This window comes from Methanomicrobium sp., from assembly GCF_055145805.1.
This window is the reverse complement of sequence record NZ_JBSREC010000050.1, coordinates 1-48,144: the sequence shown is the minus strand read 5'-3', so window position 1 is coordinate 48,144 and position 48,144 is coordinate 1. Positions and strand designations below refer to the sequence as shown.

At 41.8% G+C, this 48,144-nt stretch carries 45 protein-coding genes; 21 read left to right on the top strand and 24 right to left on the bottom strand.

What is annotated here, in order from left to right:
- From ACTB1O_RS04000 to ACTB1O_RS03980, 5 genes are all read right to left on the bottom strand, one after another.
- Positions 1–2,103 (bottom strand): PD-(D/E)XK nuclease family protein (locus tag ACTB1O_RS04000; protein ID WP_462993847.1); only part of this gene is annotated, 2,103 nt, incomplete at its 3' end.
- Between the two features lie 221 nt (positions 2,104–2,324).
- Complete coding sequence (locus ACTB1O_RS03995) at positions 2,325–3,410, bottom strand: hypothetical protein (protein WP_462993846.1); 1,086 nt, start codon at positions 3,408–3,410, stop codon at positions 2,325–2,327.
- Between the two features lie 205 nt (positions 3,411–3,615).
- Positions 3,616–4,518, bottom strand: coding sequence for a thiamine-phosphate kinase (thiL, locus tag ACTB1O_RS03990; protein ID WP_462993845.1), 903 nt, complete (start codon positions 4,516–4,518; stop codon positions 3,616–3,618).
- The gene (locus tag ACTB1O_RS03985; RefSeq protein WP_462993844.1) at positions 4,472–6,424 is read right to left on the bottom strand and encodes a DUF460 domain-containing protein; all 1,953 of its coding nucleotides are present in this window, start codon (positions 6,422–6,424) and stop codon (positions 4,472–4,474) included. Before ACTB1O_RS03985 ends, thiL begins: the two co-directional genes overlap by 47 nt.
- Positions 6,421–7,281, bottom strand: a complete 861-nt coding sequence (locus tag ACTB1O_RS03980) for an RIO1 family regulatory kinase/ATPase domain-containing protein (RefSeq protein ID WP_462993843.1) — start codon at positions 7,279–7,281, stop codon at positions 6,421–6,423. The genes ACTB1O_RS03985 and ACTB1O_RS03980 overlap by 4 nt, the downstream gene beginning before the upstream one ends.
- Before the next feature lie 109 nt (positions 7,282–7,390).
- On the opposite strand from ACTB1O_RS03980, the gene ACTB1O_RS03975 reads away from it, so the two are divergent.
- The 3 genes from ACTB1O_RS03975 to ACTB1O_RS03965 are packed head-to-tail and all read left to right on the top strand — an operon-like array spanning position 7,391 to position 10,758.
- Entirely contained in the window at positions 7,391–8,278 is an 888-nt protein-coding gene (locus ACTB1O_RS03975) for a TIGR00269 family protein (protein ID WP_462993842.1), read from the top strand.
- Positions 8,275–10,002, top strand: a complete 1,728-nt coding sequence (locus ACTB1O_RS03970) for a potassium channel family protein (protein WP_462993841.1) — start codon at positions 8,275–8,277, stop codon at positions 10,000–10,002. Before ACTB1O_RS03975 ends, ACTB1O_RS03970 begins: the two co-directional genes overlap by 4 nt.
- Positions 10,003–10,758, top strand: a complete 756-nt coding sequence (locus ACTB1O_RS03965; RefSeq protein ID WP_462993840.1) for an NAD+ synthase — start codon at positions 10,003–10,005, stop codon at positions 10,756–10,758.
- A gap of 50 nt (positions 10,759–10,808) precedes the next feature.
- Here the strand turns inward: ACTB1O_RS03965 and ACTB1O_RS03960 are convergent, their stop codons facing one another.
- Positions 10,809–11,513, bottom strand: a complete 705-nt coding sequence (locus ACTB1O_RS03960) for a glucose-6-phosphate isomerase family protein (protein ID WP_462993839.1) — start codon at positions 11,511–11,513, stop codon at positions 10,809–10,811.
- Positions 11,513–12,775, bottom strand: a complete 1,263-nt coding sequence (locus ACTB1O_RS03955) for a COG1361 S-layer family protein (protein ID WP_462993838.1) — start codon at positions 12,773–12,775, stop codon at positions 11,513–11,515. Before ACTB1O_RS03955 ends, ACTB1O_RS03960 begins: the two co-directional genes overlap by 1 nt.
- 111 nt (positions 12,776–12,886) lie before the next feature.
- Between ACTB1O_RS03955 and ACTB1O_RS03950 the strand changes: the two genes are divergently transcribed.
- The 4 genes from ACTB1O_RS03950 (at position 12,887) to ACTB1O_RS03935 (ending at position 17,567) form a co-directional block, all read left to right on the top strand.
- Positions 12,887–13,687 (top strand): TrmB family transcriptional regulator, encoded by an 801-nt coding sequence (locus tag ACTB1O_RS03950; RefSeq protein ID WP_462993837.1) that lies wholly within the window; start codon positions 12,887–12,889, stop codon positions 13,685–13,687.
- 66 nt (positions 13,688–13,753) lie between these two features.
- Positions 13,754–14,713: a hypothetical protein gene (locus tag ACTB1O_RS03945; RefSeq protein WP_462993836.1), complete on the top strand. Its 960-nt coding sequence runs from the start codon at positions 13,754–13,756 to the stop codon at positions 14,711–14,713.
- Between the two features lie 21 nt (positions 14,714–14,734).
- Positions 14,735–16,057: an FAD-dependent oxidoreductase gene (locus ACTB1O_RS03940; protein ID WP_462993835.1), complete on the top strand. Its 1,323-nt coding sequence runs from the start codon at positions 14,735–14,737 to the stop codon at positions 16,055–16,057.
- A gap of 163 nt (positions 16,058–16,220) precedes the next feature.
- Positions 16,221–17,567, top strand: coding sequence for a PAS domain-containing sensor histidine kinase (locus ACTB1O_RS03935; RefSeq protein ID WP_462993834.1), 1,347 nt, complete (start codon positions 16,221–16,223; stop codon positions 17,565–17,567).
- A 3-nt stretch (positions 17,568–17,570) separates the two neighbouring features.
- Here ACTB1O_RS03935 and ACTB1O_RS03930 read toward each other — a convergent pair whose 3' ends face one another.
- Together ACTB1O_RS03930 and ACTB1O_RS03925 are read right to left on the bottom strand one after the other, a co-directional pair.
- The gene (locus ACTB1O_RS03930; protein ID WP_462993833.1) at positions 17,571–17,825 is read right to left on the bottom strand and encodes a hypothetical protein; all 255 of its coding nucleotides are present in this window, start codon (positions 17,823–17,825) and stop codon (positions 17,571–17,573) included.
- A 5-nt stretch (positions 17,826–17,830) separates the two neighbouring features.
- Positions 17,831–19,255, bottom strand: coding sequence for a PAS domain S-box protein (locus ACTB1O_RS03925; protein WP_462993832.1), 1,425 nt, complete (start codon positions 19,253–19,255; stop codon positions 17,831–17,833).
- A 733-nt stretch (positions 19,256–19,988) separates the two neighbouring features.
- Here ACTB1O_RS03925 and ACTB1O_RS03920 point away from each other — a divergent pair.
- On the top strand, positions 19,989–23,216 hold the full coding sequence (locus tag ACTB1O_RS03920; RefSeq protein ID WP_462993831.1) for a tetratricopeptide repeat protein: 3,228 nt from the start codon (positions 19,989–19,991) through the stop codon (positions 23,214–23,216).
- A gap of 65 nt (positions 23,217–23,281) precedes the next feature.
- Here the strand turns inward: ACTB1O_RS03920 and ACTB1O_RS03915 are convergent, their stop codons facing one another.
- A complete protein-coding gene (locus ACTB1O_RS03915; protein WP_462993830.1) occupies positions 23,282–23,830 on the bottom strand; it encodes a DUF7504 family protein in 549 nt (182 codons plus the stop codon).
- Positions 23,831–23,843: 13 nt separating this feature from the next.
- The gene (locus tag ACTB1O_RS03910; RefSeq protein WP_462993829.1) at positions 23,844–24,848 is read right to left on the bottom strand and encodes a PAS domain-containing protein; all 1,005 of its coding nucleotides are present in this window, start codon (positions 24,846–24,848) and stop codon (positions 23,844–23,846) included.
- A 188-nt stretch (positions 24,849–25,036) separates the two neighbouring features.
- Here ACTB1O_RS03910 and ACTB1O_RS03905 point away from each other — a divergent pair, with 188 nt between their 5' ends.
- From ACTB1O_RS03905 to ACTB1O_RS03880, 6 genes are read left to right on the top strand one after another with little or no spacing between them, the layout of a single operon-like run.
- On the top strand, positions 25,037–25,942 hold the full coding sequence (locus ACTB1O_RS03905) for an ADP-ribosylglycohydrolase family protein (RefSeq protein ID WP_462993828.1): 906 nt from the start codon (positions 25,037–25,039) through the stop codon (positions 25,940–25,942).
- Positions 25,943–25,969: 27 nt separating this feature from the next.
- Positions 25,970–26,956 (top strand): N-acetyl-gamma-glutamyl-phosphate reductase, encoded by a 987-nt coding sequence (argC, locus tag ACTB1O_RS03900; RefSeq protein WP_462993827.1) that lies wholly within the window; start codon positions 25,970–25,972, stop codon positions 26,954–26,956.
- Between the two features lie 22 nt (positions 26,957–26,978).
- Positions 26,979–27,473 carry a CBS domain-containing protein gene (locus ACTB1O_RS03895; RefSeq protein WP_462993826.1) on the top strand — a complete coding sequence of 165 codons (495 nt, stop codon included), beginning with the start codon at positions 26,979–26,981 and terminating at the stop codon, positions 27,471–27,473.
- A 4-nt stretch (positions 27,474–27,477) separates the two neighbouring features.
- Positions 27,478–28,650 (top strand): bifunctional ornithine acetyltransferase/N-acetylglutamate synthase, encoded by a 1,173-nt coding sequence (gene argJ / locus ACTB1O_RS03890; protein WP_462993849.1) that lies wholly within the window; start codon positions 27,478–27,480, stop codon positions 28,648–28,650.
- Positions 28,647–29,531: an acetylglutamate kinase gene (gene argB, locus ACTB1O_RS03885; protein ID WP_462993825.1), complete on the top strand. Its 885-nt coding sequence runs from the start codon at positions 28,647–28,649 to the stop codon at positions 29,529–29,531. The genes argJ and argB overlap by 4 nt, the downstream gene beginning before the upstream one ends.
- Positions 29,532–29,575: 44 nt before the next feature.
- Positions 29,576–29,953, top strand: a complete 378-nt coding sequence (locus ACTB1O_RS03880; protein ID WP_462993824.1) for a PAS domain-containing protein — start codon at positions 29,576–29,578, stop codon at positions 29,951–29,953.
- Here the strand turns inward: ACTB1O_RS03880 and ACTB1O_RS03875 are convergent.
- Positions 29,950–30,219 carry a chorismate mutase gene (locus ACTB1O_RS03875; protein ID WP_462993823.1) on the bottom strand — a complete coding sequence of 90 codons (270 nt, stop codon included), beginning with the start codon at positions 30,217–30,219 and terminating at the stop codon, positions 29,950–29,952. The genes ACTB1O_RS03880 and ACTB1O_RS03875 overlap by 4 nt on opposite strands.
- Before the next feature lie 121 nt (positions 30,220–30,340).
- On the opposite strand from ACTB1O_RS03875, the gene ACTB1O_RS03870 reads away from it, so the two are divergent.
- On the top strand, positions 30,341–31,027 hold the full coding sequence (locus ACTB1O_RS03870; RefSeq protein ID WP_462993822.1) for a zinc metalloprotease: 687 nt from the start codon (positions 30,341–30,343) through the stop codon (positions 31,025–31,027).
- Positions 31,028–31,127: 100 nt separating this feature from the next.
- On the opposite strand, the gene ACTB1O_RS03865 is transcribed toward ACTB1O_RS03870, so the two are convergent.
- From ACTB1O_RS03865 to ACTB1O_RS03850, 4 genes are all read right to left on the bottom strand, one after another.
- A complete protein-coding gene (locus tag ACTB1O_RS03865; RefSeq protein WP_462993821.1) occupies positions 31,128–32,003 on the bottom strand; it encodes a hypothetical protein in 876 nt (291 codons plus the stop codon).
- 107 nt (positions 32,004–32,110) lie between these two features.
- The gene (locus tag ACTB1O_RS03860) at positions 32,111–33,001 is read right to left on the bottom strand and encodes a hypothetical protein (RefSeq protein ID WP_462993820.1); all 891 of its coding nucleotides are present in this window, start codon (positions 32,999–33,001) and stop codon (positions 32,111–32,113) included.
- Positions 33,002–33,339: 338 nt separating this feature from the next.
- On the bottom strand, positions 33,340–33,951 hold the full coding sequence (locus tag ACTB1O_RS03855; RefSeq protein ID WP_462993819.1) for a flavodoxin family protein: 612 nt from the start codon (positions 33,949–33,951) through the stop codon (positions 33,340–33,342).
- A 1-nt stretch (position 33,952) separates the two neighbouring features.
- A complete protein-coding gene (locus ACTB1O_RS03850) occupies positions 33,953–34,567 on the bottom strand; it encodes a flavodoxin family protein (protein ID WP_462993818.1) in 615 nt (204 codons plus the stop codon).
- Positions 34,568–34,683: 116 nt separating this feature from the next.
- On the opposite strand from ACTB1O_RS03850, the gene ACTB1O_RS03845 reads away from it, so the two are divergent.
- Positions 34,684–35,049: an HIT family protein gene (locus tag ACTB1O_RS03845; protein WP_462993817.1), complete on the top strand. Its 366-nt coding sequence runs from the start codon at positions 34,684–34,686 to the stop codon at positions 35,047–35,049.
- An 18-nt stretch (positions 35,050–35,067) separates the two neighbouring features.
- Here the strand turns inward: ACTB1O_RS03845 and ACTB1O_RS03840 are convergent, their stop codons facing one another.
- From ACTB1O_RS03840 to ACTB1O_RS03820, 5 genes are all read right to left on the bottom strand, one after another.
- On the bottom strand, positions 35,068–35,727 hold the full coding sequence (locus ACTB1O_RS03840; RefSeq protein ID WP_462993848.1) for a peroxiredoxin: 660 nt from the start codon (positions 35,725–35,727) through the stop codon (positions 35,068–35,070).
- Positions 35,728–35,758: 31 nt separating this feature from the next.
- Positions 35,759–36,100 carry a carboxymuconolactone decarboxylase family protein gene (locus ACTB1O_RS03835; protein WP_462993816.1) on the bottom strand — a complete coding sequence of 114 codons (342 nt, stop codon included), beginning with the start codon at positions 36,098–36,100 and terminating at the stop codon, positions 35,759–35,761.
- Positions 36,101–36,105: 5 nt separating this feature from the next.
- Positions 36,106–36,234: a desulfoferrodoxin FeS4 iron-binding domain-containing protein gene (locus ACTB1O_RS03830; protein WP_462993815.1), complete on the bottom strand. Its 129-nt coding sequence runs from the start codon at positions 36,232–36,234 to the stop codon at positions 36,106–36,108.
- Positions 36,235–36,266: 32 nt separating this feature from the next.
- A complete protein-coding gene (locus ACTB1O_RS03825) occupies positions 36,267–36,485 on the bottom strand; it encodes a zinc ribbon-containing protein (RefSeq protein WP_462993814.1) in 219 nt (72 codons plus the stop codon).
- Positions 36,486–36,621: 136 nt separating this feature from the next.
- Positions 36,622–37,206: a flavodoxin family protein gene (locus ACTB1O_RS03820; protein ID WP_462993813.1), complete on the bottom strand. Its 585-nt coding sequence runs from the start codon at positions 37,204–37,206 to the stop codon at positions 36,622–36,624.
- A 124-nt stretch (positions 37,207–37,330) separates the two neighbouring features.
- On the opposite strand from ACTB1O_RS03820, the gene ACTB1O_RS03815 reads away from it, so the two are divergent.
- On the top strand, positions 37,331–37,954 hold the full coding sequence (locus tag ACTB1O_RS03815) for a flavodoxin family protein (protein WP_462993812.1): 624 nt from the start codon (positions 37,331–37,333) through the stop codon (positions 37,952–37,954).
- Between the two features lie 24 nt (positions 37,955–37,978).
- Here ACTB1O_RS03815 and radC read toward each other — a convergent pair whose 3' ends face one another.
- Entirely contained in the window at positions 37,979–38,638 is a 660-nt protein-coding gene (gene radC, locus ACTB1O_RS03810; protein ID WP_462993811.1) for a RadC family protein, read from the bottom strand.
- Between the two features lie 213 nt (positions 38,639–38,851).
- On the opposite strand from radC, the gene acs reads away from it, so the two are divergent.
- From acs to ACTB1O_RS03790, 4 genes are all read left to right on the top strand, one after another.
- Positions 38,852–40,744, top strand: coding sequence for an acetate--CoA ligase (acs, locus tag ACTB1O_RS03805; protein WP_462993810.1), 1,893 nt, complete (start codon positions 38,852–38,854; stop codon positions 40,742–40,744).
- 176 nt (positions 40,745–40,920) lie between these two features.
- Positions 40,921–42,141 (top strand): MFS transporter, encoded by a 1,221-nt coding sequence (locus tag ACTB1O_RS03800; protein ID WP_462993809.1) that lies wholly within the window; start codon positions 40,921–40,923, stop codon positions 42,139–42,141.
- Between the two features lie 106 nt (positions 42,142–42,247).
- Positions 42,248–42,748 (top strand): rubrerythrin family protein, encoded by a 501-nt coding sequence (locus ACTB1O_RS03795; RefSeq protein ID WP_462993808.1) that lies wholly within the window; start codon positions 42,248–42,250, stop codon positions 42,746–42,748.
- A 70-nt stretch (positions 42,749–42,818) separates the two neighbouring features.
- Positions 42,819–43,970, top strand: coding sequence for an FAD-dependent oxidoreductase (locus ACTB1O_RS03790; protein ID WP_462993807.1), 1,152 nt, complete (start codon positions 42,819–42,821; stop codon positions 43,968–43,970).
- Positions 43,971–43,986: 16 nt separating this feature from the next.
- On the opposite strand, the gene ACTB1O_RS03785 is transcribed toward ACTB1O_RS03790, so the two are convergent.
- Together ACTB1O_RS03785 and ACTB1O_RS03780 are read right to left on the bottom strand one after the other, a co-directional pair.
- Positions 43,987–44,361 carry a hypothetical protein gene (locus ACTB1O_RS03785; protein WP_462993806.1) on the bottom strand — a complete coding sequence of 125 codons (375 nt, stop codon included), beginning with the start codon at positions 44,359–44,361 and terminating at the stop codon, positions 43,987–43,989.
- A gap of 1,206 nt (positions 44,362–45,567) precedes the next feature.
- Positions 45,568–47,988 carry a protein kinase domain-containing protein gene (locus tag ACTB1O_RS03780; RefSeq protein ID WP_462993805.1) on the bottom strand — a complete coding sequence of 807 codons (2,421 nt, stop codon included), beginning with the start codon at positions 47,986–47,988 and terminating at the stop codon, positions 45,568–45,570.
- Positions 47,989–48,144: the final 156 nt, after the last annotated feature.

Below are 48,144 nucleotides of genomic sequence, written 5' to 3'. Positions count from 1 at the left end.
TAGGAGAAGACCGTCATAGGAGGAGTCGTAAAGGCCTCTTCTGTGATAGCCCTCGATATTGATCCTGTCGGCAGCCGCCTGTGCAGAAACTCCCTTTGGCAGGCAGAATTTTTCATAAATTTCCCCGTTTGAAAGGCTGCGTCCTGTCTGTGAAACCGAGTAGGAAAAAGAGCCGCAGGGTTCTGTGTCTGCGGGTGTTTTTGGTGACAGAACTTTTACGGCAGTCTCATAGAACTGGGAGGGAATCTCCTGTCTGCCGTCCGCCTCATTATGGCAGCTCAGATATACCGAGCGTTTTGCAGCACAGAGGGCTGATACAAAGTAAAACCTCTCCCATCTGATCTTCTCACGCCTCTTTTTCGGCCATATAGCCTGATCTTCAGACTCGTTTGTATAGGGCAGAAGGGAAGGGATATCAGGAATTTTTCCGTCTGTTAAACCCCCCATGAACACATAATCAAATTCCGCGTCCTGAAGTCCCCCGATTCCCATAATCTGAACAACGGAATCGTCTCTTTTCTGTGAAACACGAAGGTTTCCGACTGCGGATGAGAAAAACCTTGAAAATTCGTAGAAGGAGACCGGCTCTTCGCCTGAGATTTTTGATGTGTGGGATAGTCCTCCAAGAAGCGATAAAAGTCTTTTAAGATCAGTGTTGTCTCTGCTTTGTATCTCATCCCCGCAGTCTGAATCAATTATGGGCACATTCCATTTTTTTAAGAGGGTTAGAAGATTTGCAATATGGCCCTTGTATGTATCGTCTTTTTTAAGACTGTTAAGTTCGGATAATACCGGTGAGAGCGATTTTAGAACGGATTCGGCAGCATTTATCTCTTTTTTTATTGCTTTTCTTCTGTAATCGGGAGTGTCTGGAGATTCAAGGTGTCCTTTTTGCCTTTTGATATATTTTGCAATGTTTTTATTCCACGACAAAAAGCCGTCTTCAATCATTGCTTTTCCTGCAACCGAATCTGTTTGGGATGCACTGATTTTGGAATTAATGTATGGCGAGGATAAGAGTTCTGATACACTCTCTCTTGAGAAATTTTTGGATATTACTTCTGTAATCAGGATTACTGACATAACAACAGGGGAGCGTGAGAAGGGCAGTGTTGCAGATGAGGAGTACGGGATGTAAAAATCAGAAAAGATCTCATCAATTATCAGAGTGGCACCGGCAGGATCAGGGAATGCAACCGCAATCTTTGAAGGATGTGTCCCGTCCTTTAGAAGTGAAAGAATCTCCGTTGCAATTGCGGAAATTTCCGCCTTTATGCTCTTATAGCGTTTTGCATAAACCTGTGCCGGCAGATTTTCAGGCTCTTCTCCCGCGAATATGCCTGTATATGCAGATGAATATGCAGAATTCTCTATTGTCTCAGAACAGTCTTTTGAGAACCATTTTCCGTCATCTGAACAGATTCTCCTGTCACTGCAGTGAGGCTTGAAATATACAGCAGATTTTGCCCGGTCACCTGCGGACGTGATGAAATTTTTAAGAGATTGCGGGGGTTCATATATGCCTGAAAATATGAGGGATGAATCCGTGCAGAAATATTTTTCATCTTTTAAAAATTCTGCCGCAGCACTGTAGACTGCGCCGGGCACAACCAGTTTTTTAGATTCCAGAAGTATCCTGTAATCCTTTATAATCGCAAGAAGTGCCCTGTTTTTTTTGGAGTCATATTCTGAAAAGACCTTTTCATAGTCTGTTTCGCGTTCCATAAGGACTGAAATTAAGGTATAAATATCATTTATGAGACGTGAAGAGAACTCTTTTGAAGGTGAGATGTTCTCAATGTGTTTCATGTTGCTTTTAATTACAGTTATGAGGAGCATCTTTGCCTCCTCATCTGTTATAAGCCTGAAATTTTTGTTTCTGCCTGCAATACTTAATGCAAATTCTTTTGGGGTGGTAACAGCTTTTTTTACAACAGAAAGGCCGTCTTCTAAGAGCAGCTCCCTGACTGTATTTGCCAGTCTTTCTGTCGGCAGAAGAAGGTATGTACTGAGTGGTGCGACTTTGTATTCTGTTTTGAAAAGCTCAATGCTTCTTTTAAGGCCGCAGCCGGGCGGGGTGAGAATAAGTTTTTTTTCAGGCATGCTCACATGTAATTTTAGTGCAGGGATACTTATAAAACCGTACTTTGATTTTTCCTGCAGGTGTTAAATAAGCAGGATGTGGATTTTTTTAATAAAATAGGTTTTCTCTGGTTTTTTTCTAAAACCTTCAAAAGAGAATCTGGTATAAAAATGGTATAAAAAAAATCAGGATTATTTCCTGTCTTCATGCCACCAGTCAGGTAATTTATCCTGGATCAGATTTATCCCAGTATGCCTGCTAAAAAATTCATAAATGCTTCAAAAGGTCCTGGTGCAGGGGTTTCAGGGTTCTTTTCTGATTGTTCTGCTTCAGTTTTTGGCTGCTCTATTTCAGACTGTTTTACTTCATTCTCTGACTGTTCTATTTCAGGCTGAATATTTTCAGACTGGCCTTTTATCTGGAAGGTGCACCTATCAGAATAGTCGTCAATATCAGGCAGATTTAGAGCATTAATAAGCGCTTCTGCAGCATCAGCACCTCTTAGTGCGGAACTGCCCCGGATGATAAATAACGGATTAGAACTCCCGTCGGCAGACTGTACATAGACTGTATCTTTGTCAGAGCCCTGTTTTGTAATGATGTCGAGTTTGTCATTATACATTGGGTGCTGAACAACAACAAAATATTCTCCTTCATCCATATTTGCGGTTTCTTTTCCTTCGATTACATACTCAAACGAGGCGTCATCTTCAGGAGCAACTGTCACCATTGAAGCTGTTTTGGCACCGTTCCAGTAATCAAAACCAAGTACCCATATGCCGACTGAAGTCGGACTTCCTTCGGCAATCCCGGTAATTACCACATCTTCGCCTGATTTGATAACCGGTTCAGAGACTTTTGCCATAATAAAAGGCTTTTTTATCACAATTGATACGGTGTTATATTTACTGCCTGAAAGATCTGCTTTGCTTTTTGGTTCTGTAACGGCATATATAGTGTAAGTGCCGGGATCAAAATCGGTGGTCTGGGTATCCAGTGCGTACTTCCATGTGCCTCCTCCGGCCACCGTAGCGATAGCAAAAGTGTCCTCATCTCCGGTTACTGCAGCTTTATCAGGTTCACTAACCTTTTGACCGTTTGGGTCAAGGCTGGGTCCGGTGATAAACATGTACGTATAATCGGATTCGGTGTTATTCCCTGAGAACAGAATCTCTTCCCCTTTAAAATATGAACCGTCTCCCGATGATGTAATCGTAATCGGTTCAATCTCAACTTCATCCGACGGCACAGCGTTCGCTCCTGCCGGGGATATAATAAAAATAATCGCGGTAAATGCGATTAATACAAAGAGTAACTTAAAATTCATTTTAAATCCCTGACTTTTATATGAAATTTCAATATATTAAGGATTCTGTGAGAAAACTCGTTTTATACAAAAAATAAAAATCTATGTTCTCCTTTCACAAGGCACTCTTCAGCCTTACCTTATAATCAAAATTTCCCTGTCCTTCTACGGTGACTGATCGCACCGGAGAAAAACATATGAATTACAAAAATCTATAAAAAAATTTCTAAATTCGTTTATCATCCCAGATGTGAGAATATCCTCTTTTGTCCACACATTCCCCGTCTGCCCTGACACCAGGGGATGAAAAAACCCTCCCTATCTTAAATCCCGGGAGTCCTTCCTTTTCAAAAAGACTCTCCTGGCATGTGTATAAAAGTCCGAAGTCGCCTCCGCCATAGAGGGCTGTATCAAAATCGATTCCCTCGTGTAAGGGAATCAGTTCTCTTTCTATCTCAAATCCGCATTCGTTTAATTCGGATAAATCATAAAGCGAGATTGCAAGACCGTCTGAGATGTCCATCATTGACGTTATGCCTGACAGGCCGAGGATTTTTCCTTCCTCAACTTTTGGCTGAGGTTCGCAGAGGTCTTTGAAATAGCGGGGATCGCCGGAGAGTCCTTTCTGTGCATGCCCGAGGTTTCCGCAGACACAGATGATATCGCCGGGCGCCGCTCCCTTTCGTGAGACATAATTTTCAGTGTTAACAATTCCTATTCCGGTTGTCACAATTGTGAGCTCTGAATGCGAGTCCACATCGCCGCCTGAAAGTTTTGCCCCGTATTTATCACAGCATTCCTTTGCCCCTTTAATTATCTCTTCTATTCTCAGGGGTGAATCAATTCCTGCTGCAATGAGGACAGATACGGGCTGTGCTCCCGAGCCTGCAATATCAGAAAGAGTGACTGCGACAGACATCCATCCAATCTGCCGGTCAGTAATACCTTTCGGGAAATCGGTCTTCTCATGGAGCATATCGGTTGATGCAACCAAAAGCCGGTCGCCGGACTGGATTACCGCACAGTCATCCTCTGTGTTCTCCCCGCCGATTATTGCGGAAATCCTTCTTACAATCTCCCTGTCATCCACGTTTTCTGACCTCCAGTTCTCTCTCCCGCTTATACTCATTTACGACAGACTCTATCATCAGTGTTTTTGTCTCTTTTAAAAATTCTTCATGTTCTAAATTCCATTCTGATAATGCACATTCAAACTGTTCCCTGTTTATTGTCCCTGTTCTTCCCCTTAGCGCCACAGGGACTGACTTTGCCAAAATTATGGGGATATTTTCCTGCATGAATGCGTCATAGAGGTTTTCATCAAAACTGTCCGCAATAATGGCTCTTACACGTGATTCAGATATAAAAGATACAGCCGCGTTTCCCCAGCCCTCTGTTTTCCCGACAAAGATGATGTCATCTTCCGAGACACCGAAGTCATCGTCAAGTATTCTTAGTCCTTCTTTTGTAAAAGCAGAAAGAATTTTGACCGGAATATTTTCGCCGTCCATTGTAAGTTCGGCAAATCGCTTCAGCCTTGCAATCTTCCTGAAAAGCTGCCTGTTGTTCTTCTCCTCTTTTCTAAGCCGCTTTTTTACCGCTTTCATCCGGGATTCGAGATCTGTTATCTCCTGACTCTTTTTTCTGGCCTCTGACCTCTCGGTTCTCTCGGCCTTCAGCATTCTTTTGAGAGACTCTGTTTCATTTTCCTTCTCTTTTATCTCATTCTGAAGAGCTGTCACATGATTTCTGAGATCTTTTACCATTCCTTCAAGATGCGAAATTCTTACATCGGACTTTGTAAATTCTTCTCCGGCTTCTTCCTCTTCCTTTTCTTCTTTTTCGGGAATATCTGGTGAGATTCCCGATATTATCTGCTCTAAGGAAAGTCCGCTGATTATTCCTGCCCGTATCTGTTCAAGATCGTATCCTGGCGGAATCCGCTTCTCTATGCTTTTAAACCTGTTCTTGTAGAATTTATATGCCTCAAGAGCGGCGGACAGTGAGTCTCTTTCATGATCGTTTTTAAATTCAATTCCTGAGGATATGCACAGTGATGCTTTCTCTTCCTGTGTCCTGTCCTCTTTTGGTGTATATGCTACCGCCTTAAAGGCACGTCTGATCTTTTCGACCGATGCCGGCATATGCGATACATCGGATGCGATTACAACAGGTTTTCCAATCTCTGATATCTCCTCTGTCCAGTCAGAAAGAGACATCTGCCGCGAGCTTTTTAGTTTTATCAGATTTCCCTCAAGGTCAAGTGCGGCAATTCCGAATGTTGTGCCAGGATCGATTCCAACTATAATCGGGCTTTTCTTTGAAATCTGCGGCGTGTATCTGATTCTGTCAAGTTTTCTTGCAGTAACCCTTACCTGAAAGTCCGAATGTCTTCCTGACTGTATGGGTATCTCACCCCTGGCAGCGTAAACATGAAAATGAGCACGCTTGAGTCCTCCAAAACCTTTTGATTCGGATTTATCGTATTTAATCCCCTTTTCTCTGAGGATATCCTCTGTTTTTCTTGCCTTTGTCAGAACTGCGCCGTGGATCTTTCTGATATACCGATTCTGGCTCCATCCCCCCTTTCCTATGGAGCGGCTTCTTGAAACTGTGATATCACAGGTATTCTCAAAGGCGATAACCTCACAGCCTGCGCCGAGCTCTGCCACATGTGCGGTTGTTTTGGCTTCGGAAAAAGGATCAAAGCGGTCTGAAAGTTTTATGTTGTACCTGGCGGCAACCCGTTGGAGTGACTCCTGTTTTTCACCGCCTGTAACCTGAATGAGTCTTGTCCCCGCAGGGAGGGACTGCATAAAAAAAATAAGCTCCTGCTGGTCTGATGATATTTCACGGATGCTGTCAACAGCTATTATATCCGGTTTTTCTGATTCCAGCTCTCGTTTGAGCCGGAACAAAGAGACCTCTCCTGTACCGGTAATCTCTCCCCCTTCTCTTTTAACAAGGGCAAATACCGGTTTTCTGGTTCCTGATCTTACTGATCCTCTGATTATATCTATCCCGAATACCTTCAACCAACCACCATTTTAAATGCTTCATCCAATGTGCACGATATGCTGTATTTCCTTGAAAAATAGTTTACTATGTTATCAATATCGCGTTTTAAAATCTCAGTTGCATTCGGATGTGAGGTCTCTATCCACTGCGGCCAGTCTATTATCCACACCTCCTTTTCGTCAACCATCACGTTGAATTCCGAGAGATCATTGTGTATATAGCCGAGACTGTATGCGGTTTTCACATTCTCTAAAATTTTGTCAAAAACTTCCTGCGGATTTTCTAAAACTGCCTGATGCAGGTTTAATCCTGCTATAAAAGACATTGCAACCACATTGCGGTTGACTGCGACGGGAACGGGAACATTTACCCCGCCTTTTCTTAACTTTTTTAAGGCGTCAAATTCCTGTTTTGCCGAATATGTCGATGCAAAAATCCACGGGAAATGCTTCCATTCCGGCATGAAACTTCTGTTGAGGCGGACTGACTGAAAAGAGCGCTGGCCGATTCTGTGAATTTTTAAGACCAAAACCCCTGTTCCGAGCGCTTCATAAACTGCGGACTCTTTTCCTACCCCTATTAAGCATCCCAGAGCGGAGATTGTTCCTTTTTTTACAAGTGCGGATATTGCAAGTGCGTCATATCCGTTGAATACAAGCTGATAACCTTTGTAAGGGACAGAACTGCTCTTCACCATATCCTTTGCCATTAAGTGCCCGAGGCGGTATTCCGTCTCCTGAAGCGACAGTCCGCACGCTTTTTTTAAAACATCCTCAGGTACCCATGTGTACCTTTTCATCAACCGCTCAAGCGTGTTTAAAATGAGCATTTCATATTTATGGAGACTTTGAATATCTTCTGGAGAAACCGGCATAATCTGTAAACAATTTATCTGTTGGAGATGATATAACTGATTAGATTATACATATACTTTATTCCGGCAGGGTGTCTGCCGGAATTTAGTTTCGATGGCGGTTTTTGTTATGAAATGTTTCAAATGCAACAGGGATGCGGTGATTTTTCAGAAGTATTCGGGGATGCACCTGTGCGGGGAGCATTTCACTGTCGATTTTGAAAGTCGTGCAAAAAAAGCGATAAGAAAGCACAACTGGCTCTCACCGGGTGATAAAATAGCGGTTGCGATGAGCGGCGGGAAGGACAGCAGTGCGGTTTTGCATTTCCTTAAAAAGACGTTCGGGGAGAGAAGGGATATTGATATCCTTGCAGTCACAATTGACGAGGGGATAGAAGGATACCGTGATACATCTGTTGTATCAAAGATAGCGGAAAATTACGGTGTTAAATTTCACACAACCTCTTTTCAGGAGCATTTCGGAATAACGCTGGATGAGATTGTTAAAAAGAAGGGCGACAGAAATTCCTGTTCCTTCTGCGGTGTCCTGAGAAGGCAGGTCTTAAACAAATTTGCACGTGAGCTTGGTGCGACAAAGATTGCGATGGGCTTTAATCTTGATGATGAGGCCCAGTCTGTCATGATGAATGTGCTCAGGGGCGATACCGAAAAACTTCTCCGGAAACAGTCTCCTGCCGAAGGCATGATTCCCCGGATAAGGCCGTTTATCTATCTTCCTGAACGTGAGGTTGCACTTTATGCACATATGCATGTTGAGGGGTATGAGGAGAGGGGGTGTCCATACTCGCATAATGCACTGAGAGCTGATGTCAGGGAGCTTATAAACGATTACAACTATCGCCACCCGGCAACAAAATATGCACTTGTAAACCTTGGCGAAGACTTAAAATGTGGATTAAAAGAGGATAATACAAAAATCCGAAGATGTGAGGTGTGCGGCGAGCCTGTTTTTGGTGAATGCGGGACATGCAGGGTTTTAAAGGAGATTTTAGAATGAAAAAATCGCAGTTTTTCAGATATATGAGTAATTATCTCTTCAGGGACAGACTCAGTTTTTACATACAGCTCCTGTTAATCCAGGTGATAGTGTATACCATAATTTTATACTATTCCATACCATATCTGGAAGGAACCCGGCTTTCATGGCCGGAGTCTGTACTTTTTGTTCTCCAGACTATGACTACAGTCGGATATGACCTTTTAACCTTCTTCCCTGCGGAAAATCCTCTGACGATAATTTTGATTATCGTAATCATGTGTACGGGCGTTTTTACATTTTTAATGATTATTCCGGCGGTTTTAACACCCTACATTCAGGAAGTTTTCAGACCGTCACCGCCCTTAAGGATTCATGAGAAGATATCAGATCACGTGATTGTTGTGGGATTTAACGAGATCTCAAAGTCCCTAATTGACAGTCTTTTAGTATCTGATCTCAGGATTGTCCTTGTGGATGAGGATGAAAAAAAGAGCCTTGAGGCGATAGAGTACTACAAAAAACATAAAAAATCGGTTTTTGTCGTTTCCGGAATTTATGATGAAAATGAGACCTGGACCGGAGTCAACGTTGCGGATGCACATGATATCATAATCTGTGAGTGGGAGAAGAAGTCTGCAACAATTCTTCTTGGCATAAGAAGGAGGACAAAGGCGTCAATAACCGCAATCGTTGATGACCTTTCATATGACCGGTATCTGAAATATGCCGGTGCCGACCATGTAATCTCTCCAAAGGATTTCACCGGAAAGATAATTGCAAGGCATATCTCGCTTACTCCTGAAGTGGACATTCTCTTTCAGGCATCTGTAAGGGATGGTAAAAAGAGGGAGGCAAAATTTGAAAATCCCTTAAAATTTGTCTATTTAACAGTCCCCGGGGACTGCCCTGTAATAGGAAAAACGCTCAATGAACTTTCTCTCTTTGAAAATTATGGTGTTGATCCGGTATTTATAATGGATAAGGGTAATTTCCATATCGAGGGAGGGGGGGATATAAAAATTCAGCGTTCAACAACCCTCTTTTTACTTGGAAGGTCAGATCCCCTCTCCCGTTTTATGAATGAGGTTATGGTCAGCGGTGAGAGAACAGAAAAACTCGCCGTAATTACAGGATTCGGCGACCTTGGAAGGGTGGTCTATTCGGAGCTTAAAAAAGTGGGAATTCAGTCTTATGTGATTGATCCGGCATCTGATGAGCCGTTTGCAATAAAAGGCAATGCACAGGAGGAGTCTGTTTTAAAGGAGGCCCATATAGAAGAGGCCGAGGTCTGCATTGCGGCTGTAAACGATGATGAGGTGAACATATTCACAACTCTTCTGGCACGAAACCTAAATCCGTCAATTCATATTCTTGCAAGGGCAAACAAACCAAACTCTGTTGAAAAGCTCTACCGTGCCGGTGCAGACTATGTTGCTCTTCTCCCGACAACAAGCGGGCAGATGGCGGCAGGGATAGTTCTTCACAATATTGTATCTGTTCTTCTGGATATACCCGGAGACAGAAAGGTGATTATGAAGACGAGTATGCTGAAAAAAGATGTAACGATAGGGTGGTGTGAGTCTGCAACGGGAGCAAGGATAATCGCTGTTGAGGGAAGAGATAATACCGCAATAAGACCCGGGGCTGATCAGGTAATAAAGCCCGGCGATGATATAATCGCCTTTGGGGATATAAAATCGCTTAAAAAAATCATCGGAATTTTCTCGGGAGGAATAAGATAAATGAAGGAATTATGCACCGGATGTGAATGTGAAAAGATTGAGCAGATGATAAGGCACTCTGTCTGGTCATCAGGAAAAGAAAGAATTGTTATCGGTCTTTCAGGCGGTATTGACTCGGCTGTTGCGGCAGTACTCTGTGTCCGTGCAATTGGTGCGGAGAATGTTTACGGGTATCTTCTGCCGAGCGATGTCACACCAGAAAGTGATATGGAGGATGTTAAATTACTCTGCGAAAAATTCGGGATAAAAAACGAGACAGTTTCGATATCCGGAATATTAAACGAATTTGAAAACCTGCCCGGGTATTCGGAAAATCCCTATCTGAAGGGAAATCTGATGGCAAGAATCAGGATGACGACTCTCTATTACTATGCCAACCAGAGATCCGCCCTTGTCTGCGGGACTTCGAACAAGAGTGAGTATTTACTTGGTTACTGCACCAAGCACGGCGATGAGGCGGCAGATATCCAGCCGCTTTTGCACCTTTTCAAAAAAGACGTATATAAAATTGCAGAAGAGATTGGTATAATAGAGGAAATAATTAAAAAAGCACCTTCCGCCGGTCTTTATCCTGGTCAGAGCGATGAGAAGGAGCTCGGTTTTTCATATGACGAGATTGATGCGGCACTTTTAAGTCTTGAGAAAAACGGCTGGAAGCCGAAGAGTGATATCGAGGCAGAAATACTAAAAAAAGTGAATTCCTCTTCCCATAAGAGAAATTCCCCGCCGAATCTCTTAAAGGGCGAATATAAATAATTAATATTTCCCTGTTTTTTATGAGACAGTTGTTTCAAAAACCCTTTTTTTTAAAAAAAGCCGGGTTTTCTCTTTTCCAGAACAGATGGCCTGTTTAAAAAGTCCAAAAGACCGTCATCACCTATCATATCATAAATAGGCCTGTTGTGGCATATCCCCAGTTCCGGAATCTCATCCGGATTTTTCATTCTGATCTCGGGCAAATCTCCGTATTTCGGGTTTTTAACAAATTCCCCGCCTGAGAATTCATAGTATCCCGCTCCTCTCATCTCTGTATAGTATTCATATTCACTCTCAAAATCGTCTGATACAATATTTGCCATAACAAGCGTCTTATCAGAAGGATTGATAGTAACATGCCCGTACCCGGGAGGGATAAGAACAACATCGCCCTCTTTTGCTTTTAAGACGCATACATCCGAGAGATCAGTCTTCTGAAGCATAAAATCAGCTTCACCTGATAAAACCTGATAAAGTTCGGGGTAACCCTGTCCGCAGGGTGCATCGGGATGATAATGCCCTTTTGTCTTTACATATTCGCGGCCAAGAATGCACGGCGGGATAACCGTTATATCGTATCGTAATTTATTGTCAGATAACCATTTTGAGTCCTCTTCGTTCTTTGAGAGGTTTCTGTACATAAAATAAAGTGTTTTATCTGCAGTGATGCTTTGATCTGCAAGAACACACTGCATGTCCACAACCGTCCGCTCAGAAGGCTTTGGAAGCGGGCCGTCCCAGAAACTATCCATCATTAGTTTTTACGTCTTGACCATACAAAATACCCTGCCCCGATAATTGCAAAGACAAGGACTGTAAGAAGGACGGGGTTTGTGAATATGGCCATTCCGGATGTCTTTACAATCTCCACCTGTGTCTTCATTGAATCTGATATCTGGCTGTTGTCAAGTGAATCGCGGTAACGTATTTCAGTATCAATTCCGTATGATTTTATCGTCGCATCTGAGGAGACGGAGACCAGATATTTTCCTGTTGCAGTCTCTCCCGGTGCAATGTCGCCTAAGTATGACGTATCATCATTGCTTGTGAAGGGATCAACCGCACTGATACGTGCCTGTGCATTATATGCCGTTGTTTCACCTGTGTTTTTATAGATAATGACTACTTCTCCCTTCTGTCCGGGGTTAAGCTTTACTGGCTCTGATACAATCTTAAATTCAACCTTGCCGCCGACGTCAACACCGATTGTTTCGGAGTCGGATGATACAGAATCGCCGTCTTTATTCTTGTAGTCAACCGATACAAGGACAGGATAGTTCTTTGCCTCTCCGTTATCCGAGACCGCTGCCTTGAATTTAACAGTCTTCACATCACCCGGTGCAAACTCTCCGACATATACGCTTGAGTCAGTCGGAACAATTGCACTGCCATCAGCCTGGGTAAGCTTAACTACAGAGTTCTGCCCGGTTTCATGGCCTATATTTTTGACATCCATTGTGATGTAGCCCTCGGCGCCGACATTCATTGAGTCCACAGCAATGTCTGAAACTTCTATCTGAAGATCTGATTTTACCTTTACCTTAAGTGCGAGTGGCAGTTCGACATCCTTGTAGGTGTATTTGATTGAATCCTGACCAATCTGATCGGCATTGTAGAGATATTTGTATTTCAGTATCGTGATGAGATCATAGTCTCCGGGTGCGGCATATTTATCGACTTTTATGTTGAATGCAGCGTTCACCGAACTTCCTGCCACAACATCACCTATCATCTGGGGGTCTGTTTTGACTGTTAAGGGTGCCCCGTTTGCATCCAGAGACACAACGACAAGTTTTGCAGTGTCAGGATTATCATCACGGTCTACAATAGATGACTGGATAATCTTGAAGTTTTTTGTGCCTGTGTTCTGGACGATTACTGTAAGTGTTACATCCTGTCCCGGTTCATATTCATTTGTTCCTGATACCGCAACACTCATCTCAGGTTCTCCTGATAGGTATTTCTCTCCGGCTGCTGCGGGAAAAACCGTAAATGCTGTGCAAATCAGCAATATCATAGCAATATATGTAAATTTCATATTTTATCGTCTCATTTTTATAGGGTTGTAGGGGTGTTGTTATTTTTGTAACAACATTTATTTGAGCTGTGGATATATATTTGTATGCCGATGGAAGACAATTACCCTGAATCTGAAGGAAAAACTGAGTCATTGAAGTCTCTTGGACTTACAAAATATGAGGCGCTTGTATATATGGCTCTTTTGCAGGTGGAAGGCGCAACAGCAACCGAGATACATGAGATATCAGGAGTTCCCCGCGCATCGGTTTATTCTGTAATTGATAAATTAATTCATAAAAATATTGTCAATATATCCAATACAACGCCCAAAAGGTTTAGCTCAGTCCCGCCTGAGGAGGCTGTCAGGACTCTTTTAGGCTCGATAAAAAAAGATGCCGACACTGCTCTTGGCTATTTAAACAGACTTTATGAGGCCCGGCCAAAACGTTCCGAGATAAAACAGGAGTGCATCTGGAGCATATCCGGGCAGGAAAACATCATCTTAAAACTAAGGGAGGCGTTTTCATGCGCAGATGAGGAGATACTTTTCATAAGCAAATGGGATTTTATAAAAGACTCTCTTCTGGATATCCTTGATGATTTAACAGATAAAGTAAAAATGGAGATTATAACTGATGTATGGGATGGTAAAATGCCTCCCGGCGCTTCTGTTTTTATATTTGAGGAGTATTGCGGCTGCGATATGATGACGAACAACAGGGCATCGGGAGTTTATATAATCGATAAAAAAAAGGTTATTTTGATCATGGATTCAGAATCGGGGGAGGCAAATCCTCATGCACTTTATTCCGAGTCGTATGGTTTTGTGCATTTCTTTGTAACCTACTGGAATTTTTTAAGCAGACATCTGAAAAATTCGCATGGCGCTGAGATAAGAAAATCAAAATAATTTTTTCATCGCAATAACTTATTATAGAAAATATAATTCACTTTTAGATCCTTATAGGATAATCAGATGAAAAAAGAACGGGCTGTTGATGCAATAACAAAAATTCTTGAGGCTGCCTCTTATGATGTTGAGGAAGGAAGCGGCGGGTTTGATCTGACTGCATACGGGGGCGGAGACTGCCTTGTTGTTCTCTGTTCTGATGATTCCTCAGAGATAGATTTCTTTTCAAGGAAAAAGTTCAGGGTTCAGTCAGATGATGGCGTTTCAGACTGCAAAAAACTTCTTTTTACTATGAAAGATGGCCTTAATGCCGGCAACTGCACGGTCTGGGGGCATCGTGAACTTGCAAAATATTCGGGGCAGGCAACTGTGGCGGAAGTGCTTGGAGAAACTCTTGCAATTGAATTTGAGGATGTATCTTTCGGGTCTGAAGGGAGGGCAAAGAGTGAATCCCGGATAAGCGCCGTGGATTTGGGCCCGGAGCTTGCGTGTCTTCCGTCATCAATAACAGAAGAGCGTGCAAGACAGATTGCGGGAATAAAAGGCGATGTTCACCGTGTGTTTATTCCGCATTTCCTGTATACTTGTGAAAGTACTGGTGAGAAGGTATTCAACAGTCATATAATTGACTTTAATTTTAATGAGAGAGGCCTTATAAACACAATATCCGGCAACAGGACAGATATTGACTCTGAGGATTTGGAGGGGCTGATTCCCGAGAATAGAAATGTTCCCGGAGATGCAAAGATCCTTAATGCAAAGCTGAAAAAAGGCGATCTCATGGATAAAATAAGGGACCGGGTGGCAGAAGACTTAACCAAAAGTGTCCGTGTCAGCAAATCCGAGGGAGATACGATATACTATGAGGATATCAAAGTCTCGCCTGATAAGGATAACATTAAAGTCGGACTTGATCTTGTTTATCTGCCTGTTGTCCAGATTCGGGGAAACAAAATTGTGGAGATTGAGACCTTCACCGGGGAGATATTAAGAGAACCACTGGATGACGGCGTTGAGCTGTTATAATTAATTCAACACTTTATTTTTATGATAACTGTTCTGGGGGGCGGCCCGGCCGGAAGGCTTGCCGCCATACATCTTGCTCTTGCAGGCGAGGAGGTCAGGCTTGTTGAGAAGAGAGGCTCTCTTGGCGGTCAGTGCCTGCATGAAGGATGCATGGTTATCTGCGGTTTAAATGACTGCGCAAAACTTCTTGACGAATCAAAAAAGCTTCAAAAGCTCTCTGTTCTAAATCTTAAACCGGAAGTTTCGCTTGCAAACCTTTGGACTGAGATGAATAATATTCAGAATACAATATCAAAAATACTTGACAGTGAGACGAAAGGGGCAGGTGTTGAGATTGTAAGGGGTGAGGCGTATTTAAACGGCTCTGTAGTCGCGGTTGACAATAAAATTCTTGATTCTGATAAGGTTCTTATTGCAACCGGGTCGAGGCCTTTTATCCCTGAAATTTTAGGAAATAACCTTGAAGGAGTTTACAACCCGCATACGATATTTAGTTTAAAAGAAACACCAAAAAATCTTGTAATAGTCGGCGGGGGTATTATTGCGGCCGAATACTCCTACATATTCTCCGTCTTCGGATCAAACGTAACTATTGTTTCCAGAAGCCTGTTTTTAAGGGATAAACCTGACTCATTAAGAAAAACCGCAATAAAGGAGATAAAAGACGTAAATCTAAAGGAATACACACTTTTAAGAGAGATTCGCGGAGACAGCCACGTGAAATCCGTGATATTGGAGAACGGCGGAAAAAAGTATGAAACTGATTGTGATGCGGTTTTGTTTGCATCAGGACTTATTCCGCGGACTGAAAACATATCCGGAATTTCAAAGGGTGAGCGTGGAGAGATTTTAATTGATGACGGTTATGAGACAGGTGTAAAAGGTGTCTATGCCGCAGGGGACGTCACGGGACAGGTTTTTATGACACCATATGCCAGGATGCAGGGCATATGTGCCGCAAAATCCATTCTTGGAGAAAAAGTGCCGAAAATACCCGGCTGTATCCCCCAGTCTGTAAAACTTTTTTACGAGCATTCATTCTGCTCCGGAGAGTTAAAAGATACATTTGAGATGATTCTGCCCTCTCCGTCAGGACCCGGTTCTTTCTGGTCGGTACCGGAAAGAAACACAGGACAATCCATGATAAAGGTGGAGAAGAAAACAGGCAAAATTAACGGAATGTACCTCGGTGCACCTTCATCATCTGCAGTCTCTGCATATATGGCATATCTGATAGAAAAAGGAGTTAATATATCGGATTTTGAAAAATATATGGAGGTTCATCCCTCAACTGACGGCATATATGGTCTCATAAAATATACAAACTCTCTCCGGAAAAAATAGCACAAATTATTTTTTTAATCAGTTCAATCAAAAAAAAAGAATTTATTAGTTAATAAAAAGTATCAGTTACGCTTGATTTTTTCTTTCAATTAAATGAGAAACTTTATTGGATAAACAGATTAATACGATAGTTTAAATGCAATTAAAAAGCAATTCCAAAATTTTGGACAATGAAATCCTGACAACATACGTGTCGCTGGGGATTGTTCTTTTGCTTTTTCTGATGATGGAAATTACATATCAGATAATTTTTGAGAGCACAATTATGGTTGTCTCTCACATATTTTATTTTCCTGTTATAATTGTCTCTTTTCTGTATCCCAGAAGAGGGGTTTTAATATCGACTTTTATCTCTGTCTTTTATCTGATTCTCGTATATGGCTTTATATATCCTGATTTCTTTGGGATTGTCTCTGCAACAATGCAGTTTTACGTATACATCAGCATATCAGTCGTTGTTTCAATAATATCTAAAAATCTAAGATCAGATCGGGCGAGATTTAAAGGCATATTTGACTACTCTGAAGGTGGTGTCTGTGTAATTGACAGCGAAACCGGCAGAATAATCGAAAAAAACAGAAAGTTTGCAGAGATCATGAAAGGCTGGGGTTTTTCTGAATCAGAAGATGATTTGGCTTCTTTATGTGGTGGAGATGAAGAATGTCTGGAATTTTTATCCGTTTTAAAAACCGAGGGTTCGCTTGAAAATTACGAGATGGAGATACATTCGGATGAGAAACAGGTAAATTACGCCATGTTGTCGGCATCAAAAGTTCCGAATGACAATATCGTGATGACTCTTACAGATATAACTGAGAGTAAATTAAGTGCCCAAAAAATATTTGAGCTCAATAATTCCCTAAAAGAGTCAAATCGTGAAGCTAACATGTATATTGATATCTTAACGCATGATATCAACAATGCAAATACAGCAGCACAGGGATTTGCCGAACTTCTCTATGAGTCTGTATCCGATGATGACAGGCCGTATTTTGATAAGATGCTTATGGGTATCAAACAGAGCAGCAATATAATCAGTAAAGTTATAAAAATAAGAGAGATTCACAATAAAATGGAGGCTCCTGTGCCTTACTCTCCGGACTTCTCAATAAAGAATGCAGCTGAAAAAACAGAGGCGAAAATAAACTACACACCTTCCGGATTAATGGTTTATGCAGGAAGTTTTCTCGATGATCTTTTCTGTTATATATTTGAGAACAGTCTCTCCTATGGAGGGAAAGATGTCTGTATTGATGTTGTTTCTGAAGAGAAAGACGGCTTTGTTGAGATTTCAATAAAGGATAACGGTCCGGGTATTCCTGAAGCCAAGAAAAAGAATCTCTTTATGAGATTTCAGCCGGAAGGTGACAGCAGAAGGGGAAGAGGTCTCGGACTTCCGGTATGCTGGCTTATTGCAGCATCATACGAAGGAGAAATACGTGCGGAGGATGTGACGCCTGGTAATTCTGAAGAAGGCTTAAAAATAGTCTTAAAGTTGAAATCTGCCTGAAAATCAACATTTTTTGATCTGAGCCTCTATCCATGAGGATATCAGTTTTTTTAGTTCTTCTTTTTTCATATCCTCTTTTGCATAATATCTCAGGTAATATTCAAGGTCTTCGAGTGTCGGATGAATGATGTTGTTTAAGATATCATCCGCAGTTGCATCTTTTTTTTCTTTTGAGCGCAGCATCATGAGCTCATTTATATGACGGGCCTCATCTGTATCATCCAGTATCTGCATCAGATTCTTGTTGTGCCAGGTCATGTAATTTAATCCCGGTTACTTGTCTCTCTTAAATCCTTAATAATTGAAAGCACCATTTTGGAATCATTTATTGAAATCAGATGGGAGCTGATATCTGTCGGGATTGCATTGCCGTTTTTGTCCTGTAGTGCCCTTCTGGTTTTGATCAGGCCCTCATTTAGAAGAACTTCCTTTTTAACGGCGACTTTCTCTCCCTTAAGGCTTCTATCAAGATCATATATTGTGAGATTGAATAATTCATCCTGATCATAGCCGAGCTTTTTTAATGCCGCATCGTTTGCCTCAATAACACGGCCCTCTTTTTCCATCTCCTCAAATCTGTTGAGGACAATCATATCGTTTGCATGATTAAAAAGCATCCTGTAGCGTTTTTCACTGTTTTTTAGATCATTAATTGCTTTTATTCTTATGATTACATTGGCAGTGAGGGACGCCAGTGCCTCTGTCTCCCTCATTGTCCACTGGCTAAACTCTTTCATCTTCTTTGATGCGATATGAAAGGTTGCAACAAGTTTACCGTCATACCTGATCGGTATCATGGCAAGGGATATTATGCCCTCTTTTTTGAGGTCATTTGTGTTTGATTCGGATAATATACCAAAATCCTTTTCATTCAGATATTGGGGGCCGTTTTTGGAAACAATCTCGTATATCTGAGAATCCGGTTTTACTGTTCTGTAATTATCTAAAAATTCCTTCCCAATCCCCTCGGAGAAGAAGAGCTCAAGTTCCTGTGTACTGTCGTTTAGAAGATAAATTCCGCCTGCATCCATCTCCAGTATGTACATTGCAGTCTTTATTGCAAGAGGGAGCGCCTCATCAAATGTCTGTGCCGCAGAAAGCTTCCATCCCAGATCTTTTTGAAGGATCATGATCTCCTCCGTTCTTTTTCTTTCTGTGATATCTTCAAGAAGTATTGTAAGTCCGGGCTCGCCGTTGTAAAAAACTGTTGGCAGCATCTTCATCCAGAAGCAGATATCATGATCATCTTTTTTTATGCAGATCTCTTCTGATACCTCTCTGCCGGAAAGAGCCTCTGTAATCTTCGGTATGAGATTGTTCTCTTCGTCCTCTGTCTGAAATATTTCATCAATATTTTTCCCCCGTATTTCTTCCTCTTTTAAATCAAAAAGATTTAAAAATGGTAAGTTGGCGTTTATGATTTTTCTGTTGTTTTTGATTACTATGATGTGGCCTGAAGTAAAATCAAGCATTGCTGATATCGGGATACGGTTTGAGAGGTAGTAGACCTTTGCCTGACCATACGGCTCCATCTCAACTCTTCCGGAAGTTTTGAGTATGTCAAGATAGCGTGCCACTGTTATTCTGTTCATACCTATGGCATCTGTTATCTGTTTTAACGACATCCCCCGCGGATTATTTTTTAAAAGATCCAATATAACCGCATGTTCCGAATTCCCGCCCTGCATATATATGTAAGAATAATATTTTGTAAGATATAAATCTGTTTGAAAAAACTATATATATTGTAATTTAGAATGGATCTCCTATATGGATTATCCAATCACTTAACTATTTATATTATTAAGCCCCCAGTATCTTTGTGCGTGAGGATGTTACCGTTTTAATATTTTCATAATATGCACGGAAGTTTAAATATTTGACCAGATTCTGGTTATAAAAATAAGCCGGTCCCCATAAATTCGTTAATCCCCATGATCAATCCCCCCCAAAACCCCATCATAATTTGACGGATATCCGGTTTATCTTCCGAAATTTGAGTATAACTGAAAAAAACGGAGTCGGAAAATTCCCCCCCCACAAAAAAAGGTCTGAGTGTATTTCCCCCCCCACATTATCAGATTTTTTGTTTCCGGCAAACATCCATCATGGCACGGCTAAAAGAGCTTTTTTGTACTTTTTAATGTTGGTTTTTTTGCGCAATGTAATTTTTATATCCGGGCAGTAACAGACAATTTAATTATAAAAAAATTTATACAAACTGCTATTCCTGTTGATATCTGCTCTTTATTTTAAATCTGACACTTGTTTTTCCATAATTTTTTGTAAAATATTTAAGGCAAGCTATTTTTCCTGATAAGAATAAACACTTAAGATAGGTTTTAGGCACCATTCTTATGTTGCCTAAGATACAAAGATAAAATCTGGAGAGATAAAACTTTTAGGAGTCTGCATTTAAATATGGCAATCTTTGACAGAATAAAAGGACAGGGGAATAATCCCAACCCCTGGATTGACAAGGCTGCATCACTGTTTGATCAGGGTAAATACGCAGATGCAGTTAAAAATCTTGAAAAAGCGCTTGAAATAGAACCTGATAACGGCGCCCTTTGTTATCAGGCAGGCACTGCATTAATGCATATTAGAAAGTATGAAGATGCCGAACGTTTTTTTAAGCGTGCAGTTGCGGCATCTCCTGAGAATATAAATGCGTGGCAGGCATTGGGGAACTCCCTTTTTGCTTCAAGAGATTTCGCAGGAGCAGTTGCATGCTTTGACAAAGTTCTCGTTTCAGATTCGTCAATAATTGATATATGGTATAAAAAAGCAGATTCCCTCGAGTCTCTGGGTGATTTTGCCGGTGCCTGCAAGTGCTGTGAAATGGTGCTTACAATGGCTCCTCTGGATATGGCTGTCATGGAGAGGCTTGGGCTTCTTTGCATGAGAACCGGTGATTATAACGGTGCAGTTGAGGCATTTTCCAGGGTTCTGGCAAATGATTCTGCAAATATTGCTGTAATAATAAAGATGGGAGAGGTTTTGGAAAAGCTTGGGAAGTACGAAGAAGCCCTTGGTTTTTATGATGTTGCCCTAAAGGCAAATCCCTCTGATATTACTGCTGTGTATCACAGGGCATCGGTATGTGAAAGGCTTGGAAATTATACTCTGGCTGCCGAGACCTACAAAAATATCGGCCTGGAGACTTCTTTTGATACTGTATCCGGATTCAACAGAGCCATAAATCTCATGTGGAGCGGAGCATATTCGGAAGCGGTTTATGCACTTGAGATTGTTGTTAAGAAGAATCCGGCAGATATTTCTGCATGGCATATGATGGGCATTGCATTCGGAAACCTCGGTGAATATGAGCGATCGGTCTTCTGTTTTGACAATCTGTTAAAAGTAGCTCCGGATAATTCTGCGGCGTGGTATCAGAGGGGACTCTGCCTTTCAAAACTCGGGAAATACAATGACGCATTAAACAGTTTTGCTCATGTTATAGATGGTTCGGGCAGTGGTGTCAACTGGATAAATAATAATATTGACTTAAGCCTGTTTGAAAAAGAGAATGCCGCATCCCGGCCAAAGTTCAATATTGATGTAAGGGAGTCGCGGATGCTTGAGATGCAGGGTGAGGCACTGATGCATCTTGGAAAGTTCGACGATGCATTTTTGTGCTTCTCAAAGATTATTGAATCAAATCCTGACAATATGAATGCCTGGAGAAATCATGCAGACTCTCTTTTAAGTCTTGGTGAGTACGGCGGTGCAGCCGACTCCCTGGCAAAGGTAATTGAGAAATTCCCTGAAGAAACAGGTCTCTGGGAGAAGAAGGGAACTGCCTTTATGCATCTTGGCGACAACGAAAAGGCAGTTGCATGCTTTGAGAAGGTTTTAGAGGCAGACTCCTCTAATGTAATCGTCTGGCAGAAGATAACAGAGGCAAGGCTAAAACTGGGTCTCATTGAGGAGGCTCTTTTGGGAATGGACAATATCCTCTCGCTTGCACCTGATGACGATTCAGCCAGAGCTCAAAAAGCCGAGATTTTAATGTCGGGCGGTGATTATGAATCCGCTCTTGAGATTCTTGAGCCAATTATGGCAAAAGGTGGAAGTGATGTAAGTGCCTGGAGAAATTATATCACAATCCTGGACAGGGCAGGCCACTATGAAGAGGCGTTATCTGCAATCGAAAACCTGGAAAATGCAGGGGTCGCTGATTCTTCCCTCCTGTGTCAGAAAGCGGAAGTCTATGAGAAGAGTGGAAACCTGGAGGCTGCTGTTGACACATATACCGGGGTATATGAGATTGATCCGGAAAGAGAGGGGATCACACTCTCGCTTGCGAACGGACTCAGGCTTCTCGGGCGTTACAAAGAGGCTTCAAATGCATTTGAGCACTATGTGAGGGCAAACAGAGAAGATGCGGGGGGATGGAAAGATCTGGGTTCGTCTCTGTGGCATGCAGGAGAGTTTGAGAAAGCTGCAAAGTCCTTTAAGAAGGCATATGAATTCAGACCCGATGATACGGGAGTTCTGCTTGATATGGCACTTTTGATGCTTGAAACATGCAGTTATGCAGAAGCTGCAGAAGAATTTGAGAAGTTTCTGGAACTTTGCCCTGAAAACAAGGTTGGATTACGCGGCTATGCATTTGCATTATCCGGTGCCGGAAGAACAAAGGAGGCTATTAAGCAGTTTAATGCATTCCTTGAAGCAGAAGAGGATGACATTCCGGCAAGGCTTGAGATCGCGGCACTCTGTGAGAAGTCCGGAGATCTGGAGCTTTCTGCCGGTCATTATGCTTCCATTCTGGAAAATAATGAAAAAGATATCAATACCTGGACAAAGCTTGCAAAGCTTCTCGCACTCATGGGAAGATATGAGGACTGTGTTGAGGCCTGTGATACAATGCTGGAGACTGACCCTGAAAACAACACGGCCAGCAGGATAAAAGGAGATATGAAGTTCAGGCTCGGAGAATTTGCCGAAGCTGCCGAAAGTTATCAGAAGGTTGTCGAAAATCAGCCGGCTGATAAAACCACTTTGCTTTTGCTTGCTGAATCCCTGTTGAAATCAGACAGATATAAAGAAGCTCTTCAGAGCTACGGAGTTGCACTTGAAAACTCGACAGGTAGTGATATTGAGAGTTTCTTCCAGTGTGCAACTGCCCAGATGCACATGGGGGGGTATGAGAAAGCAGTCAGGTTCATCGGGAAGGTCCTTTCGGAAAAACCTGAACTTACAGGCGCACTTCTCCTTCAGGCAAATGCATATGAACGTATCGGGAAGTATGAAGAGGCGCTTTCTTCATATGAGGATGCAATAAAGGGTGATCATAAGAATGCAGCCCTCTGGAATGCACGTGGTATGCTTCTTGTAAATCTTGGCCGCTACAATGATGCAGGAAAATCCTTTGAGCATGCAATAGAGTTTGGCTCTGACGATCCCAACAGCTGGTATGGAAAAGGTCTTGCACTTGAACAGCTTGGAAAACAGGAGGCTGCAATAGAGGCATATGATAAGGTTTTAACCTTAAATCCCGGAGATTCTGCGGCATCATACAGAAAGGGAGTATGTTTGACAAAGCTTGGAAGGTACATGGATGCTTCGGAATGCTTTGAAAGGACTGTAAGAAAAGAGAAAAAAGAGAAATCTGATTCGGAAACGGATGAAACTGATCTCTGATAACAATACTTTTTTTAAATTACACAGTATCATAAGGTGCAGGGTTGTCAAAAAAGAAAATACAATTATTCTAAGATCTCGATGCTCTCATCAGAGAATGTCTGGAGCTGCATCATGAGCATGGGATCAATACCCTCTTTTACAGTGAGATAAAAAGCAAAACTTTTCATCAGTCTTAGTCTGCTTGAAAGGAAGTGGACAAATTTTGTCAGTGTGGGAGTTGAGAGGTAGATTAACATTGTATTGAGTGAGTCGATAATCACGCACGTCTTCTCCCCGGGATTTTCCTTAAGCATCTCGGTTAAGGCTATTCCCACGTCTGTTAAGTTTGACGGGTTGCTGACAAAGACTGAGTTGTCCAGGTCGCCGGGCAGTGTCCCAAGTGCATACTTCGTGATTGCATCGATAAAAAACACATTTGAGATATCAATTCCCTTTGATATGTACAGATCCTTTAGAAGAGGTGACGGGTTGTTTACTGTTACGACGATGGTGCGGTGTCCGGCGGCGGTTATGCTCCGGACTATTTCTGCGTTGGCATTACTGATCTTATCTGCCGGAGCCATGGCTAGAACAATACGCCCGTCACCAAATTCTTCCAGCACATTATCCATAGCAGACAAATATTCACCTTGTTAAAAAGTCCTTATAATCCTGAGGTATTGAATCAAATCCGCTTGATATGGCTTTGTTTAATTCGTTTAAGTTCTCAATTATCTGTTCTGCTGTCTTTAACTGCACTGACAGTTTCATCTTTAAAATATCGGGGTCTTTTCCACTTCCAATCAGATCTATTGTTTCTGAAAGATTCTGGGAGATATAATGCATGGGCTCTTTAAGTCTTTTTGCAGCTTCTGTTATAAATTCAAGAAGAGCTTTTTCTGCCTTCTTTTTTTCTGTGATGTCAATATAAGATCCAAAATAATACGTCTCTTTTGTCATCCGGTTCTCTATTTTGATAACAGACAGTTGAATGTCAAATTCGGAGCCGTCTTTTTTCAGACCTTTGAGTTCGCCCAAGTACCATCCTTTCTCTGAAAGATGGGAGAAAACACTGTCATCTTCACTGTTTTCAGGTTTTAAATTAAAAAAATCCGCGATGTTTCTTCCGATTACATTTGCTTTTGATTCGTACCCGTGAAGTTTCATTGCGGCATTGTTTACATATGATATGAGATATTTTTCGTTGAACATGAATATGCCGTTAAAGGAGCTCTCTATTGCATATTCCTTCATTCTGAGTTCGCTTTCTGCAGACCTTCTCTTTGATGCAATATCTATCTGGTGATTAAGCTCTGTAAACTGTGATCTGGGATCATTTCCTTTCTGAACGTATCCGTCGGCACCGAATCTGAATGCTTCTGTTACTACTTTTTCTCTTCCCTTGCCTGAAAAAATAATGAAAGGTACTGAAGGATTTATTCTTCGAACCTCTTTTAAAAAAGTAAGGCCGTCCATCTCCGGCATTTCATAATCAGATATAATTGCGTCATATGATTTATGATTCAGTTTTGCGAGTGCATCAGTTGCCGAATAGGCTTCATCTATTGAATAGTTTCCATATTTTTTCAGGTGTATTCCGGCAATTTCAAGGATCTCCGGCTGTTCGTCCACCATCAAAATATTCAACATAAGACATACCTCTGGCAAAAATTCACTACTAAGTGAATTGTTTATATATAAAGTTTATATTTTTAGTACTAAATAAGTATGTTCAATATATTTATTTCAGGGTTTTTGGAGATTGTTCTGAAAATTACTGTTCTTTGATTCAAATTCTGCGAAGAGTTAATCTCTGTATATTTTCAATAATCTATTCAATGGAGAATGAATACAGGGGTGCCATGCTTGGGGCAGCAATAGGAGATGCCCTGGGGATGCCTTATGAGACATCTCCGCCCTCCCGGAAATTAAAAGAGAGCGGATTTAAAAAAGCTCCAAGACGTCATCCGAATGACAATCTTATGGCCGGGGGGTATACGGATGACACCCAGATTGCACTTGTGGCATCTGAACTTTTTGCGAGCGGAAATTTCACTACGGAAAATTATGCAGAATCAGTAAAAAGTCTTCATGTGGCAGGGAAACTCCGTTTTCCTGACGGGACAATCACTACTGCATGCAGACATATGCTAAAAGACGGACTAAAAAATTCCGGATGCTCCTCAACAACATCGGGCTGCATACCGCTTGGTCTGCCCTTTGCACTTGTCTATCATGATGTTGTTGAGATGAGGGAGAATCTTGCAGCGGCATGTGCTGTGACTCATACGCATCCCGGTGCACACGCTGCTGCGATATCGTTTGCAACTCTTATACGTTCCACAATTGACGGTGATGAAAACCCGCTTCATGAGGCACAGAAGAATGCATTTTTAGAGGATCAGAGTCTTGGCTTAAAGACAGGTGAGGCACTAAGAATTGCAGAAGAGGAGATAAGCCCGGAGTCTGCCCTTCCTGTTATAGGAAATGACGTAAGCGTCTATCAGACCCTGCCGATGGCATTCTATCTCATAGAACGTTTCGGAGAAGACCCCGACTTTCTGGATATTGCTGTCAGTGTCGGGGGAAACACTGATACTATAGGGTTTATATGTGGTGCATGGCTCGGTGCACAATATGGAGCATCAGGTCTTCCCGAGGACTTAATTCTTGGTCTGGAAGGACGTGAGAGGATAGAAACCCTTGCAAACAGGCTTTATATGCGATATGGCACAAAGGATTAATTCCGACTGAAAACAATACTATTTATTATGGATATTGCAATCATCGGGGCATCCGGTTATACAGGAGGAGATCTTGTCCGTCTCCTTCTGTCACACCCGAAAGCCGCGGTTACATCTGTCACATCCCGTAAGGAGGAGGGAAAACTCCTTCATTCGGTGCATCCGAATTTAAAAGGCCTTTGCAGTCTTTCATTTACAAATCCTGATGTCAGTGACATCGATGCCGATTTTGTGTTTCTTGCTGTTCCGCATACAGCCGCAATGAATTATGCTGGGGATCTTAAGGAACGCGGTATAAAATGCGTTGATCTTAGTGCTGATTACAGACTGCCAAGGGATGTTTATGAGAATACTTACGGCGTTTCACATACTGCATACTTTGAGGCGCCTTACGGTCTCTGTGAACTTCACAGAGATGAGATAAAAGGATCGGAATTTGTGGCAAATCCCGGATGTTTTCCGACAGGTGCAACTCTGGCATCAGCACCCCTTGCAGAGCTGGCACATACAATAATATATGACTCAAAGACCGGAGTTTCCGGTGCGGGAACGACTCCGTCGGCTGTAAACCAGTATACAAATGTTGCAGACAATCTGACGGCTTATAAGATGACAAATCACAGGCATCTGGTGGAGATGAAGCAGGAAGCGGCATTTCTGGGTTCAAAGGCAAAATGTCATTTCACACCCCACCTTCTGCCTGTAAACCGTGGGATTTTAACAACTGCCCACATCCTTCTAAACAGTCCGATATCCCAGGAAGATGCGGAAAAGCTCTACTCTGATATGTATAAAGATGAATTTTTTGTGCGTCTGCAGAATCCCACCCTTGGAGGAGTCAGGGGGAGCAATTTCTGTGACATAAAAATAGAGAGTGAGGGAATGAGAGTTGTTGCAGTATCCGCAATCGACAACCTTGTTAAAGGTGCAAGCGGACAGGCAATACAGAACATGAATATAATGTGCGGGTTTAAAGAGAATGACGGCCTTATGACTGCGCCGGTGTTTCCCTGAAAAAATATATGGAGAGTTTAAAATGCTGATTAAAGATGTGATGACCCCTAATCCGATAACCATTATGCTGGATTCAAAGGTCCGTGATGCTTCCGGAATACTCAGAAAGAACAGAATCGGAGGACTGCCTGTAATGGAAGGTGAACGTGTTGTCGGAATTGTTACAGAGACTGATATCCTCTCTCTTCTTGAGACCGGGGATTTGAGCGATGATCTCTGGCTGCCTTCACCCCTTGAGATAATTGAGGTGCCGATCAGGGAATTTGTAAACTGGGAGAAGACAAAAAAAGCGCTTTCAGATATTGGCGACAGCCCTGTATCCGATATTATGAGTGGTGATGTTGTATCAGTGGATGTTGATGCCGATATTGAAGAGGGTGCAAAACTCATGCTTGCAGAGGGAATAGCACGTCTTCCTGTTATGCACAATGACAGGCTGGTTGGAATTGTAACCCGTCAGGATATTGTACGCGGAATAAGCATGGGTGACGGAAAAACCGAATACGAGAGTGATTAGAGACGTGAAGAGCATCTGTGCAGTCAAAGGAGTATCTGCAGCCGGAATTAAGGAAGGGAAGTACGGTCTTGCGCTTATAAAAGCAAAAGGGACTGCAGCGGCTGTTTTTACAAAGAATATTTTTGCAGCTTCTCCTGTAATTTTAATGAAGGAGAAGATGGAGAAGGGATTTTTAGACGGAATCATCATAAACTCGGGAAATGCCAATGTATATACCGGTGAGCAGGGTCTTTTGGATGCCAAAAGGATGGCAGATATTGCAGCCCCTGCATTTTCAACGACTCCTGACAGGGTGGGAGTTGCAAGTACAGGTGTTATAGGGAGATTTCTGGATATTGAACTGATTGAGGAGCAGTGCAGGCGCATTGCGCCTGATTTAAGGTGTGATTCTGATGCCGAGGCAGATGCCGCAAAGGCAATAATGACTACTGATCTCTTCCCAAAGCATGCACTTTGTGTAAGGCCCGGCTTTAGTGTTGCGGGAATTGCAAAGGGAAGCGGCATGATTGCTCCCAACATGGGAACAATGCTCGGATTTGTGTACACCGACTGTGAACTTTCAAAGGAAGAGTTAAAATCCGCTCTTTCTGTTGCGGCAAACCGCAGTTTTAACCGTGTTGTTGTGGACGGCGATACCTCAACAAACGACTGTGTGTTTTTAACGGCAACAGGTCTGTCCGGAAAACAAAACTACGATGAGTTCTGCTCTGCTCTTGAAGAGGTCTGTGTATCGCTTGCGAAACAGATTGCAGAGGACGGTGAGGGTGCGACGAAGATGATTGAGGTAACTGTCAGAAACGCAAAAACAGAGGAGGATGCAGCTGAAATTGCAAGAACGGTTGTTGGCTCGCCGCTTGTAAAGACCGCGGTTTACGGTGAAGATCCCAACTGGGGAAGAATTATTGCAGCGGCAGGACGTGCCGGAGTTGTTTTTGACCCAGACTGCGTGACAGTTAATATATCAGACGGAAAAGATACTGTTGTTCTTGCAGATAAAGGTGAGATTAAGGCAGACAATAAATATCATCCGGATGCACTTGCGGCCGCAAAGGCGCTTATGAAGGGCAAAATTGTCATGTTTGATCTTGATTTAGGCTGCGGAGATAAGTCGGCGACTGCATGGGGATGCGATCTGACTGAAAAATACGTGGAAATAAACGGGAAGTACACCACATGAAACGAGTAGACGTACTGATGGAGGCGATGCCTTATATTCAGCAGTTTCACGGAAAAACAGTTGTTGTGAAGCTCGGCGGGCATGCGATGATAGACCGCGAGGTTCTTGATACTGTAATTCAGGACGTTGTTCTCCTGCATTATGTGGGTCTTAAGGTAGTCCTGGTTCACGGCGGCGGTCCTGAGATAACCGAGAAGATGAAGGCGATGGGAAAAGAGCCCAAGTTTGTCGCAGGTCTCAGGATTACAGATACCGATACCTTAGAGATTGCACAGATGGTTCTTGTCGGTAAGATCAGAAGCAATATAGTATCCTTAATTACAAAATTCGGCGCAAAAGGTGTGGGTCTTGCAGGTCAGGACGGCAATATGATGTTTGCAAAAAAGGCCGCAAGCAGAAGGGTTATTGTTGATGAGAAGGAGGAGGATGTTGACCTTGGACATGTGGGCGATATAGAGGTGATAAATCCCGAGCTTCTTTTCGGTCTTTTGGAAAAAGGATACATTCCTGTGGTATCACCTATTGCAATCGACAGGACGGGAAAGAGCTTTAATGTAAATGCTGACACCGCAGCAGGCGATATTGCAATTGCTCTCGGGGCATATAAAATTGTAAATCTCTCTGATATTGACGGTGTTATGAATGCCCAGAGGACACGGACATATCACCGCCTGACTGTTGATGAGTCAAAGAAGTTAATAGAAGACGGAGTTATAGTCGGCGGGATGATTCCAAAGCTTGAGGCAGCCTTAAAGTGTCTTGATAACGGCGTTACCCATGCCCATATAATAAACGGAAATAAGGATCACACACTCCTGCTAGAGCTTTTTACCCGTGACGGAATCGGGACGATGATAAAACAGGACGAAAGTTCTGAATAAAACTCATAAAAATATTTTTTTGCATCAAAATCATAATAAGTTTAATGTCAGGCTTTTTTTCATCACCATTCGGCACAAAAAAAGACGGCTCTTTTATTTATCAGGATGTTTTTTTTAAAAGCCCTGTGGGAATGTGTGTTGTGACCCACCCGGATTTTGAGATAAAACTTGTAAATAATAATTTTGCAAGGCTTTTCGGGAAAAATAAGAGTGAAATATCCGGAAAACTGTTTGTGGCCGTATGGAAAAAAAGCCCTTTGCGGGATGAGTTTTTTACAATTCTGAGAAAGGACGGGATTGTAAATGATTTTAAACTGTCATCTTTGGGTTCAGGACAGACAAGAAAGGATGTAGTTTTATCTGCCCGTAAAATTGATGAGGAGAATTTTCTGATATGTGCGGTATTATGCAGTTATAATTAAATTTCAAGTTCTTTTTGCGCCTGCTCATTCATTAAGATAAGTATCTCAAATATATTTTTTGTCATTTCAGGGTCAATATTTTCTTCTTTTGCCCGGCCGTATGCTCTTTTAAGAACTAATTCTCTCTGGCCTTCATCGCGTACTGATATATTCTCCTCTTTTTTTGCGAGATGAATGAATTTCGCACAGTCCTGCCTTTTTCTGATAAGGCTGATTATTTCCATATCGATATTGTAAATTTCCTCTCTTGCACTTTCGAGATCCATTACAGAGTATCTCTGTTTTGTTTCCCTAAAAAAGTTAAGCCGGAAATTTTGATTTTCATGACTGTCGGTGTGGTCACATCCAACAGGAATATGTTACAGTTGATTCAAATATTAGGTATAGATGATTCAGAATATTATATCACGGATACCTGCAAGGGAGAGAAATGATCTTATCATAGGGTGGGTTGCAATTGCGCTTGCATTCACACTTCTTTTCATAAGGGGCGGAGGCTTAACACCTTCTATTTTCATACTTTTCTTTGTGATATCCTTATTCACAGTAGGCGTCGGGTTTTTGCTTCATGAGCTTGCTCATAAGTTTACCGCGATGAAATATGGTTACTGGGCGGAGTTTCACAAGGACAATCAGATGCTTCTTGTGGCAGTAGCACTTGCGGCACTTGTCGGTGTTGTCTTTGCAGCGCCGGGTGCAACAGTAATCTACGCACAGCAGGGCAGGACGATGACGAAGGAGGAGGACGGTATGATATCGGTCGCCGGACCTTTGACAAATCTTGTTCTGTGCATTCCGTTCTTTTTGATGATTGTTGCAGGTGCAGCTCTTGGTTATCCGTTTACAGACAGTTTTCTGGCATTTTTACTGTTTATGACAGGAACAATAGGTCTTTCCGTAAACGCAATGATTGCATTCTTCAACCTTCTGCCGGTGAGTGTCCTTGACGGAAGAAAGATTCTTTCATGGAATCCTGTTATTTTTGGCGTCATGATTGTTGCATCACTTGCAATTCTTTTGATCTCATATGATTACGGCAGAATTTTAACGATGATAATAAATGCAATTCTCTGAATAAGAATTAATTCAATCTTTTTTTTACCAGAAATTAAAAAATGCCCTTGATCTTTTTCTCTGTTTTTTCTGATTAATTAAGATTAAATTAAAAAAAGATTTAGAATTTATTTCGCACAATCAAAACAGCTGCAAATATTCCCGCAAGTGCCCCGATATATACAAATCCGGGCGACTGTGTTGGCTGCGGAGTGTTCTGCTGTGTTTTTGTCTGAACTGTGGGAGATGGAGGTGAGGGTATCATATCAGAAACCGTTCCCTTCTGAACAACGCTGATTACAAAATCACTGACAGGGGCAGGTCCTGTTATGGCAGCGTATCCCGGACATGTTCCTGCTCCGGCCTCTCCTTCGATGAATGTTACAGATAATTCTGACTCGCATCCTTCAGGGCTTGTAAATACATGCCTCTCGCCTTTTTCTATTGTATATTCGGTTGCGTAGTTCTTCTCTTCCCATCCCTGCGATACCCTGAGACTGGCGTAATCTGCAGTGCATGTTGAGCCCGTGCATTTGTTGCAGTCCGGATTCATGTTGTATGTAATCTTGAAATTGTTAAAAAGCGGGGATATCAGATACTTCGGATCACCAAAAGCGTCTGATAAGAATTTTCCATTGGAGCCACCATACTGAACCTTTCCTATGCATTCCCATGTTGCTATCTGCTCCTCGTCTCCTGTGAATGTGGCCTGAACCGGATCTCCGATAGAAATTTTGTCGAATACGTAACTGTTGGGAACTGTTCCTGTAATCATCTCTTTTGTAACGAAAGTAACAGAGACTCCTGTCCATGTCGCACCGTTCCAGATCCTGTCCACCTTAATCTCCATCGTCTGATCAGCCGGCGTCATCTTTGTAACAACTCCGCCAATAGTCGTCTCTTCAGTCACTGCTGATACGGGGACACTAAAAGATAAGATAAAAATAAAAAACAAAACTATTGCGGTTCTGCTGAATTTAAAGTGTGAAATTTTCATTTTTAATTTCTCCCATAAAAAAAAGCAAAAGATCCCTGATAAGATCTTCTCTTTTTTCAATATTTATTCACTGGGATTTATATATATAAAAAAGGGACTGAAAAAAATCAGCTGTTGTTATCAGTTTTATATACCTTGTATTTATCAATCAGCTCAAGGATCAGGCCGATGTCGGGAACAATCATGCAGACAGGGAAGTACCCGAAGAAATCATGATGATCTGTCTTTAAAAATCTGATTTTAACGGATGCAAGTTCGATATTCTCCATAATATTGCAGTTTTCTGCAACTTCTTCTTCTGAGAGCCCTTCAGTGGATTTCGGGATATTCCCGAGTGCTTTTAGAAAACCGTCTCTGAATACTTCGGTTTTGTATGACATAAATCCGTTCACAAGATTTTTACTGAAGCTGCCCTGGAGGTACCTGACAAAAATTACCTGTGATGCGAATATCAGCAGAAACATGACTACCTTAAAGTCCACATTTTCTATGGTCATAACCCTTCCAAGTGACATTCCGGGAAGAACAAGAGCAAATACTATCAGAATCCCGGCAATTACCGCAACTATGGATATAAGGAGTACGTATTTTAAAACCGAAATCCATCCTGATTTATAATGCTTTTTCACTTTGATACTGACACCTAAAAGGCCTGAAAAAAATCCTGACGAATAGGGTTTAACTACCATTATTCCGATATAAAACAGAATTATCGCAGAAGACTGGATTATGATTATAATGGACGATGTAAACTCAAATGCGCCTGTAAAATATCCAAACGTCGCAAAGATTATATTTCCTGTGAAGAGCAGCATAAATCCCGGGACAAGCGGATGGCAGTTTATGAAGAAGAGATTCCATGCCATCTCCGAGAGAATTTTTTTCTCAAATTTAAGTGCTTTAAGTCCTGCTTTCACCTCGGCAAGAGCCTCTTTTCTGTTAAGATCCCTGTTTTTTTTAGGCAGTCTGAATGATTTTCTTTCAGTTGGTATCATCATCAAAAACGGGTTTACCATCAAAAAGATGAATGCACATATGACCCAGTAATTAAGGTAGTTTTCATTGTCATAGCTGAAAAGTAATATATTTGTAAATATGGCAATAATAACAATCAGGGTTGTGTGGCCTTTTCTTAGTGAAAAACCCGGAATTTTTTTGAGTTTTTCCTCTTCTTCATCCTTAGCCTTTGAAATATCAGATATAAGGTCAAGGCGTCTTTTTTCGTAACTTTGGCAACTGCTGTCTGTCAGAAACTTTCCTCCGGTCTGATTAAAATAATGATGTTGTGAAAGATTAAACTGTTTTGCTGTTCTGATAAAAACGGGACGGTGGATAATTATTTTTTTGCGGGATTATTGTTGCAGAGGTTTAAAACCACATTTTTTCCTGCCTCTTCTGCCTCTTTTAAGGCGCCCGGATGGCCTTCAATATCTCCATAGACGTCCATTCCCTGTGCTGTTATGTTTTTGCAGTAGTCAAAGCCGGCATCGTTGAAAAGAGCCCTGACCACCGGAAATGCTGCATCAAAGACATTATCCATGTCCTGTCCTGCGGTGGATATGAATATTCCCTTGTGGGTTTTTAAGTGCTCCATATCAAATGTGAGATCTTTTTTGACAAATTTTCTTGCCCAGAGATACTGGCCCCTGTCAATAAAGCTCTTCATCTCCGCTGTAATTGTCATCGAGTATATGGGGGATGCAAGAACAAGAATGTCAACTTCATTCAGAATCCTCTCATAAAGCGGTGTGAAATCGTCTGTTATTATGCAGGCTCCGGTTTTATGGCAGCCATTACAGGCCTGGCAGCTTTTATAATGCAGTTTTTTAAGAAGTACCTTCTCAATTTCTCCACCTGCCGACTCTGCGCCTTTTAAAAAGGAATCAAGCAGTTTTTCTGTGTTTCCATATCTCTTCGGACTCGCGGATATACCCATGACCAAAACCATTTCAGGACTCCTTTAATTCCCTAATTTTTTTTAGAACTGCGGATGAAAGCTCTTCTGCCTGTTTTTTTGCTGTCAGATGCTTTTTTATCTCGTCTTTCTTATCAACATTGTTTATCATCAGGTATTCAATGTCTTTGTCTTTTACATCGCTTACATGGAAGAAGCATTTTACTGTCGGAATTGCAGCATCAAACACATAATCCCAGTCCTGCCCGGCAGTTGAGAGGAATACCCCCATTCTCTTCCCGATTTTTTCCGGCGGTGCGACAGGCATCCCGAGGACATATTTTCTTGAACGAAATACCTGTGTCCTGTCGATAAACGCCTTTGCCTGCGAACAGAGTCCCATGCAGTATATTGGAGATGAGAGTACAACAACGTCTGCCTTTATTATCTTTTCAAGAAGATTTTCTGTATCGTCTTCAATTATACATTCTCCTTTATTCTCACAAGCATTGCAGCCTCTGCATGGTTTTACATCATACTCTGAGAGTGCAATCTTCTCTGTTTTTACCTCCCCCTCTTTTTCCATATATTCGAGGAGAATATCCAGAAGATCCTCAGAGTTTCCATGCCTTCTCGGACTTGTCGCAAAACCAAGGACAGATATTGTCATATTAAGTGGCTATTAGTAGGTATTTCTATAAAAACGTACATGAAAACTGTGATGAAAAGAAATTATACCGGAAAAATTAAAAAACCGGTTTTTATACATATGAGGTTTTTTGAGATATGAAAGAAAAAAAGGTTAAATCCTGTCCGTTCTGTAATCCTGAGAGTGATACTGTAATTTCAGACGGAGAGCTTTGTTATGCCAAAAATGATGACTTTCCTGTGCTGCCCGGACATGTTCTTGTGATACCGAAGAGGCATTTTTCCTTCTATTTTGATGCAACAAAAGAGGAGAGGGATGCAATGTGGGATATGGTATCAGCGTGCAGGGATATTTTGGATAAAAAATATTCTCCCGACGGATATAATATCATAATAAACGCAGGGGATGCGGCATGGCAGACTGTAATGCATCTGCATATACACATAATTCCGCGGCATTATGTTGACAATGCTCCGGAAAAACTTAAAAATTACAGGATCTGAAAAAAAGAGATGAGTTGTTCAGATATCCTTCATGCAGAGATACCAGTCTTTGCAGTCGTAGCCTTTTGTAAGTCTCTCATCCGCGTCCTTCTGGGTTAAAGGCGGAGGCACGACCACCTTGTCGCCGGGCTGCCAGTTAGCAGGTGTTGCAACGTGATGTTCATCACTCGTCTGAAACGCCTTTAATATCCTTATAATCTCCGGAATATACCTTCCGTTAGAGAGCGGGTAGTAGATCATCGCCCGTATATTTCCTTCAGGGTCGATGAAGAATACAGCACGAACAGCAGCCGTACTGCTCTGTCCTTTGTGAATCATTCCGTAAAGGTTCGCAATATTCATGCTGAGATCTGCGATAACCGGAAATGGTATCTCAACACCCATCTTCTCCTTTATGTTTCTGACCCATGCAAGGTGCGAATGCACACTGTCAATCGAAAGACCGATCAACTGAACGTTCATCGCTTTTAATTCATCGTAAATTCCTGCAAAGGCCATAAATTCAGTGGTGCACACCGGCGTAAAGTCTGCCGGGTGTGAGAAAAGAACTACCCACTGACCGATATAGTCAGAGAGTTTTATCGGACCCTGCGTTGTTACTGCCTCAAATTCCGGTGCCGGTTCTCCAATAACCGGCATCGAAAAGAACTCCTCGTAATCGCAGGGGTCCATATCCATACACATCTTTAAAATCCCCCCATATTTTTGTTTATCTGAATACTTCTTCAAGCTGTGATTTGCCGTACACGTATGCAGGCATTCCGGCAAGGAGAAAAGCGACTCTTAAGCCCTCTTCAATCTCCTCTTTTTTGATGCCGAGATTTTTGGCTCCGGCCATCTGGGCAGAAACCGCATGCCCGTCACGAAGCGATGCTGCAATTGCGATTGCAATAATCTTCTTCTGCTGACGTGTCAGTGCACCGTCACTCCAGACCATGTTGTCAAATGCCAGAATCTTCTCATGCATTGACGGGTCTGTCTTTTCAAGTTCCTTAAATATTTCAGGAACCTTTCCAATGTTTTTTCCAAGTTCGTCCATTCCACCGCACATAATAATCACTTCTCCATAAGTTCCATCGGCTCACCACAGCATACAAGTTCGCCGCCGCCGACTTCTTTTACCTCAACAATATTTCCACATATCTGGCAGATAAACTCCTCGCCTTCTTCTTTTACATTAACCATTTTAAGAACCTCCGTGTTCTAAAAAGTTGATTTTATCTCTTCGGAGGATGTCTTGCATCTTCCGGTGTCTTCACATCATCTCTGATATGAGTGATGGGTAAACAGTCGTACATCTCGCAGGCACATTTAGGGCATTTTCTTAAATCCTGCTGGGAATCTTCCACTTTAAACTCGTATCCGCAGTCAATACAGACATACTTTCCCTTGCCGACTTTATCCCCGGCTTTCACTCTTGCTGGTGCTTCACTCATTAATTTCACCCTAACCCTTGATTAAGATTTAATCTATTTAGTTCTTTTGCTGTATTGCTGTTCCATTCACTCTTTATTTTTTCAAAGCAGGCAAATAATCTTTTAATTAATTAAAAAAAGGCGTATATGAATTATTTCATTTATGTTCTGCAATTTTCATTCCCAGCAGTTTAGCCTTTCTGAGAATATTCTCGTCATGAAGCACAGCTCCCTTATCCAAAAATCCTGAGACCTGAAATTTCTCCAGCGTCTGATACCCCAGTGCCTCAAGGGGCATTGACATGGCCTCTGTTGCAAACCCTGTCTCTTTCGGGTCAGTCTGTTCGGCTACTGAAAATACAACGGATTTACGATCTTTGTCGGCAAGCCGGGAAGTATATTTTCTGGGGCGGTCATTTGAAAATATATAGTACGGGTATAGTCTGTCGATGAAGGATTTCATCATGCTTGTTACGTTGTAGTTGTAGACCGGAGATCCAAGAATAATTACATCGGCCTCTTCGATTTTTGGATACAGGAGGCTCATCCCGTCATTAAAACGGGAGCATGTGAGACTTTTTCTGCACATTTCACACCCGACACAGGGATTAATTGTATAACTCCTGAGAAATACGGCTTCTGTTTCGGCATTGCATTCATCCGCCCCGCGAAGAATTTCTTTGAGTATTATATCAGTGTTTCCTCCTTTTCTTGGACTTGCACTGACGCCGAGTATTTTCATGGTTAATCTTTTCAAAATGGTGTAATATAGTTTTTCGTAAAAAAGTAATTTCGGAATTATAGCGTATTATGGTGCTTAAATCGGGATTAGGTTTAAGTCCTTTGAGGTATTGATAAACTTTATTATGACTTGTAAGATTATTGCACTCATGGGGAGTCCGGTCCCTGACGGAAATACTGCAAAACTCCTTGAAAAGGCGATTAAAGGGGCGGAGGATGCCGGCTGCAGTGTTGTGAAGGTGGATGTGACAGCGCTTAAATTTTCGCCCTGCATGGAGCATTTTTACTGTGAGAAGAATGAGGGATGTATGATAAATGATGAATTTTCGCCCTTTCTCAAGAGATTTAAGTCAATGGACGGACTCATTGTTGCAACTCCTGTAATGACTATGGGAATTCCGGGAGCCCTTAAATCTTTTATGGACAGGTTTCAGGTATATTTCATGGCAAAATATGTGCGTCATGAGCCTTTAATATCAAAGGAGCAAAAAAAATGGAGAAAAACTCTTCTTTTGTCAATCGGCGGCATGAATATATTAAATGATTTCGACGGGATAAAACTTTCAATGGATGCTTTTTGTGATATTGTTGACTGCCCCTTTTGGGGTGAAGTTCTCCAGAATGACATGGATAATATAAAAGATATTGAAACCAGACCTGAAATCCTTGAGGATGCCTACAAAAAATCGTTTGATATGTGCACCAGAATTATTGCAGATAAGGAAAAGTTTGAAAAGAAAGCTGAATAATACCGGATATGAAATATTAAAAAATTAAATAAGGCCTCTTTTTTTAAAGCTGACATGACCTCTTTGTGATATGATAAGATGGTCCAGAACATCTATTCCCAGTATTTTTCCGGCTTCCAGGAGTCTTTTTGTAATTTCCAGGTCCTGCTGTGAGGGTTCGGGATTTCCGGAAGGATGGTTGTGGACAAATATGACTGATGCACACCTGTCTGTTATTGCATCGGAGAATACCTCTCTTGGGTGTACAGGGCTGTGATTTAGGATTCCTATGGTTACTACTCTGCTTTTTATAACCTCGCCGGCGCCGTTTAAGGTGATGCAGACAAAATACTCCTGCTTTTTTCCCTTAAGGTATTCAACCATCGGGAGCACATCTTCGGGGCAGGTGACCTTTGTTATATTTTCTGCCATATAACGCCTTGAAAGTTCAAATGCGGCAACTATCTGGGATGCCTTCGAAAGTCCGATTCCCTCTATTGACCTGAGTTCACATACTTCCGGTATCCCTTCTGTTCTGTCAAGGAGCTTTTCAATGTCTGAGGATATCAGATTTACATCCCTTCCGGGAACTCCGCGTCCTATGATTGCGGCTATAAGCTCCCGGTTTTTAAGATTTTTTACACCAAGTCTTTCTATCTTCTCACGCGGCCTGTCCTCTGCCCTGGTGTCTTTGATTTTTTTCATAAAATATTCGTTTTCTCCCCCGTTTCACTTAAAATTCCATATATCCTGCATTCCTAATAGATGTAGCGCTTTAAATTCGCAAATCGTAATAAAAGGAAAAGCTCTGATAAATATCTCTGCAAAAATCGGCAATTAACGAATATCCTTTCGTCCGAAAACTATATAATTGTTAATGATTAATAATGTAAAAAACGACCCTGAGGTTATGGAGGGATGTCTGTGACAAAAGAAGAAGAGATGACAAAAACTCCTGTGTATGTTCCCGATTCATCGTATAGAGATTACAGATGGATGGGAGACTATGAGACTGTTTATCGCGAGTCTGTAAAAAACCCTGAAAAATTCTGGGAGGGTATTGCAGGCGAGCTCGAATGGGAGAAGAAGTGGGACAGTGTTTTAGAATGGAACTATCCTGATGCCAGATGGTTTTCAGGTGCCAAACTAAACATCACCACAAACTGTCTTGACAGGCATGTAAACAACAGCAGAAAAAACAAGGTTGCCTTGATCTGGAAGGGTGATGACGGAAGCGAGAGGCTTCTTACCTACCGCCAGCTCTACCGTGAGGTTATGAGGTTTGCAAACGGCTTAAAAAAGCTGGGTGTGAAAAAAGGTGACCGCATCTGCTTCTATATGCCGTTCATCCCTGAGCATATCATTGCAATCCTCGGCTGTGCCAGGATTGGTGCCATACACACAATCGTCTACGCCGGTTTCGGATCGGAATCACTTCATCAGAGAATTGTGGATTCCCAGGCGAAACTGGTTATAACTGCGGATGTGAGCATAAGGCGAGGTAAGACAATCAACCTGAAGGGAATTGTTGACGAGGCTATCGTAAACGCCCCGTCAGTTGAGCGTGTCATCGTTTACAGAAGGACAAAGCCGGAAATTGAGCTCTATGCCGAGATGGAGATGGATTACAATGATCTCGTTGAAGGTGAGAGTTTTGACTGTGAACCCGAGGTAATGGACTCTGAAGACCCGCTGTTTATCCTGTATACAAGTGGAACGACAGGAACACCAAAAGGTGTTCTGCACACCTGCGCAGGATATATGGTCGGTACATACTACACCTCCAAATACATATTCGACATGAAGGATTCCGATGTGTACTGGTGTACGGCAGACCCCGGATGGATCACAGGCCACAGCTACGTTGTATACGGCCCTCTGGCAGCGGGTGCAACAATCCTCTTCACAGAGACAACGCCTGATTTCCCTGATCTCGGGGTGTGGTGGGAGATGGTGGAAGACTTTGGTGTTACCATCATGTATACTGCACCGACTGCGATCAGGATGTTTATGAAGTATGGCGATTCCTGGCCGAACAAATACAACCTTGACAGTTTAAGGATACTTGGTTCGGTCGGAGAGCCCTTAAACCCCGAGGCGTTTGAGTGGTTCCACCGGGTAATCGGCAAGGGTAAACTTCCGATTGTTGACACATGGTGGCAGACGGAGACCGGAATGCATATGATCACAACGGTTATCGGTGAGCCGATGAAGCCCGGCTTCGCCGGAAAGCCTATACCCGGCGTGGTTGCGGACGTGGTTGATAAGCAGGGCAATCCTGTTGAGCCCGGAACACGTGGCCGTCTGGTCTTAAAAACACCATGGCCTTCGATGTTGAGAGGTGTCTGGAAGAACAGGGATAAGTATGAAAGCTACTGGAATGACATTCCCGGCTGCTACACAGTCGGCGATATGGCAATTAAGGATGAAGACGGCTATATCAAAATCATAGGCCGTTCTGATGATGTAATCATTGTATCAGGTCATAACATCGGAACGGCAGAGGTGGAATCGTCCTTAATTGAGCACGAGGCAGTTGCGGAAGCAGCATGTGTCGGAGTGCCGGATGATCTCAAAGGAAATCTGATAAAGGCGTTTGCGATACTAAAAGAAGGTTATACGGGCAGTAAAAAGCTTGAAAACGAGCTTAAGTATCACGTCAGGATGACGCTCGGGCCGATATCGATGCCGTCTGATATCAGGTTTGTTGAGTCCCTTCCCAAAACAAGGAGCGGGAAGATCATGAGGCGTGTCTTAAAGGCTCAGGAGATGGGTCTTGACCCCGGTGATATCTCAACGCTGGAGGACTGAAAAAAAGATCTTTGCCTTAAATGCAGGAATTTATTCCTGTATTTTTTAAATTCTGCCTTTTTTTCAATATTTTTTATCGTTTGATCTTCCCTGTTTTCCCCTTCACCGTATTTTAGGATACAGCTGTTTTTTTTAAGAGAACATATTATTATCACACAATTTTGTATATTACAAATATGGAAGATGATCCACGCAATGTTCCTGGAAGAAGAAAAAGCTACTATTTTATTTTTCTTTTCGGAATTGTGGCAATGTTTGGGGATATTATCTATGAGGGTGCCAGGAGTGTCACAGGGCCGTATCTGTATATCCTTGGTGCTTCTGCGTTAACTGTCGGAATTGTGGCAGGTTTTGGGGAATTCTCGGGATATGCCCTCCGGCTTCTGTCCGGATATATCGCCGATACGACAAAACATTACTGGGCCTTAACATTTATCGGATACGGGATGCTCATCGCAGTCCCCCTTCTGGCATTTGCCGGTTCCTGGGAGATTGCGGCAATGCTCTTTATTGTCGAGAGAATGGGAAAGGGGATAAGGGCGCCTGCAAAGGATTCCATTCTTTCAAATATTACATCAGAGGTCGGACGCGGATGGGGTTTTGGCATCCATGAGGCACTTGACCAGATTGGTGCAATACTGGGGCCTTTAATATTTACCGCGGTATATCTTGCAAGAGGTGAATTTAATTCAGGATTCAGTCTCCTTTTGATACCGTTTATCCTGATGATCATAACTCTTCTCATTGTAAGAAGCAAAATTCCTGATCCGGTATCATATGAAAAGAATGCGATTTTGGAAAAACCGGCGCCGCCCTTAAAAAGCCTGTTTCCCTATGGTCTTTTTACTGCCCTTACAATGTGCGGTTTTGTCGCATTTCCGATAATGGCGTTTCATTTCAGCTCAACCGGGCTTGTCCCGAATGCACAGATTCCGCTGTTTTATGCAATCGCAATGGGTGTTGATGCCGTTGCGGCGTTAATTGCAGGAAGATATTACGACAAAAAGGGCCTGATTACTCTGATTCTGCTGCCCGTTATGGTGATTATGATTCCAATTCTTGCATTCTCGTCAGATTATACATTTGCCATTATCTCAGCCGTTATCTGGGGCTGTGTTATGGGAATACAGGAGACAATTTTAAGAGCCGCAGTTGCGGACTATACACACATCTCAAAAAGAGGTACGGTTTATGGCATATTCAATACGGTTTACGGAGTTTCATGGCTTATCGGGAGCACTTTAATTGGGTTTTTGTATACAATGTCGGTCTCTTATCTCATAATTTATGTTCTTTTAATTGAGGCAATTTCAATTCCTGTATTTTTCCGGGCAAAAAGAGAACTAGAATGTTATGATTCCAATAATATCGCTGCGACAGACGCCGGCCAGACCTGATTAATTGTTTTTAAAATAAGTTTAAAATCCGTCCTTTCTCTTTTTTAAGAATAATCATTTATAGAATAAAAATCATTATTTTTCGTTATACAGAAAGGTGAATTTCATGACTACAAAAGATAATGCAGAAGAAGCCTTTGCAGGCGAATCACAGGCCAACCGAAAGTACAGCAGTTTTTCAGAGAAAGCAGCGGCCGAAGGATACCCGAATGTCGCAAAACTCTTCAAAGCTGCATCTGAGGCCGAGGCGATACATGCAAAGAGGCTTTTGTTTGTGATGCAGAAGGTGGGCTCAACCGAAGAGAATCTTAAAGGTGCTGTTGCAGGTGAAACCGAGGAGTACGATAAGATGTATCCCTCGTTTGTAAAGAGTGCAGAAGAAGAGAACAATACTGAGGCAAAGACTGTATTTACCCACGCAATGATGGCAGAGGAGGTTCATGCGGGTAAATATCAAAAAGCCCTGGATGCTGTATCGGACGGGGAGGATCTCTCTGTTAAAAAAATCTTTTTATGCCCGGTATGCGGCAATATCGAATTCGATGAAATTCCCGCACAATGCCCCATATGCGGTGTTCCTGCAAGAATGTTTAAGGAAATTGAATAATCTGCCTAAAAAACACTTTTTTTCTGCTCTATGACACATTTAAATATCATCGGCATTTATAGCAGTAATTATGCCTGATGTAAAAGTATACTCCACAAAAACCTGCCAGTACTGCCGTCTTTTAAAGGCATATCTCGACAGACACAACGTGCTCTATACAAACATAGATGTGGGCGAAAATGTTGATCTTGCCAAAGAGATGGTTGATCTTTCCGGCCAGTACGGTGTTCCTGTAACCGTAATCGACGGCGAAGTGATACTGGGCTTTGACACAAAACGTTTAAATGAATTATTCGGAAGTGAGGAGGCACCTGAAATATATGATGCCTTAATACTCGGGGGAGGGCCTGCCGGTCTTACAGCTGCTATGTACTGTGCCAGAAAGATGCTATCCTGTATGATTATTACGGAGAATATCGGCGGTCAGGCACTCGAATCATGGGCTATTGAAAATTATATGGGATTTCGGGTGACAACAGGCGGCGATCTGATGCAGAAGTTTGAGGAGCAGGTCAGGGGGGATAATATCAGAATCGAACTTGACAGCGTCACCTCTGTATCCGAAACAGACGGGATATTTGCGGTAAAAACCGCTTCTGATCAGGATTTCTCCGCAAAAGCCCTTATTATTACAACGGGTGTTAAACCCAGATGGCTCGGAGTAAAGGATGAGGAAAAATACATAGGGCGGGGAATCAGCATATGCTCAACATGCGACGGGCCTTTGTTTAGGGATAAGAATGTTGCAATAGTCGGCGGCGGAAATTATGCTGTTACAACTGCAATTGAGATGAGTTCGATTGCAAAGAATGTCTATCTGATTGTAAGAAGCAAAATCCGTGCAGATGAGATTTATTTGAAGCAGTATGAGGGAATAGAAAACATTCAGACATTTAAAAATTATGTGGTGTCCGACCTTTCCGGTGATAAGACATTAAAATCAATAAAAATTCTTGAAAGGGATACAAAGGATAAAAAGGAGCTGAAAACTGACGGCCTGTTCCTTGCGATAGGACACGATCCGAATACCGGGTTTTTTAAGGGTTTTGTGGATCTTAATAAAAACGGCGAGATTATTATTGATAATAACGGCAGAACCAGCAGGCCCGGTGTTTTTGCCGCCGGTGATGTTACAGATGTTGAGGGAAAGCAGGTCATAATCGCTGCCGGCGAGGGTTCAAAGGCAGCACTTTCGGTATATGATTATCTGATGAAAAGATAATGATAAGTGTAATTTTTTAGAGTTTTATATCGGTATCAATATCTTCAATTCCCGGCTCTCTTACCATTATTGCATTGCACTGCTGATAAAAAAGTGAGACTGAGTCCTTAAAACCATTTAAATCCTTACTTTTCACCTGCATCCTGGCAATTCTGTAGGTTTCAAGAGGATTTGAGATATCTTTTCCCTGATTTTTCATCTCACTTAACATATCTTTCATGAAGTTAAGTTCACTTTCAGTATTCAGTTGTTCTTCGGGAATGTTTTGAACAGCTGCGGGTTCTGTATTCCCCGCGGGGCCCTGTGAAATATCCATGCATCCTGATGTAATGACTGTTCCTGATATGAGAATAAGCAGAAATCCTGTTGAAATGATCTTTTTAATGCACATATTGTATTCACTTTTTTGGGAAATTTTCGTTTTCGTTGTATTCTACTTAATCTCTTGCAGATCAGCGTCATAAATGGTTTCAATGCAATCGTTTCATTCGTATAACCTGATGGTTAAACGCATTCCTCTGATAATCTGCATTTTTCGTTTTTTTCTTTGCCTCAGATAATCTCTTTAAAAAATTAAGAAAAGAGGCATGAAAATGTTTTTTTTCATCAATGCTTTATGCATAGCCCTGTTAAAAATCACAAAGAAATTTTTTACGGCATGTATTTTTACGGCATGTATAATCTTCTTACGCCATTGTTAAAACCAGTGCGGCGAAAACCGCAAGAACGGTCAGATGAATTTCTAATGCAATTCTTATCTCTTTTTGTATCATTTCTTTGTATCTCCTGTATTTTTTAAGATGCCTTTTGACTTATTTAGGATTTTTAGTCATCCTGCCATTCTCCCTGTTTTGGGGATTTTTATTATCAGCTTCTGTCTGGCATCTGTTATACAGAAATCTGCATATATGCATATAAATGGTTAAAATCCCGAAGATTATCCTGTATAATCAGGAAGTTATATGAATAAACCCAAAAAAAGATAAAATAAACCTAAAAATGATAAAAAAGTGCTATAAATGTGTATGAACTTAACTAAAAACGGAGTTGCCAATTTTTTTTAAAAAATTAAATTTTTGTTGGGATTGTTGGACAAAATGTTATTTTTTTGGACAATCCCTGCAAAATCCGTCGCATGAATTATCCCATGCATCGTATGGAGTCGAGTGTAATTGTTTTTATTTTGCAGGGAATAAACCGTTATGAGGCGGGTTGTTGTTCCGACACCATCGGTTTTTTTTAATGTCTGGTGATTTTTGGATTGTATGATCCTACCTGATTTTTTCTGTCGGTTTTACTGCAATATTTTTTTAAATCTTAATGATGCTTCTGCTTTCAATACTTATACATCACCTCCGGTTTCCCGAATTTTTTATTGAAGAAATACCTCTTTGGGACTCTTCGTTTTATTGTTTATGACATCTCTGCCATGAATATTTTTTCAGACGGAGCATCCGGAGATGCCGTAAAGCATCCCCCTTACCATCCTTAGAATAAGATTTCCCTGTATGAATATAAAAGGGTAAAATGGCTGTCAATCAATCGTATAACCTGATGGTTATACATATTTTCTGTTTAACAAAGTGAGGGATATTAATTATTCATCCATAATGCTCTTTATCCTGTCGAGTTCCTTTAAAATCTCATCAACGCTTCTGTAGCGGTCATCAGGATTTTTGGCAAGCATCTTCATGATAATTTCATCAAATAGATGGTCTTCATTTCTGTTTTCAGATGGCTTCATCGGTATTCTGTGCAGAATCTCATCACTCATCTCTGCAACACCGACACCGAAAAAAGGCCTCATGCCGACAAGTATCTCATAGAATAAAATTCCCATCTGGTAGATGTCTGTTCTCTCATCGGGCTTTCCATACTTTTTCGGAGCAATCTGTTCGGGAGCGGCATAATTGAGCGAAAATCCTATGGTTGTGGTATCATTACCGTCACCCATAATCTTCCCCAGACCCCAGTCTGTTATTTTGGGAGTATTATCATCTGATATCAGAATATTCTGCGGTTTTATATCCCGATGAATAATATGTTTTTTATGGGCATAGGAAAGGCCGCGGGCAACTCCGTCTATTATTTTAAACGCATCTTTTTGTGAAAGGGGCATATTGAGGTCAGATATTGTCCTTGGAATATATTCCATCTCCACAAAGGGCACAGGAAGAATGTTTACAGAGTAGAGTCTGACGATGTTCGGGTGGTTTAAGTCCTCCCAAATCCTCATCTCTTTCATGAAAAGGCGGCCTGTTATCTCGTCGAAGTTTATCGGCACCTTTACTGCAACAATCTTTCCGTCAGTTCTTCTCTTTGCTTTAAAAACCCTTGCAATTCCGCCTTTCCCTACAAATTCAACTTTATTATATCTTTCATTTAATGCATCGGGGAAATATGAACTGCCGAGGTTTGTTCCCATGATGTCTCCCTCTTTTGGGAATACGACAGTTGAATCCTGCTCGTAAGAGTTGTTTTTTCCCATAAATTTGTAGCTTTTGCTCTCTTCCCAGATGCTCTCTGCATCTAAAAAGAGCCGGCTGAAAACCAGCGGGAGTAATACTGAGAGTATAAGGCCTGCAGGATATGCAACTGATGTTATCGGGCCGAGGTCCAAAGGAGCTGTATATAATGAGATAAAGAAGAAGACTGTTGTTATAGCTGCAAATTTCGGGTGTATTTCTTTGAGCAGAAGAGGCACCTTTGACCTTAACATTCCAAAACCAAGAATGCCTGAGGATGAAATGAGATATGCAGTCATTAAAATGAATACAATCTGAATATATCCGAACTGAACTGAGTTGTAGATCAGTTTTGAGGTATATGATATAATTGTGTACAAAAGCGCGACTGCAAGTGCAAAATATCCTCCCTCAAAGAACAGGAGCTCGATTTTTCTTGTTCTCCTGACGGGATGCAGTGATCCAAAACCACCTGAAAGACCAATTAGTCCTGCTGAAACGCCGGTTATTATGAGCATTACAAAAACTATTTCAAAAGGTGACTGGTGATTCCACCATTCTCCCTGCGGCAGATTCATGCCAGGCCCTGTTCCGTTTGGAGGGTTATGTCCCGGCTCCTCAATCGTTCCCGGTTCTGTTCCTGCAGGTGCCACAGGATTGTACATGATGTTGTGCTCAATTAAGGGATATTCATCAATGACATAATTTGCAGTATAAAACAGATTCTGCCAGTAGCTGCTTCCGGCCGATGCAAGGTTCTGCAGATTTATGTTGTTTAGAAAAATCTGGTTCTGTGAGCTGAAAACACCTGTTTCAGTCTCATAAGGATTATAGGGGAGGTCTCCAATGCCGTTTTTATTCTCATCTATACCGTAGTAGTCATTCCAGTAGTTTCCAAGAGGCGATGTGTAGTTTCCATCTTTATATTCATAGATAAGACTTGCAGTCGACCATCTTACCGACCGTGAGAGTGACTTTGCGTTTATGATATTTTCAAAGTTGTTAAGATATATATCGCAGCCTACCGAATCATCGATAAAAAGTCCGATTCTGTGACCTTTTATGGTGTTTCCTGATATTGATGTTCCGATTGATGAATAAAGTGTGATTCCGACAGGTGTTTTCAGGATGTCATTATCGGATATTATGTTGTTGTCGGAATTTATCAGGATTGCACAGTCGGAGTCGCCTGTTATACTAAATCCCTCTATTGTAACTCCGTTTGCATTTACAGTTATTCCCGATTCTCCGGTTTTTGTAACAATACGGGGCTTTCCATCTCCCGAATCGATACCTATTAACTGAACAGGTCTGTTTATAACAATATTTTCTGAATACTCCCCGCTTGTTACAATAACAGTGTCGTCAGTTCCGGCATGACTGAGAGCATCTGATATTGTCGGATATATGTTCTGGCCGACTCTTGCCTCACCTGCAAAGGCGGGGTTTGCCAGTGCTGCAAAAAGAAAAAGGGTGAGGAGAAAAATAAGAATAATCCGCCTGAATAACTCTTTTTTGGCGGATACTCCTTTTGGTTTTTCTCTCCCTGTCATACATTTATCCGTTGTTTTTGTGATTATTTTTATATCTTCAGATAAGTTCCGGATCTGTTTTGCTTTTAAGGCTGATCTTAATTTAATTTATTTTTAGTTTATATTAAATATCAGTCTTGCACCTTTTGCACCTTTTGCAAGATCCAGCATATCGCC

Bases quoted from the DNA above. Each gene is read 5' to 3' on its own strand.
- argC (WP_462993827.1), top strand. From the start codon at position 25,970: ATGGATATTGCAATCATCGGGGCATCCGGTTATACAGGAGGAGATCTT.
- ACTB1O_RS03790 (WP_462993807.1), top strand. From the start codon at position 42,819: ATGCCTGATGTAAAAGTATACTCCACAAAAACCTGCCAGTACTGCCGT.
- ACTB1O_RS03975 (WP_462993842.1), top strand. From the start codon at position 7,391: ATGAAATGTTTCAAATGCAACAGGGATGCGGTGATTTTTCAGAAGTAT.
- radC (WP_462993811.1), bottom strand. From the start codon at position 38,638: ATGAAAAAAATCAAAGACACCAGGGCAGAGGACAGGCCGCGTGAGAAG.
- ACTB1O_RS03905 (WP_462993828.1), top strand. From the start codon at position 25,037: ATGGAGAATGAATACAGGGGTGCCATGCTTGGGGCAGCAATAGGAGAT.
- ACTB1O_RS03970 (WP_462993841.1), top strand. From the start codon at position 8,275: ATGAAAAAATCGCAGTTTTTCAGATATATGAGTAATTATCTCTTCAGG.
- ACTB1O_RS03960 (WP_462993839.1), bottom strand. From the start codon at position 11,513: ATGATGGATAGTTTCTGGGACGGCCCGCTTCCAAAGCCTTCTGAGCGG.
- ACTB1O_RS03850 (WP_462993818.1), bottom strand. From the start codon at position 34,567: ATGACAATATCTGTCCTTGGTTTTGCGACAAGTCCGAGAAGGCATGGA.
- ACTB1O_RS03865 (WP_462993821.1), bottom strand. From the start codon at position 32,003: ATGAAAATTTCACACTTTAAATTCAGCAGAACCGCAATAGTTTTGTTT.
- ACTB1O_RS03795 (WP_462993808.1), top strand. From the start codon at position 42,248: ATGACTACAAAAGATAATGCAGAAGAAGCCTTTGCAGGCGAATCACAG.
- ACTB1O_RS03845 (WP_462993817.1), top strand. From the start codon at position 34,684: ATGAAAGAAAAAAAGGTTAAATCCTGTCCGTTCTGTAATCCTGAGAGT.
- ACTB1O_RS03830 (WP_462993815.1), bottom strand. From the start codon at position 36,234: ATGGTTAATGTAAAAGAAGAAGGCGAGGAGTTTATCTGCCAGATATGT.
- ACTB1O_RS03820 (WP_462993813.1), bottom strand. From the start codon at position 37,206: ATGAAAATACTCGGCGTCAGTGCAAGTCCAAGAAAAGGAGGAAACACT.
- ACTB1O_RS03840 (WP_462993848.1), bottom strand. From the start codon at position 35,727: ATGGATATGGACCCCTGCGATTACGAGGAGTTCTTTTCGATGCCGGTT.
- ACTB1O_RS03955 (WP_462993838.1), bottom strand. From the start codon at position 12,775: ATGATATTGCTGATTTGCACAGCATTTACGGTTTTTCCCGCAGCAGCC.
- ACTB1O_RS03945 (WP_462993836.1), top strand. From the start codon at position 13,754: ATGAAAAAAGAACGGGCTGTTGATGCAATAACAAAAATTCTTGAGGCT.
- ACTB1O_RS03825 (WP_462993814.1), bottom strand. From the start codon at position 36,485: ATGAGTGAAGCACCAGCAAGAGTGAAAGCCGGGGATAAAGTCGGCAAG.
- ACTB1O_RS03940 (WP_462993835.1), top strand. From the start codon at position 14,735: ATGATAACTGTTCTGGGGGGCGGCCCGGCCGGAAGGCTTGCCGCCATA.
- ACTB1O_RS03925 (WP_462993832.1), bottom strand. From the start codon at position 19,255: ATGCAGGGCGGGAATTCGGAACATGCGGTTATATTGGATCTTTTAAAA.
- ACTB1O_RS03910 (WP_462993829.1), bottom strand. From the start codon at position 24,848: ATGTTGAATATTTTGATGGTGGACGAACAGCCGGAGATCCTTGAAATT.
- ACTB1O_RS03980 (WP_462993843.1), bottom strand. From the start codon at position 7,281: ATGCCGGTTTCTCCAGAAGATATTCAAAGTCTCCATAAATATGAAATG.
- ACTB1O_RS03815 (WP_462993812.1), top strand. From the start codon at position 37,331: ATGACTTGTAAGATTATTGCACTCATGGGGAGTCCGGTCCCTGACGGA.
- thiL (WP_462993845.1), bottom strand. From the start codon at position 4,518: ATGAGTATAAGCGGGAGAGAGAACTGGAGGTCAGAAAACGTGGATGAC.
- ACTB1O_RS03800 (WP_462993809.1), top strand. From the start codon at position 40,921: ATGGAAGATGATCCACGCAATGTTCCTGGAAGAAGAAAAAGCTACTAT.
- ACTB1O_RS03860 (WP_462993820.1), bottom strand. From the start codon at position 33,001: ATGATGATACCAACTGAAAGAAAATCATTCAGACTGCCTAAAAAAAAC.
- ACTB1O_RS03915 (WP_462993830.1), bottom strand. From the start codon at position 23,830: ATGGATAATGTGCTGGAAGAATTTGGTGACGGGCGTATTGTTCTAGCC.
- ACTB1O_RS03995 (WP_462993846.1), bottom strand. From the start codon at position 3,410: ATGAATTTTAAGTTACTCTTTGTATTAATCGCATTTACCGCGATTATT.
- ACTB1O_RS03920 (WP_462993831.1), top strand. From the start codon at position 19,989: ATGGCAATCTTTGACAGAATAAAAGGACAGGGGAATAATCCCAACCCC.
- acs (WP_462993810.1), top strand. From the start codon at position 38,852: ATGTCTGTGACAAAAGAAGAAGAGATGACAAAAACTCCTGTGTATGTT.
- ACTB1O_RS03875 (WP_462993823.1), bottom strand. From the start codon at position 30,219: ATGGATCTCGAAAGTGCAAGAGAGGAAATTTACAATATCGATATGGAA.
- ACTB1O_RS03950 (WP_462993837.1), top strand. From the start codon at position 12,887: ATGGAAGACAATTACCCTGAATCTGAAGGAAAAACTGAGTCATTGAAG.
- ACTB1O_RS03780 (WP_462993805.1), bottom strand. From the start codon at position 47,988: ATGACAGGGAGAGAAAAACCAAAAGGAGTATCCGCCAAAAAAGAGTTA.
- ACTB1O_RS03895 (WP_462993826.1), top strand. From the start codon at position 26,979: ATGCTGATTAAAGATGTGATGACCCCTAATCCGATAACCATTATGCTG.
- ACTB1O_RS03870 (WP_462993822.1), top strand. From the start codon at position 30,341: ATGATTCAGAATATTATATCACGGATACCTGCAAGGGAGAGAAATGAT.
- argB (WP_462993825.1), top strand. From the start codon at position 28,647: ATGAAACGAGTAGACGTACTGATGGAGGCGATGCCTTATATTCAGCAG.
- ACTB1O_RS03855 (WP_462993819.1), bottom strand. From the start codon at position 33,951: ATGGTTTTGGTCATGGGTATATCCGCGAGTCCGAAGAGATATGGAAAC.
- ACTB1O_RS03965 (WP_462993840.1), top strand. From the start codon at position 10,003: ATGAAGGAATTATGCACCGGATGTGAATGTGAAAAGATTGAGCAGATG.
- ACTB1O_RS03835 (WP_462993816.1), bottom strand. From the start codon at position 36,100: ATGTGCGGTGGAATGGACGAACTTGGAAAAAACATTGGAAAGGTTCCT.
- ACTB1O_RS03785 (WP_462993806.1), bottom strand. From the start codon at position 44,361: ATGTGCATTAAAAAGATCATTTCAACAGGATTTCTGCTTATTCTCATA.
- ACTB1O_RS03930 (WP_462993833.1), bottom strand. From the start codon at position 17,825: ATGACCTGGCACAACAAGAATCTGATGCAGATACTGGATGATACAGAT.
- ACTB1O_RS03880 (WP_462993824.1), top strand. From the start codon at position 29,576: ATGTCAGGCTTTTTTTCATCACCATTCGGCACAAAAAAAGACGGCTCT.